At 72.2% G+C, this 57,671-nt stretch carries 36 protein-coding genes and 1 pseudogene (1 of these 37 running past the window's edge); 18 read left to right on the top strand and 19 right to left on the bottom strand.

Translation table 11 applies throughout. From position 1 onward, the window contains the following. Positions 1-427, bottom strand: the 5' end (the start) of a protein-coding gene (locus tag ACH4KB_RS30110; RefSeq protein WP_398069003.1) for a serine/threonine-protein kinase. 1,247 nt of this gene lie to the left of the window's left edge; the window shows 427 of its 1,674 coding nt (coding positions 1-427); its start codon is at positions 425-427; its stop codon lies beyond the left edge, outside the window. Between the two features lie 492 nt (positions 428-919). Here ACH4KB_RS30110 and ACH4KB_RS30105 point away from each other — a divergent pair, with 492 nt between their 5' ends. The 5 genes from ACH4KB_RS30105 (at position 920) to ACH4KB_RS30085 (ending at position 11,016) form a co-directional block, all read left to right on the top strand. Then, a complete protein-coding gene (locus ACH4KB_RS30105; protein ID WP_398069002.1) occupies positions 920-4,594 on the top strand; it encodes an FHA domain-containing protein in 3,675 nt (1,224 codons plus the stop codon). Between the two features lie 311 nt (positions 4,595-4,905). Next, positions 4,906-6,270, top strand: coding sequence for an ABC transporter substrate-binding protein (locus tag ACH4KB_RS30100; protein ID WP_398069001.1), 1,365 nt, complete (start codon positions 4,906-4,908; stop codon positions 6,268-6,270). A 106-nt stretch (positions 6,271-6,376) separates the two neighbouring features. Further along, positions 6,377-7,663, top strand: coding sequence for a carbohydrate ABC transporter permease (locus ACH4KB_RS30095; protein WP_398069000.1), 1,287 nt, complete (start codon positions 6,377-6,379; stop codon positions 7,661-7,663). Next, positions 7,660-8,601 carry a carbohydrate ABC transporter permease gene (locus tag ACH4KB_RS30090; protein WP_398068999.1) on the top strand — a complete coding sequence of 314 codons (942 nt, stop codon included), beginning with the start codon at positions 7,660-7,662 and terminating at the stop codon, positions 8,599-8,601. The genes ACH4KB_RS30095 and ACH4KB_RS30090 overlap by 4 nt, the downstream gene beginning before the upstream one ends. Before the next feature lie 189 nt (positions 8,602-8,790). After that, positions 8,791-11,016, top strand: a complete 2,226-nt coding sequence (locus tag ACH4KB_RS30085; RefSeq protein WP_398068998.1) for a CDP-glycerol glycerophosphotransferase family protein — start codon at positions 8,791-8,793, stop codon at positions 11,014-11,016. A 51-nt stretch (positions 11,017-11,067) separates the two neighbouring features. Here the strand turns inward: ACH4KB_RS30085 and ACH4KB_RS30080 are convergent, their stop codons facing one another. The 6 genes from ACH4KB_RS30080 to ACH4KB_RS30055 form a co-directional block, all read right to left on the bottom strand. Beyond that, positions 11,068-12,210 carry a glycosyltransferase gene (locus tag ACH4KB_RS30080; protein ID WP_398068997.1) on the bottom strand — a complete coding sequence of 381 codons (1,143 nt, stop codon included), beginning with the start codon at positions 12,208-12,210 and terminating at the stop codon, positions 11,068-11,070. Continuing rightward, positions 12,207-15,086 carry a CDP-glycerol glycerophosphotransferase family protein gene (locus ACH4KB_RS30075; protein ID WP_398068996.1) on the bottom strand — a complete coding sequence of 960 codons (2,880 nt, stop codon included), beginning with the start codon at positions 15,084-15,086 and terminating at the stop codon, positions 12,207-12,209. Before ACH4KB_RS30075 ends, ACH4KB_RS30080 begins: the two co-directional genes overlap by 4 nt. Then, the gene (locus tag ACH4KB_RS30070; protein ID WP_398068995.1) at positions 15,083-18,526 is read right to left on the bottom strand and encodes a CDP-glycerol glycerophosphotransferase family protein; all 3,444 of its coding nucleotides are present in this window, start codon (positions 18,524-18,526) and stop codon (positions 15,083-15,085) included. Before ACH4KB_RS30070 ends, ACH4KB_RS30075 begins: the two co-directional genes overlap by 4 nt. Before the next feature lie 297 nt (positions 18,527-18,823). Beyond that, a complete protein-coding gene (locus ACH4KB_RS30065) occupies positions 18,824-19,693 on the bottom strand; it encodes a TylF/MycF/NovP-related O-methyltransferase (RefSeq protein WP_398068994.1) in 870 nt (289 codons plus the stop codon). An 11-nt stretch (positions 19,694-19,704) separates the two neighbouring features. Beyond that, a complete protein-coding gene (locus tag ACH4KB_RS30060; protein WP_398068993.1) occupies positions 19,705-20,532 on the bottom strand; it encodes a methyltransferase domain-containing protein in 828 nt (275 codons plus the stop codon). Between the two features lie 137 nt (positions 20,533-20,669). Beyond that, complete coding sequence (locus ACH4KB_RS30055) at positions 20,670-21,842, bottom strand: CDP-glycerol glycerophosphotransferase family protein (protein WP_398068992.1); 1,173 nt, start codon at positions 21,840-21,842, stop codon at positions 20,670-20,672. 101 nt (positions 21,843-21,943) lie between these two features. Between ACH4KB_RS30055 and ACH4KB_RS30050 the strand changes: the two genes are divergently transcribed. Both ACH4KB_RS30050 and ACH4KB_RS30045 read left to right on the top strand, forming a co-directional pair. Beyond that, a complete protein-coding gene (locus ACH4KB_RS30050) occupies positions 21,944-25,984 on the top strand; it encodes a CDP-glycerol glycerophosphotransferase family protein (protein ID WP_398068991.1) in 4,041 nt (1,346 codons plus the stop codon). A gap of 3 nt (positions 25,985-25,987) precedes the next feature. Next, positions 25,988-27,223 carry a hypothetical protein gene (locus ACH4KB_RS30045; protein ID WP_398068990.1) on the top strand — a complete coding sequence of 412 codons (1,236 nt, stop codon included), beginning with the start codon at positions 25,988-25,990 and terminating at the stop codon, positions 27,221-27,223. 42 nt (positions 27,224-27,265) lie between these two features. Here ACH4KB_RS30045 and ACH4KB_RS30040 read toward each other — a convergent pair whose 3' ends face one another. Continuing rightward, on the bottom strand, positions 27,266-27,874 hold the full coding sequence (locus ACH4KB_RS30040) for a TetR/AcrR family transcriptional regulator (protein ID WP_398068989.1): 609 nt from the start codon (positions 27,872-27,874) through the stop codon (positions 27,266-27,268). Between the two features lie 274 nt (positions 27,875-28,148). Between ACH4KB_RS30040 and ACH4KB_RS30035 the strand changes: the two genes are divergently transcribed. Together ACH4KB_RS30035 and ACH4KB_RS30030 are read left to right on the top strand one after the other, a co-directional pair. Then, complete coding sequence (locus ACH4KB_RS30035; protein WP_398068988.1) at positions 28,149-29,054, top strand: ABC transporter permease; 906 nt, start codon at positions 28,149-28,151, stop codon at positions 29,052-29,054. Further along, entirely contained in the window at positions 29,047-29,838 is a 792-nt protein-coding gene (locus ACH4KB_RS30030; protein ID WP_398068987.1) for an ABC transporter ATP-binding protein, read from the top strand. The genes ACH4KB_RS30035 and ACH4KB_RS30030 overlap by 8 nt, the downstream gene beginning before the upstream one ends. 250 nt (positions 29,839-30,088) lie before the next feature. On the opposite strand, the gene ACH4KB_RS30025 is transcribed toward ACH4KB_RS30030, so the two are convergent. Continuing rightward, complete coding sequence (locus ACH4KB_RS30025) at positions 30,089-35,128, bottom strand: NAD-glutamate dehydrogenase (protein ID WP_398068986.1); 5,040 nt, start codon at positions 35,126-35,128, stop codon at positions 30,089-30,091. Between the two features lie 434 nt (positions 35,129-35,562). Here ACH4KB_RS30025 and ACH4KB_RS30020 point away from each other — a divergent pair. Continuing rightward, positions 35,563-35,895, top strand: a pseudogene (locus ACH4KB_RS30020) (DJ-1/PfpI family protein); the annotation flags it as partial. A 360-nt stretch (positions 35,896-36,255) separates the two neighbouring features. On the opposite strand, the gene ACH4KB_RS30015 reads toward ACH4KB_RS30020, so the two are convergent. Together ACH4KB_RS30015 and ACH4KB_RS30010 are read right to left on the bottom strand one after the other, a co-directional pair. Then, positions 36,256-36,933 (bottom strand): HAD family hydrolase, encoded by a 678-nt coding sequence (locus tag ACH4KB_RS30015; RefSeq protein WP_398068985.1) that lies wholly within the window; start codon positions 36,931-36,933, stop codon positions 36,256-36,258. 56 nt (positions 36,934-36,989) lie between these two features. Continuing rightward, positions 36,990-37,496 carry a DUF6912 family protein gene (locus tag ACH4KB_RS30010; RefSeq protein ID WP_398068984.1) on the bottom strand — a complete coding sequence of 169 codons (507 nt, stop codon included), beginning with the start codon at positions 37,494-37,496 and terminating at the stop codon, positions 36,990-36,992. Positions 37,497-37,769: 273 nt separating this feature from the next. Here ACH4KB_RS30010 and ACH4KB_RS30005 point away from each other — a divergent pair, with 273 nt between their 5' ends. Then, positions 37,770-38,216 carry an Rv3235 family protein gene (locus ACH4KB_RS30005; RefSeq protein ID WP_398068983.1) on the top strand — a complete coding sequence of 149 codons (447 nt, stop codon included), beginning with the start codon at positions 37,770-37,772 and terminating at the stop codon, positions 38,214-38,216. A 68-nt stretch (positions 38,217-38,284) separates the two neighbouring features. Here ACH4KB_RS30005 and secA read toward each other — a convergent pair whose 3' ends face one another. Further along, positions 38,285-41,110: a preprotein translocase subunit SecA gene (gene secA / locus ACH4KB_RS30000; RefSeq protein ID WP_398068982.1), complete on the bottom strand. Its 2,826-nt coding sequence runs from the start codon at positions 41,108-41,110 to the stop codon at positions 38,285-38,287. A 240-nt stretch (positions 41,111-41,350) separates the two neighbouring features. On the opposite strand from secA, the gene ACH4KB_RS29995 reads away from it, so the two are divergent. Both ACH4KB_RS29995 and ACH4KB_RS29990 read left to right on the top strand, forming a co-directional pair. Beyond that, the gene (locus ACH4KB_RS29995; protein ID WP_398068981.1) at positions 41,351-41,962 is read left to right on the top strand and encodes a GNAT family N-acetyltransferase; all 612 of its coding nucleotides are present in this window, start codon (positions 41,351-41,353) and stop codon (positions 41,960-41,962) included. Between the two features lie 62 nt (positions 41,963-42,024). Next, positions 42,025-43,212: a winged helix-turn-helix domain-containing protein gene (locus ACH4KB_RS29990; protein ID WP_398068980.1), complete on the top strand. Its 1,188-nt coding sequence runs from the start codon at positions 42,025-42,027 to the stop codon at positions 43,210-43,212. A gap of 45 nt (positions 43,213-43,257) precedes the next feature. Here the strand turns inward: ACH4KB_RS29990 and ACH4KB_RS29985 are convergent, their stop codons facing one another. The 7 genes from ACH4KB_RS29985 to mtnA all read right to left on the bottom strand — a co-directional run bounded on the left by ACH4KB_RS29985 (position 43,258) and on the right by mtnA (position 51,810). After that, complete coding sequence (locus tag ACH4KB_RS29985; protein ID WP_398068979.1) at positions 43,258-44,010, bottom strand: response regulator; 753 nt, start codon at positions 44,008-44,010, stop codon at positions 43,258-43,260. A gap of 184 nt (positions 44,011-44,194) precedes the next feature. Then, positions 44,195-44,884, bottom strand: coding sequence for a ribosome hibernation-promoting factor, HPF/YfiA family (hpf, locus tag ACH4KB_RS29980; protein ID WP_003968752.1), 690 nt, complete (start codon positions 44,882-44,884; stop codon positions 44,195-44,197). Between the two features lie 326 nt (positions 44,885-45,210). Further along, positions 45,211-45,969: a ComF family protein gene (locus ACH4KB_RS29975; RefSeq protein WP_398068978.1), complete on the bottom strand. Its 759-nt coding sequence runs from the start codon at positions 45,967-45,969 to the stop codon at positions 45,211-45,213. A gap of 93 nt (positions 45,970-46,062) precedes the next feature. After that, positions 46,063-47,898: an LpqB family beta-propeller domain-containing protein gene (locus ACH4KB_RS29970; protein WP_398069087.1), complete on the bottom strand. Its 1,836-nt coding sequence runs from the start codon at positions 47,896-47,898 to the stop codon at positions 46,063-46,065. Between the two features lie 34 nt (positions 47,899-47,932). After that, positions 47,933-49,972 (bottom strand): MtrAB system histidine kinase MtrB, encoded by a 2,040-nt coding sequence (mtrB, locus tag ACH4KB_RS29965; protein ID WP_398068977.1) that lies wholly within the window; start codon positions 49,970-49,972, stop codon positions 47,933-47,935. Between the two features lies 1 nt (position 49,973). Next, positions 49,974-50,663 carry a two-component system response regulator MtrA gene (mtrA, locus tag ACH4KB_RS29960; protein WP_007448372.1) on the bottom strand — a complete coding sequence of 230 codons (690 nt, stop codon included), beginning with the start codon at positions 50,661-50,663 and terminating at the stop codon, positions 49,974-49,976. Between the two features lie 4 nt (positions 50,664-50,667). Further along, positions 50,668-51,810 carry an S-methyl-5-thioribose-1-phosphate isomerase gene (gene mtnA / locus ACH4KB_RS29955; RefSeq protein ID WP_398068976.1) on the bottom strand — a complete coding sequence of 381 codons (1,143 nt, stop codon included), beginning with the start codon at positions 51,808-51,810 and terminating at the stop codon, positions 50,668-50,670. Between the two features lie 140 nt (positions 51,811-51,950). Here mtnA and ACH4KB_RS29950 point away from each other — a divergent pair, with 140 nt between their 5' ends. Genes ACH4KB_RS29950 through ACH4KB_RS29930 form a run of 5 tightly spaced genes read left to right on the top strand, consistent with a single transcriptional unit; the run spans position 51,951 to position 57,452 of the window. Then, positions 51,951-53,162: a hypothetical protein gene (locus ACH4KB_RS29950; RefSeq protein ID WP_398068975.1), complete on the top strand. Its 1,212-nt coding sequence runs from the start codon at positions 51,951-51,953 to the stop codon at positions 53,160-53,162. Between the two features lie 4 nt (positions 53,163-53,166). Next, positions 53,167-53,853, top strand: coding sequence for a DUF4129 domain-containing protein (locus ACH4KB_RS29945; protein WP_398068974.1), 687 nt, complete (start codon positions 53,167-53,169; stop codon positions 53,851-53,853). Next, complete coding sequence (locus tag ACH4KB_RS29940) at positions 53,850-55,100, top strand: DUF4350 domain-containing protein (RefSeq protein ID WP_398068973.1); 1,251 nt, start codon at positions 53,850-53,852, stop codon at positions 55,098-55,100. Before ACH4KB_RS29945 ends, ACH4KB_RS29940 begins: the two co-directional genes overlap by 4 nt. Next, a complete protein-coding gene (locus tag ACH4KB_RS29935; RefSeq protein WP_398068972.1) occupies positions 55,097-56,125 on the top strand; it encodes an AAA family ATPase in 1,029 nt (342 codons plus the stop codon). The genes ACH4KB_RS29940 and ACH4KB_RS29935 overlap by 4 nt, the downstream gene beginning before the upstream one ends. A 13-nt stretch (positions 56,126-56,138) precedes the next feature. Beyond that, positions 56,139-57,452: a DUF58 domain-containing protein gene (locus tag ACH4KB_RS29930; protein ID WP_398069086.1), complete on the top strand. Its 1,314-nt coding sequence runs from the start codon at positions 56,139-56,141 to the stop codon at positions 57,450-57,452. Positions 57,453-57,671: the final 219 nt, after the last annotated feature.

The following is a 57,671-nucleotide window of genomic DNA, read 5'->3' as shown; positions in this document are numbered from 1 at the left end:
GGTCACGGTGGACGACGCCGTCGGCGTGGCTGGCGGCCAGCGCGTCCGCGATCTGCGCGGTGAGCAGGGAAGCGGCGACCGGGGTGAGCGGGCCGTTCTCGCGGAGGTAGCGGTGCAGGTCGGGGCCGTCGATCAGGTCCATCACCAGGGCGAGGAGATCGCCCTCGACGACGAGGTCCCGGGTGCGCACGATGTTGGGGTGCGTGAGCCGCAGCAGGACGGAGCGCTCCCGCAGGAACCGCATCACGACGTCGGCGTCGTTGGCCAGCTCCTCCTTGAGGACCTTGATGGCCACGGTCTCGCCCGGCTGACCCGCGACGGCTGCCTCGGCGCCCGCGGTCTCCCGCTGGCGGGCTCGCCAGACGGTGCCCGTGGCGCCGCGTCCGAGCGGCTCCTCGAGCAGGTACTTGCTGCCTACCGGCCGCACGTCATGCGCTCCCTGCTGATCGTGGTGCTTGCGGTCCCCCAGGGGTCTTGTCCGCTCCCCGGGCCCGCCGAATGTTCCGGCCCACTGTAGTGCCGCCGAACGGGGCACCGGGGGCTCACGTTTCGGGGGAAGACGCGCGGACCGGGCGGAAGGTTGCCGCACGGCTGATCACAGGTCGGTCAGGAGTTCGGGCGCGGGAGCGGATTTCCGTCCGGCACCCGGCGGGCAGCTACCGGGAAACCCGTCCGAGCGGCGGGATCCGGACGCAAGCAGGCACTTTTGCGCCCACAGCCGACCATTCAAGATCATTTAAAGGTGACCGCCGGGCGTGTTGTCAGTGGCAGGTGCGAGGATGCCTCCAGCACGGATCTGCGAGGTCGGAGTCTCGCGGTGCGTGACGACCTGTACGGACGACGTGTCCGTGCCGGGTGGGGGGAATCACAGGGCGTTTCCCCTGCCGGGCACCCCGCGCAGAAGGGACCGCTGACGGCGATGCAGATCCGGCTGACCGTCCTCGCGCCGCGCAGCGGCCAGACCCCGGCGCGCACCTGCGACGTGCTCGTCACCGCACCCGCCGGGACGGCGCTGGCCGCCGTCGCCTCCCAGCTGGCCTCCGCCGTGGCGGGGCCCGAGAGCTCCCAGGGCGGCGGAGCGATCGTGTTCTTCGCCGGACGGGATCGGCTCGACGGCCACCGCGTCGCGCTGGGCGAACCGCCTCTGGTGGACGGCGCGGTCCTCTCGCTCCAGGTCCCCGGTGACGACGAGGCGACGGACGACCCCGTGCCGGCCCAGCTCCATGTGGTGGCGGGCCCTGACGCGGGCGGCGTCCACCTGCTGCACGGCGGGCAGATCCGGATCGGCCGCTCCGCCGACGCGGACGTCCCGCTCGACGACCCGGACGTCTCCCGGCTGCACTGCGCGGTGACGGTCTCCGACGACGGCCGGGTCTCGGTCGCCGACCTCGGTTCGACGAACGGCACCTCGCTGGACGGCGTCGAGGTGCGTGAACGGCCGGTCCGCCTCGCCCCCGGCGCGCTGCTGCGGCTCGGCGAGTCCGCCCTCCGCCTCACGGCGGGCTCCCGTCCGGCGACGCTGCCGACCGCCCCGGACGGCGAGGGGCACCTGCGGGTGGCCCGCGCCGAGACGGACTCTCCCGCCCCGGGCCACGGCGCCGGCGCGCCGCTCTCCGCGCACACCCCCGACCACGGCGGCCCGGGCCACGGACACGGTTACGGCGCACCGGCCTCCCCTTTTCCCGGTTCCTCCGGTTCCTCCGCTCCCACCGGTCCACCGGCGCCCGGAGGGCCCCACGGCGGCTCCGGAGCCCCGGGCTCCTCCCTCGAAGAGGGCTCCTGGCCCGAGCACGCCGAGGCCGGGCCGGGCGCGTACCCGGGGCAGGGCACCCATGCCCGTGGCGAGGAGTCCGCCGACGCCCCGGCCCCCCGGCGCGGCATAGGAGCATGGGCGCGGCGGCTCAAGGGGGGCGGCGCGAGGAGCGAGCAGGCGGCGGGCCCGGAGACCGGAGCGGGCGTCCGACGCGACACGTACGGCGCCTCCCGCGCCCCCGACGGCCCGGGCGGCCCGACGACGTACGGATCATCGGCACCCGGAGCGGGCGCGTACGGCTCCGCGGTCGGGCCCCACGACTTCCCGGGCGGCTCCCACGATCCGTCCGGCGGCCCGTCGGGCGCCGGGCACCTCGCCTCCCCGGTCTCCCCCGGCTCCCCCTTCTCCGCGCTGCCCACCGCCCCCGAGGGCACCTGGCCGGATCCGGCGGCCGTGCTGATGACCGCGCTCGGCCCCGGCCCCCGGCTCTGGGAGCGCCATCCGGAGCACCCGGAGGCGCTGGTGGTGCGGCTCGGCACGACCGACCGGGCCGAGGTGCCCGCCGTGCCGGTGACCGTGGGGCTGCGGGAGGCCGGTTCGCTGGGGCTCGCCGGTCCGCGGGCCCGGCTGGCGGGTCTTGCCCGCGCGACGGTGGCGCAGCTCGCCGCGTTGCACTCCCCGTTCGACCTGGAGATCGTCCTCATCAGCACGGACCGCTCCCGCCCGCTGGAGGAGCGGCGACGCGAGTGGTCCTGGCTGGGGTGGCTGCCGCATCTGCGCCCGACGCACGGGCAGGACTGCCGGCTGCTCCTCGCGTACGACCGTGAGCAGGCGGCCGCCCGTACGGCCGAGCTGGTGCGCCGCCTCGACGAGGGCCCCCTCGGTCCCGGCTGGCCGCATCTGGACCGGGCCTCGGTGGCCGAGGCCGCCCGCGCCCACACGGGTCCGCACACGGTGGTCGTCCTGGACGGCGACCCCGGTACGGCGGTGCTGCGCGAGACCACGGCACGGCTGGCCGGGGCGGGTGCGGCGGCCGGGATCCATCTGATCTGCCTGGCCGAGACCCCGGCCGCCTCCCCCACCTCCCCGGTGTCCGCGACGTACGAGGCCGCGTGCCGGGCGTCCATCGCCTTCCGGGAGTGCGGGGCGGTCGCGATGCTCAGCGGGGACGTCGCCACGGCGTTGCGCCTGTTGCGCACGGCGGGCGGGCAGGCCGCGGGGCACGGGACGGTGGCCGCCGTGGACGCGGTGTCGGCGGCCTGGGCCGAGCGGTTCGGGCGGGCCCTGGCGCCCCTGCGCGAGGAGGGCTCGGCCGCACTGGCCGGCCGCCCGACGACCGCGGCGCTGCCGCCGTCCGCCCGGCTGCTGGACGAGCTGGGCCTGGCCCGGGCGACGCCGGCCTCGCTGATGGCCCGCTGGGCGTCCACGGCGGAGGCCCAGCCCGGCGCCTCGGCGCCCCGGGGTGCGGCGGCCCGGGCACCCCGCCAGGAGCTGGACAGCCCCAACTCGGGGCGCACCCTCAGCGCGGGCCCGCGCGTCGGCCCGCAGCGCACCGCCGCCTCCTCCCCCCACCGCGACGCCGGCCGGGCGCCGTACCCGGCCGCGGGCGCCCCCGACCCTGACCGCACCCCGTACCCACCGCTGGACGCCCGCGACTCCGGCCGCACCCCCTACCCACCACTCGACGCCCGCGACTCGGAGCGCACGCCCTCTCTCGGCGGCCGACGCTCCGGGCCGGGGCAGGGCTCGGAGGAACGGGGCGACGGGGGCGCGCCCCAGCCCGCCGCCCACACCGGCCGGCCAATCCTCGTGCTCGGGGCGGGCCCCCGGGGGCCCCTCAGCGTCGATCTCGCCGACGAGGGGCCGCATCTGCTGATCGAGGGGCCACCGGGCAGCGGCCGCACCGAGCTGCTCCGGGCCGTCGCCGCCTCGCTGGCCTCCGCCGCCCGGCCCGACCGGCTCGGCATCCTGCTCGTCGACGGCTCCGGTAGCGAGCGGGATGAGCGCTGCGAAGGGCTGCTCCCCTGTACGGAACTGCCGCATGTGTTCACCCACCTCGTGGCGTGCGACCCGGTCCGGATGCGGGAGTTCGCGCAGGCCCTGGGCGGCGAGCTGAAGCGGCGCGCCGAGCTGCTCGGCGACCTGGACTTCGCCGCCTGGCACGAGCGGCACGCCCAGCAGGAGGGCCCGCCGCGCATCGTGGGCCAGCGTCCGCCGAGCGGCGCCGAGCGGCGGGGCGATCTGGACTCCCCGGCCAGCGGCACCCTGCGGTTGCGCACCACCGCGCGGCCCGGGGACCCCGGCCCGTCGCCGCTGCCCCGTCTCGTCGTCCTCGCCGACGACTTCGACGCGCTGGTCGCCCCGTCGCTCGGCAGTCCCGGCAGGCCGGCCGCCGGTTCGGTGGTGCGGGCGCTGGAGGCCGTGGCCCGGGACGGCGGGCGGCTCGGGGTGCACCTGGTCGCCACCTCCGCGCGCCCGGACCGCACCGAGGACACCGAGCTGGCCCGTGGCGCCCGGCTGCGCATCGTGCTGGACGCCCCGGTGCTGCCGCCGTCCCCGGACGAGCCGGCCCCCGGCCGGGGCAGGCTGGGGCATCCGGACGGCCGGGTGACGCCGTTCCAGGGGGGCCGGGTCACCGGTCGTATCCCGCGTACGGCGACGCTGCGGCCCACCGTCGTCCCGCTGGAGTGGGAGCGGATGGGCGATCCGCCGACCCGGCGCCCGGTCCGGGAGCTGGGCAACGGGCCGACCGACCTGGCTCTGCTGGCCAGCGCGTTGGAGCGCGCGGCCCGTTCGGTGAACGCGGAGCGGCTGCCGGCGCTGGTCCCGTTCCCGGCCTGACGCGACGGAGCGCGCGGCCCGTCCGGTGAACGCGGAGCGGCTGCCGTTCCCGCCTGACGCGACCACCGGCACGGCCACTCTCGCGGCCCGCCCCGCCTCCGCCGGCCCGGCCACGTCTCGACGTCCCCCCCGCCTGCCCCGGCAGGCTTCCGACATGCCCTGACATGACGTCACGAGCCGATCACGATCGGCCTGTTGGGGCCTCCGGCGGTATTGCGGGGCCCGGTCGCCCGGCGTAGGACTGTGCGCACGGACGACGTGGTCCGGGCATGTGGACGTGGCCGGACGCGTACAGAAGAGACGGGGCAGGAATGCGCACAACCTTCTCGATACGCAGGGCCGCAGTCGTGTTCGCGGCGGTCGGCGCTCTGGCGCTCACCGGCTGCGGAGGCGACGGTGACGGCAAGAAGAAGACGGACGACGGCTCCGGCACGGGCACGGACAGCGCGTCCACGGTGAACCTGCCGAAGCTGGACGGGGAGAACATCTCGGTCGCCGCGGTCTGGACCGGACCCGAGCAGGCGAACTTCACCAAGGTGCTGGAAGAGTTCGAGACGCGTACGGGCGCGAGCGTGACCTTCGTCCCGGCGCAGGACCCCATCATCAACTTCCTGGGCACCAAGATCGCGGGCAAGCAGCCGCCGGACGTGGCGATGATCCCGCAGGTCGGTGCGGTCCAGCAGGCGGCGGCGAAGAAGTGGGCCAAGCCGGTCGGACCCGAGGCGAAGGCTCAGCTCGAAAAGAACTACGCGAAGGTCTGGCAGGACCTCGGCGCGGTGGACGGCACCCAGTACGGCGTGTACTTCAAGGCCGCCAACAAGTCCCTGATCTGGTACAACGCCGCCGCGTTCGACAACGCGGGGACGAGCGAGCCGAAGACCTGGAAGGACTTCCTGACGACCGCGGAGACCATTTCCGCCTCCGGCGTCACGCCGGTCTCGGTGGGCGGCGCGGACGGCTGGACCCTGACGGACTGGTTCGAGAACGTCTACCTCTCCCAGGCGGGGCCGGAGAAGTACGACCAGCTGGCGAAGCACGAGATCCCGTGGACCGACCCGTCCGTCAAGGACGCGCTGACCACCCTGGCCGAGCTGTTCGGGAAGCCGGAGCTGATCGCGGGCGGCGCGGACGGGGCGCTCCAGACGGAGTTCCCGGCCTCGGTCACCCAGACCTTCACCGGGGGCGACCAGCCCAAGGGCGCGATGGTCTTCGAGGGCGACTTCGTCTCGGTCAACATCGCGCAGACCGAGGCGAAGATCGGCACGGACGCCAAGGTCTTCCCGTTCCCGGCGGTCGGCGCGGACTCCCCCGTGGTGACCGGCGGCGACGCGGCGGTGGCGCTGAAGGACACCAAGGGCGCGCAGGCGCTGCTGACCTGGCTGGCCTCCGCCGACGCGGCGAAGATCTGGGCCGAGGCGGGCGGGTTCATCTCACCGAACAAGGGCCTGGACCTGAAGGCCTACCCGAACGACGTGCAGCGCACGATGGCCCAGGCGCTGATCGACGCCGGTGACGACGTCCGGTTCGACATGTCCGACCAGGCACCGCAGTCGTTCGGCGGGACGCCCGGGAAGGGCGAGTGGAAGATCCTCCAGGACTTCCTGAAGAACCCGAAGGACATCGCGGGGACCCAGAAACAGCTGGAGTCCGAAGCGGTCAAGGCGTACAAGAGCTGACGCCGTGACGACAGCGACCGCGGGGGGCGCCGGAGCGGCGCCCCCCGCCGACGACACGCATCCCCGTCCGTCCCCGCCCCCGGATCCGAAGAGGCCCCGCCGGAGCGTGACCGGCACCCGCAGGGTCATCGCGGCGGCGTTCCTGCTGCCCGCGCTGGTACTGCTCGGCGCGCTGGTGCTCTATCCGATCGGGTACTCGGTCTACCGGTCCTTCTTGGACCAGGCCGGTACGGGCTTCGCCGGGTTCGACAACTACAAGGCGCTGTTCACCGACGCCACCATCGTCACGGCGGTGAAGAACAACGCGATCTGGGTGGTCTTCGCCCCGACGGTCGCCACCGCGCTCGGGCTGATCTTCGCGGTGCTGACCGAGCGGATCCGCTGGGGCACCGCGTTCAAGCTGATCGTCTTCATGCCGATGGCGATCTCGATGCTGGCGGCCGGCATCATCTTCCGGCTGGTGTACGACCAGGCTCCCGAGCGGGGTGTGGCCAACGCGGTGGCAATGGGCGTGCACGACACGTTCAACCAGTCCTCCGTCTTCCCGAAGGCGCGCCCGCTGCCCGTGCACCCGTTGGAGAAGGGTGACGGCGGGGCGTATCTGTCCAAGGAGCCGATCCGGGCGGGACAGCCGCTGCGGGTGCCGCTGATCGGCGTGGCCCCGGCGAGGATGCCGGGCGACGCACGGCCGGCGGAGGGCGCCCCCGCGGCTTCCGGAGACAAGATCGCCGGGACCGCCTGGCTGGACTTCACCCGGGGCGGCGGCGGGAAGCCGAATGTCGTCGACCCGAAGGAGCTGGGCCTGAAGGGCCTGAAGGTCGAGGCGGTGAAGGACGGGAAGGTCGTCGCCACCGCCACGGCCGGAGCGGACGGCGTGTTCACCCTGCCCGCATCGGCGGACGGGGCCCAACTCCGCCTGCCCGCAGACAACTTCCGCGAGCCGTACAACGGCGTCGACTGGCTCGGACCGTCCCTTGTGACGCCCGGGATCATCGGCAGTTACGTATGGATGTGGGCCGGGTTCGCGATGGTGCTGATCGCGGCGGGCCTGGCCGGTCTGCCACGTGAGCTGCTGGAGGCGGCCCGGGTGGACGGCGCCAACGAGTGGCAGGTGTTCCGCCGGATCACGGTGCCGATGCTGGCGCCGGTACTGGCGGTGGTCCTGGTGACGCTGATGATCAACGTGCTCAAGGTCTTCGACCTGGTGTTCATCATCGCGCCGGGCTCCGCGCAGGACGACGCGAACGTGCTGGCGCTCCAGCTGTACAGGTCCTCGTTCGGCACGGACGCGGACCTGGGGATCGGGAGCGCGATCGCGGTACTCCTGCTGCTGCTGGTGATCCCGGTGATGCTCGTGAATATCCGCCGGATCCGGAAGGAGGGACGGCGATGAGCAACGCACCGGAAGTGAACACCGCGCGTATCGGCCGCCAGAAGGCTGTCTCCCGGCAGGCGAGCGCCCCCGAAGCGCCCAAGGCCAAGCAGTCCCTCGGCGCCCGGATCGCCGCCCGCGCCGGCGGCGGGGTGATGCGGGTCTTCCTGATCCTGGTCGCCCTGTTCTGGCTGATGCCCACGATCGGCCTGCTGCTGTCCTCGCTGCGCGGGCCGCAGGACATCGCGGCGACCGGCTGGTGGAAGGTCTTCACCGCCCCGTCGGAGCTGACCTTCGACAACTACCAGCGGCTGCTGGACAATTCGACGATCACCGGCTCGCTCGTCAGCACCATCATGATCACCGTGCCCTCCACGGTGCTGGTGGTGGTGATCGGCTCGCTGGCCGGATACGCCTTCGCGTGGATGGAGTTCCCCGGCCGCGACTGGTGGTTCCTGCTGGTCGTCGGGTTGCTGGTGGTGCCGGTGCAGGTCGCGCTGATCCCGGTCTCCGAGCTGTTCGGCACCATCGGGATCTTCGAGACGACCCTGGGGGTGGTGCTGTTCCACACGGCGTTCGGCCTGCCGTTCGCGATCTTCCTGCTGCGGAACTTCTTCGCGGAGATCCCCCGCGAGCTGCTGGAGGCCGCCCGGCTCGACGGTGCGGGCGAGATCCGGCTGTTCACCCGGGTCGTGATGCCGCTGGGCGGTCCGGCGATCGCCTCGCTCGGGATCTTCCAGTTCCTGTGGGTGTGGAACGACATGCTGGTCGCGCTGATCTTCGCCGACTCCGGGTCGCCGCCGATCACCGTGGCGCTCCAGCAGCAGGTACGTCAGTTCGGCAACAACATCGACGTACTGGCGCCCGGCGCGTTCGTGTCGATGGTGATCCCGCTGGTGGTGTTCTTCGCCTTCCAGCGACAGTTCGTGACCGGAGTGATGGCGGGCTCGGTCAAGTAGCCCTCGCCACAAGGCCGTACGCCCTCGAAGGCGTACGGCTGTACGTCAACCCGAAGCGGCTCGGTTCCCCGGAACCGGGCCGCTTCGCCGTCTCCGTCCCCCGATTGCCGCGTCCGGCGTAACCCTGTCATTCCATCCGACGTTTGCGGTCTGCCTGGTTCCCGCGAACGATCGACCCATGGATGTGTAGTGCCCCGGTTCTCCGTCATCGTGCCCGCGTTCCGGGTCCAGGCGTATCTGCACGCGTGTCTGGATTCGGTGCTGGCCCAGTCCTTCAAGGACTACGAGGTCATCGTGGTCGACGACTGCTCCCCCGATGCCTGTGGGCCGATCGCCGACGAGTACGCCCGCCGGGACCCCCGTGTCACCGCACTGCACCTCCCCCGCAACACCGGCCTGGGACCGGCCCGCAACGCCGGGATGGGCCGGGCGGGCGGCGACTACCTGATCTTCCTCGACGGTGACGACACCCTGCTGCCGGACGCGCTCCAGACCATCGCCGACCGGATCGACGCGACCGGCGAGCCCGACGTCCTGATGTACGACTACGCCCGCACGTACTGGACGGGCCGCAGCGTGCGCAACGTCCTGGCCGCCCATCTCGACGAGGGCGGGCCCGACCGCTTCCGGCTGACCGACCGCCCCGAGCTGCTGCGGCTCCTCATGGTCGTCTGGAACAAGGCGTACCGCCGCGCGTTCATCGAGGCCGAGGGGTTCGCCTTCCCGCCCGGCTACTACGAGGACACCCCCTGGACCTACCCGGTGCTGATGTCGGCCGGGTCGATCGCGGTGCTGGACGCGGTCTGCGTCTCCTACCGGCAGCGACGGCGCGGCAACATCCTCTCCACCACCAGCGAGAAGCACTTCGACGTCTTCGACCAGTACGACCGGGTGTTCGCGTTCATCGACTCGCGCCCCGAACTCGCCCTGTGGCGGCCGGTGATGTTCCGCCGGATGCTGGACCACTTCTCGGCGCTGTTCGCCTCCCGGGACCGGCTGCCGCCCCACCGCCGCGCCGCGTTCTTCCGCCGGGCTGCCGCGTCCTGCCGCCGCTACCGCACCCCCGGCGCCCCGGTCCCCCGCCGCGCACTGCTGCGGCACGGCCTGTTGCGGCTCGGCGCGCGGCGCACCTATCAAGCGCTGTCGGGGGCCCAGCACCTGGGCGGCCGGCTGCGCCGGGGGGCGGCCGCCGGACGCAGGGCGGTGCGGGGCGCGGCGCTGCGGGCGCACTACCGGATCCAGTCGCGGCTGCCGCTGCGCTCCCGGGACGCGGTGTTCACCACCCGGGGCGGCGGGTACACGGGCAGCCCGGCGGCGATCGAGGCGAAGGTCCGCGAGCTGGTCCCGGGGGTGCGGACGGCCTGGATCTGCCGGCCCGGCGACGCCCACACCGTGCCGACCGGCACCCGGCGCCTCGCGCCCGGCACCTTCGCCCACGGGACGGCGCTGGCCCGCTCCGCGTACCTGGTGAACGACTCCCTCTTCGACCGGATGCTGGTCAAGCGCCGGGGCCAGGTCCTGCTCCAGACGCACGAGGGCACGCCGCTGCGGACCGTGGGCACCGATCTGCTGGACCGGCCCGCCGCCGCCCGGGGCACCGACTTCGAGCGGCTGCTGCGCTCCGTGGACACCTGGGACTTCTCCCTCTCGGCGAACCCGCACTCCACCCTCGTACGGGAGAGGGCCTATCCGTCCGCGTACACGACGCTGGAGTACGGCTCGCCGCGCAATGACGTGTACCACCGCACCGGCCCGGCCGAGGTGGCGCGGCTGCGCGAGACGCTGGGGATCCCGGCGGGCAGCACGGCGCTGCTGTACGCCCCGGCGCACCGCGACTACCGGCGGGTCCAGCGGCCCGCCCTGGACCTGGAGCGGCTGGTCCGGGTCCTGGGCCCGCAGTTCGTGGTCCTGGCCCGGGCGCCGCACCCCTCGGGCCCCGGCGGCCACCGGGCGCCGCATCCCCGGATCATCGACGTCCACGGGCACCGGTCCGTGGAGACGCTGGCGCTCGCGTCGGACGCGCTGATCACGGACTACGCGTCGCTGATGTTCGACTACGTCAACCTGGACCGCCCAGTGGTGCTGCACCTGCCCGACATCGAGGCGTTCGAGGCGGCCCGGGGCACGTACTTCGACATCACGACGTTCCCGCCCGGCATCGTGGCCCGGGGCCAGGACGAGCTGTTCGACATCTTCGCCACGGACCACTGGCGGGGTTCCCGCTCGGCGCAGCTGCGGGCCGCGTTCCGGGCCCGGTTCTGTCCCTACGACGACGGGTACGCCGCCGAGCGGGTGGTGCGGCGGGTCTTCCTCGGGGAGACGGACGGGCTGCCGCTGCCGGTGCCGTCCGCCGCGCGCCGGACGCCCGCGGCCCTTCCGGCGCAGGACGGGGCCGGGGCGAACATCAGGGGCTGACCCGGCCCCGCCACACCCAAACGCGTGCTTGCGCACGTACCCCGCGCGTCTTCAGCGTTCCAGAAACGCGAACAGCTCCTCCCAGCGGCGCAGGGTCTCCGGCTCGGAGAACCGCTGGACGCCGGACCGGGCCCGCGCGCCCATCGCGTCGCGCAGCCGGGGGTTGCCGGTGAGCCGCAGCAGCCGGTCGGCGAGGGCGGCGACGTCCCCGGCGGGGGCCAGGAGACCGTCCTCGCCGTCGCGGACGATCTCCCGTACCCCGGGCGCGCAGTCGAACGCGGCGCAGGGCACACCGCTCGCCATCGCCTCCAGCAGGGCCAGCGGGAAGCCCTCGCCCCGGGAGGACTGGACGAAGACGGACGCCTCGGCGAGGGCCCGCTCCACGTCGTCGGTGCGGCCCATCCACTCCACACGGCCGTCGAGGCCGAGGCTCGTGCACTGTTCCTTCAGCGCGGCCTCGTCCTCGCCGGCCCCGTAGACGCGCAGCCGCCAGTCGGGGCGGGCGGGGGCGACCAGGGCCCAGGTGTCCAGGAGCAGGTCGATGCCCTTCTGGTCGCTGAGCCGGCCGATGCTGGCGACGGTCCGCGCGGTGCGCGGGGAGGGCACGGCGGGGAGGCGGGAGAGGGCGTTGGGCAGGAAGCCGACGTTGTTCATGCCGTCCCCGGCCCACTGGTCGGCGTCCTCCTCGGTGAGGACGAGCCAGTGGTCGAGGTCCTTGTAGTGGTTCTTGATCCAGCGGTAGCGGTGGCTCGCGCGGGAGTAGCCGTACGACTCGTGGCTCATCCCGATGACCCGCACCCCGGTGGTGTCGGCCTCTGAGACCCATTCCATCGCCCAGACCTGGGTGACGATGACGACCGCGCCGGGGCGGGCGGTCGCGAAGATCTCCGAGAGCCGGGCGACCGCCCGCTTCTTGGAGGCGGCCCGGGCCGCCTCCTTGCGCCGGGTGGGGAGGCGGAAGCGGTCGCGGATGCCGTGGGGCGTCCAGGGGGTCGGGGGGTGGGCGGGGTAGAGGGCGGTGACGGGGTGGTCGGGCTCCGCGGGCAGCGCCATCTTGAGGTCGGAGGCGTGGATGCCAATGGTGTGGACGCGGTGGCCCTGGCCGGCGAGGAGGCGGGCGGTCTGGTGCATCCAGCCGGTGACGCCGCCGAGTTCGTCGGTGCTGTTGGAGACGATGAAGACGTCGCGGCTCATCGGCCGGCCCCCCGGTCGTGGTCGATGGTGTGGCGGGCGCCCCGGGAGGATCCGGGGGCGAAGACGGCGGCAACCGTCCTGCGGGCGGCGTCGCCCCGGTCGTAGGTCCCGAACTGCCGTGTGAAGTCCCGGCGTCGGCCGGCGTACCGGGTGTCGGACTTCTTCAGTTCCGTGAGGGTCGCGAACAGCTCCTCCTGCGTCTCGGTGACCGGCCCGGGGGCCTTCTCCCGCAGGTCGAAGTAGCTGCCGCGCTCGGCCGCGTAGGCCTCCAGGTCGGGGGCGAACAGCACGACGGGCCGGTCGAGGAGGACGAAGTCGAACATGATGGAGGAGTAGTCGGTGACCAGCACATCGGTGAGGGCCAGGATCTCCTGGACGTCGTGGTGGCGCGATACGTCGACAACGGTGCCGGGCGGACAGAGCGGCAGCCGGGCGGACTCCAGGTAGTGGGCGCGTACGAGCAGCGTGTGGGTGTCACCGAACCGCTCCGCGAACTCCCGTACGTCCAGCAGGAGCCGGGCCCTGCGCTGCTTTCCCGGCCCGCCCCGGAACGTGGGGGCGTACAGCACGGTCTTCCTGTGGTCGTCCAGCCCGAGCGCCCCGGCCAGCGGCGGGCGCGGCAGCCGTCCCTCGGTCTCGGCCCGGTCGCGCTCCGCGATCAGGGCGTCGTTGCGCGGGTAGCCGGTGCGCAGGAGCCGTTCCTCGGGCAGCCGGTAGGCGCGGGCGAGGGTGTTCACGTCGTGCTCGGAGCGGACGAGGAAGTGGTCGAAGCGGTCCACGGCCTGCTGGAGCCGCACGCGCTGGGGGGCGTTCTGGAGGCGCACGCGCCGCTCGTCGAAGCCCATCCGCTTGTACGCGGAGCCGTGCCAGGTCTGGAGGTACGTGGTGTGCCGGGGCTTGCGCAGCTGCTGCGGGAAGCCCTGGTTGTCGACCCAGTACTCGGCGCGGGCCAGCGCCCACAGGTAGCGCCAGGACCAGCGGCGTACGAGGCGGGCGTCGTCCGGGAAGCCGGCCGGTGAGGGGTCGTAGGACCAGGTGGCACGGAGCTTCAGGCCCTGGCGGCGGATCTCCTCGTAGAGGGCGCGCGGGCTGTCGCCGTAGCAGGTGCCCATGTGGCTTTCGAGGACGACGGAGCCCCGGCGCACGGGGAGCCGGGTGAGCCAGGTGTTGTAGACGGGGACCTTGAAGCCCCGGGAGCGGTAGCGGTCCCGGCGCACCCGCAGGGACCGGACGAGGAGCTTCGCCTTGCGGGCGGGCCGGAAGCGGGTGGCGTAGCGGACCAGGCGGTGGGTGGTGCGGGCGGGGCGGCGGCGGGCGGTCAGCCGGAGCGCGAAGTGGTCCTTGAGCGTGATGTAGGGCTCCCAGGTGTCCGCGGCGAGCGGTCCGAGCCGGGGCCAGGCGGGGAACCGGAGGGACCCTTCCACCTGGTCCTGCGGGGCGAACAGATCGCTGACGGAACGGGGCCCGTCGGGGCCCCCCGCGGTCACGGTCAGCCGCGCGTCCCACGCCGTGTCGCGGGCGCCGACGGGGCGCAGGCGGCGCGCGACGTCGGCCCGCGCGCGCCAGCTGATCCCGTTGCCGTCGTGCCGGATCTCCTCGACCGGGAACGCGACGGCGCGCGCCCCGCCCCGGGCCCGGAACTCCAGGGTAGCGGTGAGAGGGGCGTCGGGGGCCGGGCCGCCGTGGCCGGGCAGCACGAGGCGGCCTTCCAGCAGCAGGCGGCCCCGGTCGGCGGCGACGCGGGTGAGCCGGTTCATCAGGCGCGCGTCGCCGAACGTGCGGTACTGGTGGCCGAGTTCGGTGACGTCGACGCCCGGCCCTTCCGGGCCGCCGCCCCAGATCGCCCGGCCGTCCGCGCCCGTGGTCAGCGGCGCGCACACGGTGGCGGGCCTGCTCAGCGCGTACGCCGCGGTGAGGACCCCTTCGGCGTCGCCCCGGGCCAGCAGGCGCACGGCGACCTGTTCCAGCGGCGGCAGGTCCGCCAGGCCGTCCCGGAAGGAGCCGGTCAGCGCACGGGAGGCGGCCGCGGCGACGCGGTCGCGACGGGCGGCGGGCAGGTGGGGGAAGGACCGGGCGAGCGGCACGAGGTGGTCGCGGGCGAACGCCTTCTCCCGTTCCTCGCGCAGCTCGGACAGGCCGCGCGCGAGGAGGGTGTTGGCGACGCGGCGGTGCGCCTCGACCAGGGCGGCGAGGTCGCGGGCCCGGTCGGGGACGGCCCGGTTGGTCACGATCAGCCGGCGGACGAGGGCGATCCGGCCGACCGCCGCGGCGGCGAGCGGGCCGAAGAGGATCTCGCCGTGCGTCAGGTCCTCCTCGTACCGCAGCCCGTGCCGCCTGGCGGCCTCGCGGCGCAGGCAGAATCCGGTCACCAGGGCGTCCCTGACGACGAGTTCGGGGGCATCGGTGAAACGGGTGAGGGTGCGGGAGCGGGCGTACAGCCCGCCCTGCCAGGACGGCTCCCGCTCCTTGCCGCTCTCGTCCGCGACCCGGCTCCAGCGGCCGGCGATCAGGTCCGCGCGGCTGGTCTCGCCCGCCTGCCAGAGGTTGCGGCAGGCGTGGAGCTGGAGGCGTTCGCCGGCGGCGAGGACCAGGACGTACCGGCCGGCCGCCGCGTCCAGGCCCGCGTTGCGCAGGGCTCCGGTGGTGCGGACGGCCGGGTCGGCGTGGAGGAGGCGGACCCGCCCGGGGGCCCGGTCGGCCAGGACCCGGGCGGCGGTCCGGACGGCCGGGGCGGCGGTGGAGGCGAGGACCACGACGGCCTCGGCCCCGCGCAGCGACTGGCCGAGCACGGACTCGACGGAGGCACGCAGGGCGTCGGCGCCTCCGGGGCCCTCGTTGTCCCCGCCCCCGGTGATCACACAGCTGAAGTCGCTCATGCCTGCTCCCCCTTGAGCATCCGGTCGACGACCCCGGCGGCGGCGGTCCCGTCGTCGAGGTCGCAGAACGCCTCCCGGAACCGCTCGTACGCCCCCCGGTGCCCGGCGGTCGCGGCTTCCGGGTCGCGCAGGGCCGCCACGATCCCGGCGGAGTCGGGGATCAGGGGCCCGGGGGCGCGCTGCTCGAAGTCGAAGCAGAAGCCGCGCAGGGTGTCGCGGTAGTGGGCCAGGTCGTGGGTGTGGAAGAGCATCGGGCGGCCGGTCTGCGCGAAGTCGAACATGATCGAGGAGTAGTCGGTGACCAGGACATCGCTGACCAGCAGCAGTTCGGCGACGTCCGGGTGGCGGGAGACGTCCCGGACGAAGTCGGTGTCGGGGACGCTGCCACCGACGAGGTAGTGGCGGCGCACCAGCAGGACGTGGTCCTCGCCGAGGCTCTTCCGGGCGTGCTCCAGGTCGAGTTGGAGGTCGAACCCGTGGCGCCCGCCCTGCCGTTTGCGGTCCTCGCGCCAGGTGGGGGCGTACAGGATCACGCGACGCCCCTCGGGGAGCGCGAGCCGTTCGCGTACGGCGGCGGCGACCTTGTCCCGGTCGGGGGCGTACAGCAGGTCGTTGCGCGGGTAACCGCACTCCAGGACCTCGCCGGAGTAGCCGAAGGCGCGGCGCATCACGGGGGTGGAGAAGCTGTTCGGGGAGACGAGCACGCTCCACTGGGCGGACCGGTGTTCCATGGACGCCATGTACGCGGCGTCGGCGTGCGGGGTGCCCGCGAGGTCACGGCCGATGCGTTTGAGCGGGGTGCCGTGCCAGGTCTGGACGACGGTCTGGCCCTCGGCCCGCTCGAACCACTCGGGCAGGTGGGTGTTGGTGACGATCCACCGGCTGCGGGCCAGCGCCTCGTACCAGTCGGCGCTGTGCAGGGCGATGGGGCGGACCCCTTCGGGCACGGCCGCCTGCTGGTCGCGCACCACCGACAGGTGCTCGATGTCCCGCCCCCGGGCCGCGAGTTCGCGGTGGACGGCGCGGGGCGAGTCGGAGTACTGGCGGCCGTCGAAGCTGGAGTAGAGGACTGCGGGGCGCAGTTCGTCGGCCGTGGCCGTGCGCAGTCCGGCGTACCGCTCGCGCTGGAGCCGCTGCCCGTGCGGCCCCCGCTCACCGACGGGGAGGGCGGAGGCCGACTCCAGGACGAGCCGGTCCTGGTGGCGCCGTTGGAGGGTGAAGTCACGGCGGTCAGCGTTCAGTTGCATGGGCAGGGCGGAGTACAGGGGGGAGTTCGAGCGAAGCGGTCGGTAGGCCTCCGGGTCCCGCTCCCCCGGCTCGCGCAGGAAGAGGTACCAGCGCCCTTCGGCGAGCGGCAGCCTCCCGCCGGGTCCCTCGACGGCGGCGGGTGTGATCACGGCGCGGAAGCCGTCGCCGTCCCCCCGTTCCAGGCCGAGGACCACCTCCTCGCCGTGGCCGCTGTGGCGCAGGACGAGTTCCCGGAAGGCGCCCGTGGGCTCGGGGAAGGTCCCGTCGAGGACGAGGGCGCCCGGCTCCTCCCGGGCGGCGGAGGTGACGACGGGCTGGACGGGCCGGTCGGTGAGCACGAGGTCGCCCGAGGGGTTGGGGGCCGCGTACAGCTCACGGCCGCCGGGCAGTGGGTAGCGCCCGTCCTGGCCGTCGGTCCGGGCCGCCACGGTCAACGGCTTGCCCTCACCGACGAGTTGGACGCCCCAGCTGTCGTCCTGCCCCCGGAAGGCGCTGAGCGGGATGTCCGCCGCCCGGGAGCCGAGCGAGCCGCGCAGGGCGAACTCCCGCGTCTCCTTGGTGCGCCACTCGGTGAGCCGGAGGGCGACCGGCCCGGCGTCGCCGAGGATCTTCACCTCCAGGCGCACGGCGTCCTCGACCGCCGACTGCCCGGTCAGGACGGCCGCGACGCGTTCTGCGCGCAGCTCCAGCTTGTTGCCGGAGAGGACGGGGACGATACGGGTCCGCTCGTCGGTGTACGTCACGGCGGGCGGGGCCGGGGTGGAGACGAGCCGCATGGGGCCCCGGCGCGGCCGGCCGGCGCCGACGACGACGGCCTCCAGCTTCCACGTCGTACGCCCGCCGCTCACCTTCCCGGCGAGTCTGCGCGGATCGACGACGGCGGTGAACCCGGCGCGGTCGTAGCGGTGCAGGGAGCGGCCGGAGCGGGCGGTGGCCTCGTCGCCCGGGACCGGGCGGGTCCGCAGGGGGATCAGCCGCTTCCCGGAGCGCAGCCAGCCGAGCCGGACCGGGCCGCCCGGGGCGTTCCGTACGTAGGCGTGGCCGGTCAGGTGCAGCAGCCCGTCCCGCCAGACGGCCTCGGTGAGGTGGGCGTGGACGGGCAGGTCGGTGGAGGTCAGTGCGGTCGTGGCCGGCGGCAGGGGGGCGCGGACGGCGGGGTGGTGGGCTCGGGGGCGGAGCACTCCGGTGACGTGGAAGGTGTCCCGGTCCTTCTTCTCGTCGGCGAGGAGGGCGAGGAGTTCGGGCAGCCGGCGTTCGCGGATGAGCTGCCACTTGACCCGCAGGTGCAGGGGCAGTGAGGCGAGGACGTCGGAGTCGACGGTGGCGGCGAACGCGCCCGCGTGCTCCAGGAAGGCTTCGTGGAACTCCGCGTCGCCGTCCTGGAGCGCCTCGATGAACAGCCACAGGTCCCCGGAGAGCGCGTGGGCGTCGTAGCGGCGCTTGGCCCCGGCCAGGTCGGGCCGGGCGGCGAGGAAGCGGCTGACGGTGGTGACGGCGGTGACCCGGTCGCGGATGCCCCGGGGCACGGCCCGCCGGGTGGTGATCGAGCCGTCGCGGTCGCGCCAGTGGTAGACGGGCTCCTCGACGACGTCGACCGAGCGGGCCAGGAAGTGGGCGGGCAGGACGACGGCGATGTCCTCGTACAGCACCCCGGTGGGGAAGGCGAAGGCGTGCTCGTCCCAGAAGGTGCGCCGGAAGACCTTGTTGCAGGCGATGCGGTCGCCCAGCAGGGCCCAGTCCCGGGTGACGTGAGTGGCCCGCCGGGCTTTCTCCATCGGCTTGCGGAACATCGGGGACTGTTCCAGATCCCCGCCGGCCCGCAGCCGGAGCACGTTGCCGGTGGCGAAGTCGGAGCCTGAGGCGTCGAGTTCGGCCAGCATGCGGGCGTACGCACCGGGCGGTACGACGTCGTCACTGTCGACGAACGCCAGGAACTCCGCGCCGGGATCGGCCTCGCGGATCCCGGCGTTGCGGGCCGCGCCGAGCCCGGCGTTCTCCTGCCGGATCAGCCGGAAGCGCGGGGCTCGGTCCACGAACTCCTGGGCGAGGGCGGGGCCGTTGTCCGTGGAGCCGTCGTCGACGAGGACGACCTCCAGGTCCGGCATGGTCTGCTCGGCGAGCGAGGACAGGCAGGCACCGAGGTACTCCTCGACGTTGTAGAGGGGGACGACGACGGTGAGACGGGGTGCCATCGCGGCGCACGATCCTTCCGGGCGGACGACATCAGGGGCAATGAGCTTCGGGGGCTTGAGGCTTGGGGCTTGGGGAGCTTGAGGCTTGGGGCTACGGGGGCTTGGGCTTCGGGGCGTGGGGCCCGTCGGTGGCCATGGGGTACAACCCGCGCCGGAAGGACGGGTCACCCGAGGGGGCCCGTTCGGGTGACCCGGAGGGCGGAGTCGCGCACCCCGGGGGCGTACCGGGAGCACGTTCGAGCCCCGTACCGGAAGGGCACGGGGCTCGGTGCTCGGCGCTGCCGTGAAGGGCTCGCGTCAGGGCTTCACGGCGATCCGGCCCTCGTCCATCCGCAGCAGCAGCAGCCGCTCACCGGTCTTGTCGAGGAACTCGTCGACCGCCTGCCGCGATCCCTGCCAGTAGCCGTAGTCGTCGATGAGGAGCACCCCGCCAGGGACCAACCGGGAGTACAGATGCTCCAGTTCGTGCTTGGTGGAGGCGTACCAGTCGGTGTCCAGGCGCAGGATGGAGATCTGCTCGGGGGCCTGCGCGGGGACGGTGTCCTCGACCCGGCCCTGGACGTAGTGGACGCGCTCCTTCGGGTACGGGACGGTGTCGAAGCCCGCCTTGACGTCCTCCAGCGAGGCGACCGCCCAGATCGGCCGGTCCTTGCCCTGGGCGTCCAGCAGCTCCTGGGCGGGCCGCCCGTCGCGCCGCAGATCCTCGGCGGTGGGCGGGGTCATGCCCTCGTACGTGTCGAAGAGGTACAGGTCGCGCTCGGTCTCCCCGACGGAGAGCAGGGTCCGGGCGCAGGCCTGCATGGAACCGCCCCGCCAGACCCCGCACTCGACGATGTCACCGGGGATGTCGTGCCGGGCGATGTGGCGGGTGGCGAGGATGAAGGCGTTGAGCCGCTCGGGCGAGGTCATCGAGTACGGCTTGACCGCGCGGATGATGTCCTTCGCCTCGTCGTCGTAGTCGGCCGGGAACCCGGGCGCGGGCTTCTTCGCCTTGGGTTCCGGAGCCGTTACGGGGGCGGGTGCGGCGGTGGGATCCGGCGCGGGAGCGGTACGGGCGGCGGGCACCGTGACGCGCCTGAGCTGGTAACCGGTGAGCTGCTGAAGGACGCCGTTGACGGCGTTGCGCCAAGCCATGCCCCGGGACAGTACGCGCGGTTTGTGCCGCATGTCATCTTTCGTCAACCTGCCATTGATCGGGGCGGGTCCTGTTCGAGCGAGGGCTCCTGCGCGGGCACGGTCCCGGGGCGTCCGCACGCCTCACGGCCGTCCAGCGGCCGGGGCAGCGGCACGCCGTCCACGCCGCCGACCCTGTTCGCCCACCACACCGCCAGCTCCCGTACGGCGAACATGGTGAGGCGCGGGTAGCGGGCCGGCTTGCGGAAGACGCCGACGGAGTCGCCCCAGTAGGCGGCCTTCTTGTCGATGGCCCGGTAGTCGTGCCAGATGCCCTTGCGCGGCGGGAAGTCGGTGTAGGCCTCGCGCAGTTCGAGCCGTGAGTGGGCGGCGAGCGCGCGGAACCCGTCGGGGTAGTAGCGCCAGCAGTCCTGTGCGTCGTGGACGTGGCCGCGCGAGGGGGCGGTGATGAACGCGTGTCCGCCCGGCTTCAGGATCCGGGCGATCTCCAGCATCGACGCCCAGAAGAACGGGATGTGCTCGAACGCCTGCCCGGACAGCACGACATCGGCACTGTTGGAGCGGGCGGGGATGCGGTACGGCTTCTTCATCACCGCGTCGACGTTGGGGCCGTCCTGCACGTCGACCCCGAAGTAGTCGATGGGGTGGTCGGCGAGGAGAGCCCGGTGGGTACGGGTCTGCTTGCCGGAGACGCGCGACCCGAGGTCGACGACGCGGTAGACGCCGGTACGGGACGCGCCTCCAGCAGCCCTTCCGGCAGCTCCTTCGACAGGCCCTTCGACAGGCCCTTCGACAGGCCCTTTGGCAGGCCCTTCGACGGGCAGGTACTCCTTGATGCAGAGTTCCATCTGCTCGTAGGCGGACCGGTGCATGGACGACTCCCAACATGGCGGGGCGAGCGGGCTGTTGGGCACAACGACCGCGCGGCGCGGAGGAACCGGCACGGGTGGAACACCTTGAGCCATTCGGGTGGCGGGGACGAGCAGGCCCGGTCGGGGCGGGCCCCGCGTCACAGGGCCGGGGCGAAGAACCGCCGCACGACGCGTTCCGCCGCGCGCCCGTCGTCGTACGGGCAGAACCGCTCCCGGAACGCGGTGCGCAGGACGGCCGCCTCAGGTGACCGCCACGCCCCCGTCCGGAACACCTCGGCCAGCTCGGCCGGGGTGGCGGTGACGGGGCCGGGGGTGTCGCCGGGCCGGCCGGAGAGCAGGTCGAAGTACGTCCCGCGCGTGGCCCGGTAGGTGGCCCAGTCGGGGGCGTGGACGACGATCGGGCGGTCCAGGCAGGCGTAGTCGAAGATCAGGGAGGAGTAGTCGGCGATCAACGCGTCTGCGGCCAGGCACAGTTCCTCGACCCGGGGATGCCCGGTGACGTCGACGACCCGCGCCGCCCCCGTCGCGCCGACCCCGACGGACCGTCCGTAGAAGTAGTGGGCCCGCACCAACACCACGTACTGCGACCCCAGTTCGCGCGCCACCCACTCCGCGTCGAGATCGGGCACGAAGCCGTCGCGGTAGTCGCGGTGGGTCGGGGCGTAGAGAAGGGCGGTCTGCCCCTCGGCGATGCCCAGTTCGGCTCGGATCCTCGCGATCTCCTCGGCGGTGGCGGTGGCGTGGACGTCGTTGCGGGGGTAGCCGAGGTCGAGCCGTTCGTACCGGCCCGGATAGACGCGGTCCCAGACCTCGGTGCTGTGCGGGTTGGCGGAGAGGCTGAAGTCCCACTGGCCGACATGGGCGAGGATCTTGGCGAAGTCGGTCTTCCGGGCGAGGGCGGGGTACGCACGCTGGTCCAGCCCCATGGTCTTGAGCGGGGTCCCGTGGTGGGTCTGGAGATAGCGCTGACCGGGCCGCTTGGTGAAGCCGCCGGGAAAACTGGAGTTGTTGACCAGGTAGGTGGCGGTGGCCATGGCCCGCCAGTAGGGGCGCGAGCCCTCGATGACGTACGGCACGCCGGCCGGCATCCGGTCGCGGTGCCGGGAGGAGACGACCCACACGCCCCGGATGTGCGGGACCAGTTCGCGGGCCTTGGCGTGGATCGCGGCGGGGTTGCAGGCGACGCCCCGGTTCCAGTACGCCCCGTAGACGGCGAGGTCCGGGTCGAGCGGGCGGTGCAGGTCGGTGCGGTAGGCGGCCCGCATGGCCTGGCGACGCAGGAACCGCTTCACGGAAGCTCGGGTGGGCATGGCAGCCGAGCGTAATCGCGGGCCGGGACGGTCGAGGAGCCGCGTTCACCCGTTCGGGTCAGCGCCGGTGACCCCGGGTCCCGCCCCCTGTTGACCAGGACATGAAGCCACCACTGCCACCCCTCCTCAGCGTCGTCGTCCCCGTCCACAACGTCGAGACCTACCTCGGGGACTGCCTGCGGTCGGTGGCGGACCAGACCCTCGAAGCGATCGAGGTGGTCATGGTCGACGACGGTTCGACGGACGGCAGCGCCCGGATCGCGGCCGAGTTCGCCGCCCGGGACAGCCGCTTCCGGCTGGTGCGGCAGCGGAACGCCGGTCTGAGCGCCGCCCGCAACACCGGCGTCCGCCACACCACCCCCGCCGTCCCCTATCTGGCGTTCGCCGACAGCGACGACATCGTGGTGCACGACGCGTACGAGCGGATGACGGCCTCGCTGGAGGCGACCGGTTCCGATCTGGTGACCGGCAATGTGTGGCGGCTGACGGGGCAGGGTCGGCAGCAGGCGTGGCAGTACCGCTGGCTGACGGCCACCCGGCCCCGCACCCACATCACCCGGGACCCGCGCCTGCTGGCCGACCGGGTGGCGTGGAACAAGGTGTTCCGCCGCTCGTTCTGGGACGCGCACGGCTTCGCCTTCCCCGTGGGCAAGCTGTACGAGGACACCCCGGTGATGATCCCCGCGCACCATCTCGCCCGGTCCGTCGACGTCCTGCACGAGCACGTCTACTACTGGCGGGTGCGGGAGGGCTCGATCACCCGGCGGCGTACGGACGTCACGGGTGTACGGGACCGGATCGCCGCGTGCGAGCAGGTCAGCGCGTTCCTGGGCGGCCGGGACGCGGCACAGCGGCGGGCGTACGACACGTCCTGTCTGCGGGATGACTTCGGGTACTTCCTCGACGGCCTGCCGATGGGTGGCGAGGCCTACCGGTCGGCGTTCCTGGAGGCCGCCGGGGCCTTCGTCGACCGGGCGGGACCCGGCGCGCTGAAGGGGCTGCCGGTGGAGCTGCGCATCAAGTGGTCGCTGGTGCGGGAGCGGCGCCTGGAGGAGCTGCTGGCGGTCCTCGCCTTCGAACGGGCCAACGGAGCGGGCACCTTCGCGGTCGAGGGGCCCCCGGGGCGGCGGCGGGCGGTGTACCCCGGGGTGCGCGGCGCGAGCGCCCGGCTCGCGCGCACGGACGTCCCCGCCGTGGCGCGGCTGCTGGAGGCGCGCTGGGGCGCGGACGGGAGGCTGCGGCTGCGCGGGTACGCGTATCTGCGCAACCTTCCCGCCGCCTCCGCCCGGCAGCGGCTCACGGTGGGGATGGTCCGGGCGGAGCGGGGCCGGCAGGTGCGCCCGGTGCCGGTGCGTTCCGTGTGCACGCCCGAGGCGACGGTGAACTCCGGTCAGGAGCTGCACGGCTACGACCACGCGGGCTTCGAGATGGTCCTCGACCCCGACCGGCTGCCCGCGACGGCGGACGGCGGCGGCTGGCTGGTCGGCCTGGTCCTCGCCGCGCCCGGGGCGGTACGTCGGGTGGCGGTGCGCGCCCCGGACGCGGGCACGGACCAGCCGCTCGTCCACGACCTGGGCGACGGGCGGCGGGCGGTGCTCGATTACCGGAGCGGCCGTCTCCGGCTGACCGTCTCGCGCCTGCGAGCACGGGCCGAGGGGCACCGGACCGCCGACACGGAGGGGGCCCCGCTGGAACTCACGGGCCGGTACTTCGGCGCGAGCGGGAGCAGGCCGACGGCACTGGTGCTGACGCGCGAGGGGACCGAAGAAGGCGCGGAGCGTTCCTGCCCGGTGGAGTACGAGGAGACCGCCGGGAACGGGGAGCCAGGCGGGGTGCGTGGGGCGGACGGGGGCCGAGGGTCCGACGAGGCCTGTGCGGCGGGTGGGGACGGGAAGCCGGACCGGGTGCGCGGGGGGGACGGGGACGGGAAGCCCGACGAGGCCCGGGAGGCGGGCCCGGACGCGAAGCCCGGCGAGGCCCGTGCGGCGGGCCCGGACACGAAGCCCGACGAGGGCCGGGAGGCGGGCCGGGTGGACGAGGCGGGTGCGGCGGGCGGCGGGCGCGGGCCGGACGGGGTCGGGTTCACGGTCCGGGTGCCGCTCGCCGACCTCGCCGGCGCCCCGCCCGCCCCGCACCGGGCCCCCCGCGAGGTCGAGACGGCGGGCGGGCAGCGCTGGCGGGTCCGGCTGCTGCTCGCCGACGGCTCCCGCGTCCCGCTGCCCGCCGCCCCGGACCTGCCGCCGCCCGCGTGCGCGGACCCGGCGGGCGACCTGGTGCTGGACCTGGCGGCGCCTCCGTACGCGGACCGGGTGGAGTGCACGCCGGAAGGGGGCCTGCGCGTCTCGGGGACGTACGTTCGCCCCGCTCCGGGGACGTACGGCCCGGCCGCGACGAGGACGTACGGTCCGCCCGCTCCGGGGACGGCGACCGCGCCGGTCGGCCGGCTCGTCCTGCGCCACGAGACCCTGCACGAGACGGTCCCGGTCGCGGGGGCCCGCGTGGAGCCCGCCACGGCAAGCAGCGAAGGGACCGACGCGGAACCCGGCGCGGGAAGCGCCACAGGAACCGACGCACGCCCCCTCGCGGAACCCGTCACGGAAAGCACCGACGGAACCGGCACACACACCGGCACACACATCGACGCGGAGACCGACACACAGACCGACGCGGAGACACGGGCGGGCCGGTTCTCCGCGCTGATCGCCCCGCCGCTCCCGGAAGGCCGCTGGGAGGTCCGCCTGGACGGCCGGCCCGTACGCGTCCTCGGCTCGGCGGCCCGGCGGCTCCCCCGCGGCGGAGCCGAGAGCGCCCTGCGTCCGGAGCGGCGGCACGGCGACCGGCTGTCCGTCGTCGCGGGGCCGGATGCGCAAGCGGAGGCGGCCGGGCGGAGCGCGTACGGCAGGCGCCTCCTGCGCGCCGCGCACTACCGCGACGGGCGCACGCGCCTCCCGCTCCGCGACACCGTCCTCTACGCGGGCGGCGACTCCCCGCGCGCCGTCCACGCCGAGCTCGTGCGCCGGGGCACGGAGACCGAACACCTGTGGGTCACCGGTACCACCCCCGGCCGCACCACCCACGTTCCGCCCGGCGCGCGGGTCGTCCCCGTGCACAGCGTCGCCTGGTACGAGGCGCTGGCCCGCTCCCGCCGGATCGTCACGGACGAACAGCTGCCCGAGTGGTTCGAGCGGCGGCCGGGGCAGACGGTCGTCCAGACCTGGCACGGCACGCCGCTCGGCCGCTTCGGCGGGTGCCTGGCCGACACCCTCTACGCCGACCACCAGTACCTCGCCACCCTGCCGCGGCGGTCGGCCCAGTGGTCGGTGCTGGTCTCCCCGAGCCGCTTCGCGACCCCGTGGCTGCGCCGGTCGCTGGGGTACGAGGGGGAGGTGCTGGAGGCCGGGTCACCCGCCAACGACGTGCTGTTCCCGCCCGACCGGGACAAGGCCGCCGAGGAGGTCCGGCGCGGGCTGGGGATCCCGGAGGACCACCGCGTCGTGCTGTACGCCCCGACCTACCGCGACCACCTGGCCCATCCCCCGGCCGCGTCCGCCGACCGCACGTCCCCCGGCCCGTACCGCTGGGACCCGGCACTCGACCCGGCCGCCCTGGCCCGGGCGCTCGGCCCCCGCCACACGGTGCTGGTACGCCGCCACCCCCGGGTCACCGGCAGCGTCCCGGCCGGGCCGGGCGTGCTCGACGTCTCGCACCACCCGGGGGCGGCCGGGCTGCTCCTGATCGCCGACGTCCTGGTCACGGACTACGCGGGGCTGATGTTCGACTTCGCGCTGACGGGCCGGCCGATGCTCTTCCACACGTACGACCTGGAGCACTACCGCGACACCGTGCGCGGCTTCTGCCTGGACTTCGAGACCCGGGCGCCGGGGCCGCTGCTGGTCACGACGGACGAGGTGGCCCAGGCGCTGCGCGACACCGGGTCGCTGGCGGCCCGGCACGCCGACGCCTACGAGAGCTTCCGCCGCGACTACTGCGATCTGGACGACGGCGGCGCGGCGGCCCGGGTCGCGGACCGACTACTGGCGAACCCGAACGCGAACACGGCCCGAGGGCGCCGGGAAGCCGGGCCCGGAATCCCTCGGACGGGTGGCGGCGGGGAGAGCGGGCCCGCCGCACGGAACCCATGAGGCGTGCCCCTCTTCTCCGCTGCTTCCTCCGCCCCGTCCCCCGACGCCCCGCCCTCCGGCCTCCCGCCCGCCACGACCGGTGGCGACGGGGCCGACGGAACGGCCCGGCCGCCGCTGTGGCTGCCGTCGCCGTACCTCGTGCTGGGCGGCCTGCTGTGGGCGGTGCTGTCGGCGGCGGCCTGGCAGGTTCCGCTCTGCTGCGAGGCCGGGCTCCAGGCGGCGGTCGTCGAACGGCTGCGGGTGAACCTCCTGCACCCGGCGTTCCCGATGACCGACCTGCCCGCCGTGGCGAGCGCGCACTACTCCCCGTACGCACTGCTCCAGGGAGTCGCCGCCCGCGCCACCGGGCTCTCGGGACCGTCCGTCGTCGCGGTGGCCGCGTCGGTGAACCTGCTGCTCCTGCTCACCGGGATCGGCCGGCTCACCCGGCTGCTGACGCCGAACCGCTGGGTTCCGGTTCTCGTGCTGGTGCCACCGGCCCTGATCCACTGGGCGGATCCCGCCCGTTGGAGCGCACCGAGCACGTTCGCGGTCGCGGTCACCCTGCACCTGTGGGCGTGGACCGGCCGCGTGGCCGCCCGGACCGCCCGCCCCGGCGATCCGAAGCCCGGCCGGACGCCCCGGTGGGCGGAGGCGGCCGGGATCGGGGTACTGCTCGGGCTCGTCCTGCTGGTCCACCCGCCGACGGCGATCGGCGCGGCGATCGGGTGTGTCGCCCTGATCGCGGTCCGGACGCGGACCCGGATCCGGCCGACCGTGTGGCGGTGGGCGTTCGCCGTCGGGTGCGCGGTGGCCGTCGCGGCGCTGTGGCCGTACTACAACGGGCTGACCGCTCCGCGCACCCCCGTCGAGGGCCGGACCACGGGCCCGCCGGCGGCCGAGGGGGTGCGCGCGGCCGGGGAGCCGTACGCCTGGGCGACCGCGTACGTGCCGCCGGGCGAGGTGGTCCTGACGGACAGCCGCCCGGCGATGTACGCGCTGGCCGGGCACGGGGCGTACGTGCTGGCCGACGCGCTCCCGGACGCGGGTCTCGCGCGCGCGGAGCGGCGGGAGAGGAGCCGGGCGGTGGCCGCCTACCTCGACGCGTCGACGCCGCAGGCCCGGCGGGACGGGATCACCGCACGCTACGGGGTGCGGTGGCTGCTGCTGACCCGCTTCCAGCGCCTGCCCGAGAACACGACGATGCTGGCGTTCAGCCCGGCCACGGGCGAGGTGCTGGCGCGGGTACCGGCGGGCTGAGCGTCATCAGCCGTGCTTGAGGGCTCAGCCGTACTCGCGGGCTCAGCCGTGCTTGAGGGCAGCGACCGCGGAGGCGGCCAGATCGTCCAGGTAGCCCTTCGGCAGTTCGCCGCGGACCACGACGAGCCGCCAGTACAACGGCCCGACGATCAGATCGAGCGCCCGGTCGGGGTCGCTGCCCTCGGGCAGTTCTCCCCGGGCCACCGCCTCCCTCACGACCACGGCGGCGACACCCTGCTGCTGGTCCAGGAGCGCTGCCTTGATCGCCTCGGAGATCTCCGGATTGCGGGCCGCCTCCACCAACAGATCCGGGATGACCTGCGAGGCGACCGGGTGGCGCAGGGCGTACGCGGCCAGTTCCAGGACGGCGCGCACGTCCCCGTACAGCGAACCGGTGGCCGGGGCGGGCATTCCCTGCGCGGCGACGGCCGCGACCAGGTCGAGGACGAGCGCCAGTTTGGACCTCCAGCGCCGGTAGACGGCGGTCTTGCCGACGCCCGCACGCCGGGCGATGCCCTCGATGGACATCCGGGCGAACCCCACCGCGGCGAGTTCCTCGAAGACGGCGGCGCGGATGGCGTCGGTCACGTCCTCACGCAGGACGGCGGCGCCTGCGGGGGCACGGCGGCGGGTTCCCCGTTCGGTGGTCATGGCCCGCATGATAGTCGGCCGCGACGAAACGGTTGCGTTGCGACGTAGAAGCGTCCTACTCTCAGCGTTACGACGATACGGTCCCGTCCCAACGAGGGCGTCCCCACGGGACCGTATCGTTCCGTCGCCGTACTGCCCCACCGCCCCACACCCCACCGCCCCACCGCCCCACCGCCCCGGCGTTCCGCGTTCCGGCGTTCCGGCGATGTCCCCCTCCCGCTTCCATCGAAAGCGATCGTTCGTGGTGAGCCAGACAGCAGCTCCGCCGTCCCCGATGAGCGCCCCCGCCCAGGACGTCCCCACCTACGCACCCGGTGAGCTGGCCGCCCTGGCCGCCCGGCACGGCCTGACGGTCAGTGGCGCCCGGCCCTCGCTGCCCTCCTACATCCGGCAGCTGTGGGGGCGGCGGCACTTCATCGCCGCGTTCGCGACGGCCAAGCTGACCGCGCAGTACAGCCAGGCGAAGCTCGGCCAGATCTGGCAGGTCATGACGCCGTTGCTGAACGCGACGGTCTACTACTTCATCTTCGGCGTCCTGATGAACACCAAGCACGGGGTGGAGGACTTCGTCCCGTTCCTGGTCACCGGGGTCTTCATCTGGACGTTCACCGCCAGCTCGATCACCGCGGGCACGCGGGCGATCAGCGGCAACATCGGTCTGGTGCGGGCCCTCCACTTCCCGCGCGCCTCCCTGCCGGTGGCCCTCGCCCTCCAGCAGTTGCAGCAGCTGCTGTTCTCACTCGGCGCACTGACCGTGATCCTGCTGGTGTTCGGCCAGTACCCTCGCCCGTCCTGGCTGCTGGCCGTCCCGGCGCTCGCGCTCCAGGCGGTGTTCAACACCGGGGTGTCGATGGCCGTGGCCCGGCTGACGGCGAAGACGCCGGACATCGCGCAGCTGACGCCGTTCGTGCTGCGGACCTGGATGTACTCCTCCGGCGTGATGTGGAGCCTGGACCACCTGCTCAAGGGGGAACGGGTGCCGCACGCGGTGATGGTGGCGCTGGAGTACAACCCGGCGGCGCTCTTCATCAACCTCATGCGGTACGCGCTCATCGACAGCTACACCTGGGCGCAGCTGCCGCCGTTCGCATGGGCGGTAGCGGCGGGCTGGGCGCTGCTGTGCGGAGTGGCCGGATTCGTGTACTTCTGGAAGGCCGAGGAGACCTACGGACGTGGCTGACCTCAAGGATTCCCCCGGGGACGACCGTGTCCCGACGGTCGTCGTCGACGACGTCCACATCACGTACACGGTCAATGGCGCCCGTACGGGCAAGGGCAGCGCCACCTCCGCGCTCAGCCGGCTCGCCACCCGGCGCCGTACCCCCGGCGCACGCCAGGTGCACGCCGTGAAGGGCGTCAGCTTCGCCGCGTACAGGGGCGAGGCGATCGGCCTGATCGGCTCCAACGGCTCGGGCAAGTCGACGCTGCTCAAGGCGGTCGCGGGTCTGCTTCCGCCGACCCGGGGCAGAGTCCACACCCAGGGCCAGCCGTCGCTGCTCGGTGTGAACGCGGCGCTGATGGGCGACCTGACCGGCGAGCGCAACGTGGTGCTGGGCGGACTCGCGATGGGCATGACGCGCGAACAGATCCGCGAACGCTACGACGGGATCGTCGACTTCTCCGGCATCAACGAGAAGGGCGACTTCATCACACTGCCGATGCGCACGTACTCCTCGGGCATGGGCGCGAGGCTCCGCTTCTCGATCGCGGCGGCCAGGAGTCACGACGTACTGCTGATCGACGAGGCGCTGTCCACGGGCGACGCGAAGTTCCAGCGCCGCAGCAAGGACCGCATCCAGGAACTGCGCGCCGAGGCGGGCACGGTCTTCCTGGTCAGCCACAGCAACAAATCGATCACCGAGACCTGCGACCGGGCCCTGTGGCTGGAGGCGGGCACGCTGAGGATGGACGGCCCGGCAAAGGAAGTGGTGGCAGCGTACGAGGCCTTCACCAAGCGAAAGTAACCAACGCAAGCCCACCATCCCGCCCCCAGCCCGCCCAGCACGTGGGGCACCTTCCCACCGCCTCGCCTCGCACCACCCCAGCCCACCCGGCCACCCCCAGCCCACCCGGCGATTGAGGGCATCCTTTCCAGCCCGCCCGGCGCTTGAGGGCATCTTCCCCAGCCCGTCCGGCGCTTGAGGACGGAACCCCACGCCGAGGGGGCCGGCACCACCACATGGCACCGGCCCCCTCACCCCCGTACGGCAACCCCTACGCGTGCGTACGCAACAACGTCCGCATCGTCCGCATGGCCACCGACAGATTCGCCAGATCGAACGCGTCCGACCCCTGGATCTCCTCCAGCGTCGACCGTGACCTGGAAAGAATCGCCGCGTTCTTCGACTCCCACGCCCGGAACCGCTCCTCCGGCGTGGCCGACCCGTTCCCCGCACTCAGCACGTCCGAGGTGAGCGCCGCGTGCGCCGCGTACAGGTCCTCGCGGATGGAGGCGCGGGCCATGGACTGCCAGCGGTCGGCCCGCGGCAGCTCGATGATCCGGTCCATCAGCTGGGTGATCCGCAGCCGGTCCGCGAGGTCGTAGTAGACCTCGGCGACCTCCAGCGGGTCCCGGCCCGTACGGTCGGCGATGGCCACGATGTCCAGCGCCGGGAAGGCGGACGAGAACCCGGCCACCCGGGCCGCCAGCTCGTCCGGCACGCCGGCGCCCGTCAGCTCGTCCAGGATCGAGTGGTACCAGTCCAGGTCCGCGCCCCTGACCAGCTTGGGCAGCTCGTTCCAGACCCGCGCGACGCCGTCCCGGAAGCTCTCGATCGTCTCCGCGATGGCGACGGGCTGCGGCCGGTTGCCCAGCAGCCAGCGCGAACCGCGCTCGACCAGGCGCCGCGAGTGCAGCCGGATCCGGGTCTGGACGTCGGCGGCGACCTTGTTGTCGAGCGCCTCGACCGCGTCCCACACCCGGGACAGGCCGAAGATCTCACGGGCCGCGAACTGGGCCCGCACGATCTCCTCGATCGACGCCCCGGTCTCCTCCCGCAGCCGGTGCAGGAAGGTCGAACCGGCGGTGTTCACCGTGTCGTTGACCAGGACCGTCGTGATGATCTCGCGCCGCAGCGCGTGCCCGTCGACCGCCTCGGGGAACCGCTCGCGCAGCTCGCTCGGGAAGTAGGCGTGCACCAGCTTCTGGAGGTGCGGGTCGTCCGGCAGGACGGTGGAGATCAGCTCGTCCGCCGTCGTGATCTTGGTGTAGGCGATCAGCACGGCCAGCTCGGGCTGGCTCAGCCCCTTCTCGTTGCCGAGCAGCTCCCGGACGTGCCGGTCGGCGGGCAGGAACTCCAACGCCCGGTCGAGTGCCCCGTCGCGCTCCAGGCGGCGCATGAAGCGCTGCTGGGCGTGGAGCAGCGAGGGCGCCTGGGCGGAGGCGTTGGAGAGCGCGACGTTCTGCGCGTAGTTGTTGCGCAGGACGAGCACGCCGACCTCGTCGGTCATGTCGGCGAGCAGCTTGTTGCGCTGCTTGACGGTCATGTCGCCGTCCCGGACCAGGCCGTTGAGCAGGATCTTGATGTTCACCTCGTGGTCGGAGGTGTCCACACCGGCGCTGTTGTCGATCGCGTCGGTGTTGATCCGGCCGCCGCTGCGGGCGAACTCGATGCGGCCGAGCTGGGTGGCCCCGAGGTTGCCGCCCTCGCCGACGACCTTGGCCCGCAGGTCCTCGCCGTTGACGCGGATCGCGTCGTTGGCCTTGTCGCCGACGTCCGCGTTCGACTCGGAGACGGCCTTGATGTACGTGCCGATGCCACCGTTCCACACCAGGTCGACGGGGGCCTTGAGGATGGTCTGCATCAGGTCGGCGGGCGTCATCTTGCTCACCGAGGGGTCGATGCCGAGCGCCTCGCGGACGTGCGAGTTGAGCGGGATCGACTTGGCGCTGCGCGGGTGGATCCCGCCGCCCGCCGAGAGCAGGCCCGTGTCGTAGTCGGCCCAGGAGCTGCGGGGCAGGTCGAAGAGCCGGCGTCGCTCGGCGTACGAGGTGGCGGCGTCCGGGTTCGGGTCGATGAAGATGTGCCGGTGGTCGAAGGCGGCGACGAGGCGGATGTGCTCGGAGAGCAGCATCCCGTTGCCGAACACGTCGCCGGACATGTCGCCGACGCCGACGACGGTGAAGTCCTCGGTCTGGGTGTCGTGGCCCAGCTCGCGGAAGTGCCGCTTGACGGACTCCCAGGCGCCCCGGGCGGTGATGCCCATGCCCTTGTGGTCGTAGCCGGCCGAGCCGCCAGAGGCGAACGCGTCGCCGAGCCAGAAGCCGTAGGCGACGGCGACCTCGTTGGCGATGTCGGAGAAGCTCGCCGTGCCCTTGTCGGCGGCGACGACGAGGTAGGTGTCGTCCCCGTCGTGCCGGACGACGTCGGCGGGCGGCACGACCTCGCCGGCCACCATGTTGTCGGTGATGTCGAGCAGCGCGGAGATGAACGTGCGGTACGCGGCGATGCCCTCGGCGAACCAGGCGTCGCGGTCCACGGACGGGTCCGGGAGCTGCTTGGCGACGAAGCCGCCCTTGGCGCCGACGGGCACGATGACGGTGTTCTTCACCATCTGCGCCTTGACCAGTCCGAGGATCTCCGTACGGAAGTCCTCGCGCCGGTCCGACCAGCGCAGCCCGCCCCGGGCGACCTTGCCGAAGCGCAGGTGGACGCCCTCCACACGCGGCGAGTAGACCCAGATCTCGTACGCGGGCCGGGGCGCGGGCAGGTCCGGGATGGCCTGCGGGTCGAACTTCATCGAGACGTAGGAGTGCGGCGCGCCGCCCCCCGTGTGCCGGCCCCCCTTGTCGCTTCCCTCGCTTGCGCTCTGGAAGAAGTTGGTGCGCAGGGTGGCCTTGATGACGGTGAGGAAGGACCGCAGGATCCGGTCCTCGTCGAGCGAGGCGACCTGGTCCAGGGCCCCGTCCAGCTCCTCCAGGAGCCCGTCGGTCAGTTCGGTGCCGGCGCTCTGGCGGCCGGGCGACATGCGGGCCTCGAAGAGCGAGACGAGCAGCCGGGTGGTGTGGACGTTGTTACGGAGGGTGGACTCCATGTAGTCCTGGCTGAAGGTCGAACCGGCCTGCCGCAGGTACTTCGCGTAGGCGCGCAGCACCATGGCCTGCCGCCAGTTGAGCCCGGCGCCGAGCACCAGCGCGTTGAAGCCGTCGTTCTCCGCCTCGCCCCTCCAGACGGCGGCGAACGCCTCCTGGAAGCGGGCGCGGGCGTCGTCGGCGAGGTAGCCGCCGTTGCCGCTGGCCACCGGCATCCGCAGCCCGAAGTCGTAGATCCAGGCGTGGGTGCGGTCCGCGCAGCGCAGCTCGTACGGCCGCTCGTCGACGACCTCGACACCGAGCTGCTGGAGCGCCGGGAGGACGGCGGAGAGGGAGACCTGCTCGCCGGTCCGGTAGATCTTGAAGCGGCGCTCGCCGGGGCCCGCGCCGACCGGCTCGTACAGGCTGAGGGCGAAGTCCTTCTCGCCCTGCTTGAGGGTCTCCAGGTGGACCAGGTCGGCGACGGCGGCGCGCGGCGAGTGGTCGGCCTTGTAGCCCTCGGGGAACGAGTGGCCGTACTGGCGCTGGAGCTCCGCGCCGCGCTCCTCGCCCAGCTCGGCGTTGAGCGCCTCCTGGAAGCCGTCGGCCCAGGAGCGGGCGGCCTCGACGAGGCGGGCCTCGATGCGGTCGGCGTCGGCGTCCGTCAGGTGCGGCAGCTCGGTGCCGGCCGGGACGCGGATGACGAAGTGCAGCCGGGAGAGGATCGACTCGGTGTTCCAGGCGGTGAAGTCGACGCTGTTGCCGCCGAGCTCCTCCTTGAGGATGTCGATCAGCCGCAGGCGTACGCCGGTGGTGTACCGGTCGCGCGGCAGGTAGACGATCGCGCTGTAGTAGCGCCCGTACTCGTCCTGGCGCAGGTAGAGCCGCAGCCGGCGGCGCTCCTGGAGGTAGAGGACGGAGGTCACGATGGAGCGGAGCTGGTCGACGGGCGTCTGGAACAGCTCGTCGCGGGGGTAGGTCTCCAGGATCTGGAGCAGGTCGCGCCCGTCGTGGCTGTTGTACGAGAAGCCCGCGCCCTCGACGACCTCGGCGACCTTGCGGCGGATGACGGGCACCCGGCGCACGGACTCGGTGTAGGCGGCGGAGGAGAAGAGCCCGAGGAAGCGGCGCTCGCCGACGACGTTGCCCTTGGCGTCGAACTTCTTCACGCCGACGTAGTCGAGGTAGCTGGGGCGGTGCACGGTGGCCCGGCTGTTGGCCTTCGTCAGGACGAGGAGCTTGTGCTCGCGGGCCTTGGCGCGGGCGTCGGCGGGCAGCCGGTCGAAGGACGGGCTGACCGGGTGGGCCTCGTCCTCGCTGTGGTGCGGGTCGGAGCGCAGGATGCCGAGTCCGGTGCCGGGCACGGCGGCCAGCGCGTCGCTGTCCCTCAGCTCGTACTCGCGGTAGCCGAGGAAGGTGAAGTGGTCGGCGGCCAGCCAGCGCAGCAGCTCGCGGGCCTCCTCGACCTCCTCGTCGGCGAGGTCGTCCAGCGGTTCGCCGGGCAGGTCGTCGGCGATCCGGAGGGCGGCGTCGCGCATCTTCCCCCAGTCCTCGACGGTCTCCCGCACGTCGGACAGGACGCGCAGCAGGTCCGCGGTGATCTGCTGGAGGTCGGCGCGGTCGGTCTCGCGGTCCATCTCGACGTGGATCCAGGACTCGACGAGCGCGTCGTGGGGCAGCTCGGCCTTGGCGTCCTTGGACTTCTTCCGGCCCTGGGAGGCCTTCGGGAGGCCGGGGCCGCCGGAGAGGACCTCGATGAGCTTGCCGGTGACATCGCGGCGGACCGTGACCTGCGGGTGGATCACGACGTGGATGCCGCGCCCCTGCCGGGACAGCTCGTTGGTGACGGAGTCCACCAGGAAGGGCATGTCGTCGGTGACGACCTCGACGACGGAGTGGCTGCAGGTCCAGCCGTTCTCCTCGACGGTCGGGGTGTGCACCCGGACGTTCGCGGTGCCCTGCGGACGGTTCTCGGCCAGCCGGTAGTGCGAGGCGGCGGCCCCGAAGACGTCGACCGGGTCACGGCCGCTGAGGTCCTCCGGAGCCGTATGCAGGTAGTAGCGCTGGAGGTAGGCGAGCACCGTGTCCTCACCGGGACGGGCGCTCTCGTCGGCCCCGGCAGCGGAAATCCGCGCCCGGGGGGCACCTCCCGGGCCACCGACACCACCGCCCGGACCGTTTTCAGCTACCTTGGCGGCCCCTGCGAGCAGCTCGGCCTTGGCTTCGTCCAGCTTGGTCTGCATGTCCTCTGGCTCCTGTCGCGCGCCGTTGCGTGACGTAGGTGAGAAAAGCGGCGTACCGCCACGACGCGGGGTTTCCGGTCTGGGTCGACGCTATGCCGCTTCGAGAGATACCCGGGACCATATTGGCCATTTTCGGCAGCCGGTCCGGAGTGGGGAGATCGCGGATCGCCCGGGTGCTGTGGCACTCCGGGCGGCGGCCGGGGGCTTCGCTGCCCCCGAGGCGTATCGCGCTGATCACGGCACCAGGCTATCGCCCTCGCGCCCCGTCGCGTCATGAGCCGCTTGTGTACAAAAGAACCCCCCGAACTTTGACACTCTGGACAGTGCGCCGTGCCGCCTTGGCGAACTCCCGGAACCGGGGCAGTCCGCCCGTACCGCACGGATCCAGGCCCTCGGCACGCCACCGGGGCAATCCGACCCGGAGGAGCCCCGCCATGCCGCAGAAGATCCCCATCGTCACCGGCGACGCCGCCGAGTCACTCGAAGTCCTCTACCCGTACCAACGGCTGCTGGAGGAGGGTTACGAGGTCGACATCGCGGCCCCCGAGCGCAAGACGCTGCGTTTCGTGGTCCACGACTTCGAGCCCGGCTTCGACACGTACACGGAGAAGCCCGGCTACACCTGGCCCGCCGACCTGTCCTTCTCCGAGGTCGCCCCCGGGGCGTACATCGCCCTGGTGATTCCCGGCGGCCGCGCCCCCGAGTACCTCCGCAACAACGCCGAACTGCGGAAGATCGTCGGCGCGTTCTTCTCCGCGGACCGCCCGGCGCCCCTCACCAGCCCGTCCGGCGCTTGAGCACACCTTCCCAGCCCGGCGCCCCTCACCAGCCCGTCCGGGGCTTGAGCACACCTTCCCAACCGGGCGCACCTCTCCAGCCCGTCCGGCGCTTGAGGACACCTTTCCAGCTCGTCCGGCGCTTGAGGACACCTCCGCAGCCCAGCGCACCTCACCAGCCCGTCCGGCGCTTGAGGACACCTTTCCAGCCCGTCCGGCGCTTGAGGACACCTTTCCAGCCCGTCCGGCGCTTGAGGACCGGGGTCCGGGGCAGCGCCCCGAAAGGCCCGCGCCCACGCCCACCCGCACACGGCACACGGCACCGGCACACGGCACACGCCCCCGCCCCCGCTACGCGGCAAACGTCTCCGCCAACGCCACCGCCTCCCCCAGGCTGTCCACCACCGGCACCCCCGCCGCCTCCAAGCTGCTCCGGCTGTGCGACCCCCCGGTGTACAGCACCGCCCGGGCCCCCACATGCGCCGCCGCCACCGCGTCGTCCAGCGCGTCCCCGATGACCACCGCGTTCTCCGGCGCGATCCCGCCCACCCCGGCCAGCGCCTCGAAGTGCCGCTCCATGTGGAGCGCCTTGCTCCCGCCGGACGGCCCCGTACGCCCCTCGACGCGGACGAACCGCGGCTCGATTCCGTACCCCCGTACCACCGGCACCAGCTGCTCGTGCCCGTACATGCTGAGCAGCGACTGACTGCGCCCGGCCCGCTGCCAGCGATGCAGCAACTCCTCCACCCCGGCGGTGAGTCCACAGCCCACCCGCTGCTCCGCGTAGTACCGGTGGAAGATGCCGTCCATCCGCTCCCACTCGGCCTCGGTGGGCAGCCGGCCCAGGAACCGCTCGTAGAACCGGGGGATGGGGATCGTGTACATCTCCCGGTACTGCTCCAGCGTGATCGGCGCCAGCTCGACCTCTGCGAACGCGGCGTTCGTCGCCTGGATGACGGCATGCGTGTCGTCCAGCAGCGTGCCGTTCCAGTCCCAGACCAGATGAGTGCGTGTCGTCCCCGAAGTCATACGGAGAAAATACCCGCCGGGTACGACAACGCCGCCCCTCGGCCGAGCTCCGCCCCTCAGCCGATGAGCTGTGGAATCTCCTGAACGCCGAACCAGAGCAGCTCGTGGTCCTCGGCCCCGTCCACCGTGAACTGCGCGTCGTCGTCGCCGAGATCCGCCGCCCCCAGCGCCGCGGCCGCGGCGGCCACGTCCCTCTCCGCGTCGTCGGCGTCCACGTGCACCGCCGCCGCCTTGGCCAGCGGCAGCGCGGCGGCGATCCGCACCTCGCCGAGCGACGCCGCGCTCAGCCCGTGGTCGGGGTCGGCGACGGCGGCCCCGTCCGGTACGTCGACGGCCACGACGACCCGGCGGCGCACCTCGTCCGGCTTCCCCGCGATCATCCGGAGCGAGGCGGCGGCCGCCCGGTTGAGCGCCGCGTACTCCAGTTCCTCGATGTCGTCGGAGACGTACCACTCACGCAGCCCCGGGGTCACCGCGTAGGCGGTCAGGGGCCCGGGGCCGACCTCTCCCGCACCGTGCGCCGCTGCGAGACCGGAGAGGGTCAGGGGGACGTACACGCGCATGGCAGGTCGCTTTCGTAGAGGGAAACGTCCTCAGGATACGTGGGAACGTCCCCTTTCGGGTTCGGCAACCGGGGTCGTCCGTCCACCGCCAACGGCCCGTCACCCTCACCGCAGCCCTTGCCGCACAAGGGTCGAGCCACTGATAGGTGAACCGTGCCGCACGCGTTCAGCGCCGAGAGGCCCCTTGCGTCGCTGACGACCCCACCCGTAGAAGATCCCCAACACAAGTTACCGTCCGGTAGAAACCGGGCCCGGTCAACGGGGGCGACGATCATGAGCACGGACAGGACGAGGCCCGCAGGCCGACGCGACCAGAGTGGTCCCCGGTCGGTTCCTCCGCAGCGGTCCCGCCGCTTGCAGCCCCACCGGCCGCAGCGGCCCCACCAGTGGTTCGCCGAGCGCCTGCTCGCGGTCCTCAGCGGCCAGCGCCCGGTGCACTGGATGCTCGGCCACACCATCGGCGAGGCCTACGACCAGCTCGCCGAGCTGGCCCCGACCACCCCGCTGGGGGCCACCCGGGGCAGCCGCCCCGTCCTTCGGCACTGCCGCGGGGCCCAGCCCGCCACAGGCGTGGTCGAGGCGTTCGCCAGCATCGCCGCGGGCGACCGGGTCCGGGCGATGGCCTTCCGCCTGGAACAGGGCCCCGACCAGCGCTGGCGCTGCGCCGCCGTGGAGCTGGGCGGCGAACGCCTCAACGCCGGCGCCCCGGGCCCCCGGTGACCCGCGGAACACGGCAGGGGCCGGACACCACGTGGTGTCCGGCCCCTGCCGGGGTACTGCCGCAGGTGCTACTTCTTGCGACGGCGACCGCCGCCGCCACCGCTCTTCTGCGCCTTGCGGCGCTCGGCGCGCGTCATGCCGTCGGCAGAACCGGACCGCGTGTCACCGGTGGCGTCGTCGTTGGCGAAGTCACCGGTGACGACACCGCCCTCGCCGTCCACCGTGGGAGCGGAGAAGTGGAGCCGGTCCGGCCGCTGCGGGGCCTCCAGGCCCTTGGCGCGGATCTGCGGGGCAGCGGCGGCGCTCTCCTTCTCCAGCGAGGTGCGCTCGGCGCCGTCCTGCACCGGAACCTCCTCGACCTGCTGCTCGACCTGGACCTCCAGGTTGAACAGGTAGCCGACGGACTCCTCCTTGATGCCCTCCATCATGGCGTTGAACATGTCGAAGCCCTCGCGCTGGTACTCGACCAGCGGGTCCTTCTGCGCCATGGCCCGCAGGCCGATGCCCTCCTGGAGGTAGTCCATCTCGTAGAGGTGCTCGCGCCACTTGCGGTCGAGCACCGAGAGGACGACGCGTCGCTCCAGCTCACGCATGATGTCGGAGCCGAGGGTGTTCTCGCGCTCCTCGTACTGCTCGTGGATGTCGTTCTTGACCGACTCGGCGATGAACTCGGCGGTGACGCCCGCCAGGTCCCCGGCCGCCTCCTCCAGCTCCTCGACGGTGACCTTCACCGGGTAGAGCTGCTTGAAGGCGCCCCACAGCCGGTCCAGGTCCCACTCCTCGGCGAAGCCCTCGGCGGTCTCCTGCCGGATGTAGTCGTCGATCGTGTCATCCATGAAGTGCCGGATCTGGTCCTGAAGGTCCTCGCCCTCCAGAACGCGGCGGCGCTCACCGTAGATGACCTCACGCTGCCGGTTGAGCACCTCGTCGTACTTCAGGACGTTCTTGCGCGTCTCGAAGTTCTGCTGCTCGACCTGCGACTGTGCGGAGGCGATGGCGCGGGTGACCATCTTGTTCTCGATCGGGACGTCGTCCGGAACGTTCGCCATCGACATGACGCGCTCGACCATCTGTGCCTTGAACAGGCGCATCAGGTCGTCGCCCAGCGACAGGTAGAAACGGGACTCGCCCGGGTCGCCCTGACGGCCGGAACGACCGCGCAGCTGGTTGTCGATACGGCGCGACTCATGGCGCTCGGTGCCGAGCACGTAGAGCCCGCCGAGGTCCTTGACCTCCTCGAACTCCGCCTTCACGGCCTGCTCGGCCTGCTCCAGCGCGGCGGGCAGCGCGGCCGCCCACTCCTCGACGTTCTCCACCGGGTCGAGGCCGCGCTGGCGCAGCTCCGCCTCGGCGAGGTCGTCCGGGTTGCCGCCGAGCTTGATGTCGGTGCCTCGGCCGGCCATGTTCGTCGCGACGGTGACAGCGCCCTTACGGCCTGCCTGGGCGACGATCGTCGCCTCCCGGTCGTGCTGCTTGGCGTTGAGGACCTCGTGCTGGACGCCGCGCTTGGAGAGCTGCTGCGAGAGGTACTCCGACTTCTCGACCGAGGTGGTGCCGACCAGGATCGGCTGGCCCTTCTCGTGCTTCTCGGCGATGTCGTCGACGACCGCGGCGAACTTGGCGACCTCGGTGCGGTAGATCAGGTCCGACTGGTCGGCGCGGACCATCGGCCGGTTCGTCGGGATCGGCACCACGCCGAGCTTGTAGATCTGGTGGAACTCGGCGGCCTCGGTCATCGCCGTACCGGTCATGCCGGAGAGCTTGTCGTAGAGGCGGAAGAAGTTCTGCAGGGTGATCGTGGCGAGGGTCTGGTTCTCGTCCTTGATGTCCACCCCTTCCTTCGCCTCGATCGCCTGGTGCATGCCCTCGTTGTAGCGGCGGCCGGCGAGGATACGGCCGGTGTGCTCGTCGACGATCATGACTTCGCCGTCGATGACGACGTAGTCCTTGTCCTTCTTGAACAGTTCCTTGGCCTTGATGGCGTTGTTCAGATAACCGACGAGCGGGGTGTTCACCGACTCGTAGAGGTTGTCGATGCCCAGCCAGTCCTCGACCTTGGCGACACCGGACTCGTGGATGGCCACGGTCCGCTTCTTCTCGTCGACCTCGTAGTCGCCGGTCTCCTCGATGCCCTTGAGCTGGTTGCCCGCCTCACCCTTGGTGAGGCGCGTGACCAGCTTGGCGAAGTCGCCGTACCACTTGGTGGCCTGGTCGGCCGGGCCCGAGATGATCAACGGCGTACGGGCCTCGTCGACGAGGATCGAGTCGACCTCGTCGACCACCGCGAAGTTGTGGCCACGCTGGACGAGCTCGTCCTTGGACCACGCCATGTTGTCGCGGAGGTAGTCGAAACCGAACTCGTTGTTCGTGCCGTACGTGATGTCGCAGGCATACTGCTCGCGGCGCTGGGCCGGCGTCATGTTGGAGACGATGCAGCCGACGTCCAGGCCGAGGAACTTGTGGACCCGGCCCATCATCTCGGAGTCACGCTCGGCGAGATAGTCGTTGACCGTGATCAGGTGCACGCCCTTGCCGGAGAGCGCGTTCAGATACGCGGGCAGGGTACCGACGAGGGTCTTACCCTCACCGGTCTTCATCTCGGCCACATAACCGAGGTGCAGGGCGGCTCCGCCCATCATCTGCACGTCGTAGTGGCGCTGTCCGAGGACGCGCTTCGCGGCCTCACGGACCGTGGCGAACGCTTCGGGAAGCAGGTCGTCCAGGCTCTCGCCGTCCGCGTACCGTTCCTTGTACTCGTCGGTGAGCGCCCGCAGCTCGGCGTCGGAGAGGTTGACGAAGTCCTCTTCGATGGAGCTGACCTGGTCCGCGATGCGGTGCAGTTTGCGCAGGATCTTGCCTTCGCCTGCACGCATGAGCTTGTTGAAGACGGACACTGAGGCTGGTCTCCTTGCCGGTCGGGCCTGGCACTGGGTCGTGTAATGGACTCTGGCGCGGGCACGGCAGGTGGGCCCCACCGCAACGGCCATCGTAAGCGAGGACACCACCGCGTCGGGAGGGCTGCCGTCGCGTGGACCTCGCCGCACCCTCATAGGACAACGGTCCAAACGCACGGAAGGTGCCGGGAAGCCCCAAAAGTGCTCGCGTCGGGGAGGCCGGCTCACGAGAATCGGTCCATGGAGCCGATCACTCTCACCACCGAGCGACTGCTGCTGCGGCCCTTCGGCCCGCAGGACACCGATCCGGTGCACGCCGCCTGCCAGGACCCGGACATCCAGCGCTGGACGGTGATCCCTTCCCCCTACCGCCTCACCGACGCGGAGCTGTTCACCACGAAGCTCTGCCCGGCGGGCTGGCAGGACGACTCCGCCTACGGCTTCGCCCTGGTCCTGCGGGAGACCGGGGCGCTCGTCGGTGCGCTCGGCATCGACCGCCGCAGCCTGCCCGGGACGTACGAGGTCGGCTACTGGTCAACCAAGGAGCACCGTCGCCGCGGATACGTCACCGAGGCGGTGCTCGGCTCCGCCCGCTGGGCCTTCTCCTCCCTCGGGGCGGACCGGCTGGAGTGGCGGGCCGAGATCGGCAACGTGGCCTCGCGGGCCGTCGTCCTGCGGGCGGGGTTCCGGCTGGAGGGCGACCAGCGGTCCGCGCTGCTCAACAAGGGGGTGCGGCGCGACGCCTGGACGGCGGCCCTGCTCCCGTCCGACCTGCGGCTCGCGGGCTCCCACCCGTACGTCCCCGAACGGCACGCTCCGCGGCCAGGCGGGGGCCCGCGTCCCGGACGGTGACCACGGGATCCGCGGACGGCGTCCGGGCCGGACTGTCAGTGGCGCCGTCTAGGGTTCGACGTATGACGCCTGTGCCTCCTCCCGCAGTCGAACTCTCCGCCGACCAGGCCCGCCGCATAGCGCTGCGTGCCCAGGGCTTTCTGGGGGCTCCGGACCGCCGGGCAGGTGTGCCGGGAGTGCTGCGGCACCTCGGCGCGGTCCAGCTGGACACGATCTCGGTGCTGGCCCGCTCGCACGAGCTGATCCCCTACGCCCGGCTGGGCCCGGTGAGCCGCCGGACGGTGGAGGACGCCTACTGGTCGGGCGGCCGGACCTTCGAGTACTGGTCGCACGCGGCGTGCATCCTGCCCGTCGAGGAGTGGCCGCACTTCGCGTTCCGCCGCCGCGCCTACCGCTCCCGCCCCCACTGGGGCCACGATCTGCCCGACGGCTCGTACGACACCGTGATCAAGCAGCTGCGCGACGAGGGCCCGCTGACGGCGACCGAGCTGGGCGGCGCGAAGAACGGCGGCGAGTGGTGGGACTGGTCGGCGTCCAAGGTCGCCGTCGAGCGGGCCCTGATGTACGGCGAGGTGGTGTGCACCGAGCGGCGCGGCTGGAAGCGGGTCTACGACCTGGCCGAGCGGGCCATTCCGGACGCGCTGCTCCACGACGACCTGAGCGACGCCGAGTGCCGGCGGCGGCTGGTGGCGCTGGCGGGCAGGTCCCTGGGCGTCGGCACCCGCGGCGACATCGCGGACTACCACCGGCTGAGGGCCGAGGAGTTCGACGCCGTGGTGGCCGACACGGGGCTGGTCCCGGTCGTGGTGGAGGGCTGGGCGAAGCCGGCCTGGGCGGACCCGGAGGCGCTGGCCAAGGAGGTCCGCGGACGCCACCGTACGACTCTGCTGTCGCCGTTCGACTCCCTGATCTGGGAGCGGGCGCGCACGGAGCGGATCTTCGGCTTCACGCATCGGCTGGAGGCCTACGTGCCCAAGCAGAAGCGCGTCCACGGCTACTTCGCCATGCCGTTGCTGGCGGGCGGGAAGCTCCAGGGCCGGGTCGACCCGGCGCGCGAGGGGACCACGCTGATCGCCCGGCAGGCGTCGCTGGCCGGCCCGAAAGCGGTGGCCCCGATGGCCGAGGCCCTGGTGGAGGCGGCGGCCTGGGTGGGCTGCACGGACATCCGGGTGGACCGGGTGGACGCCCCGGAGCTGCGCGAGCCGCTTAGGACGGAGATCGGCCACGCACTTCAGCGCGCGTACCGCTGACCGGCCCCCGCCGCCCTGGACCGGGACGGGAGCCTGAGCCGTCCGCTACCGGATCTCCAGGATCTTCTCGCGCATGGCGTAGACCACGGCTTCCATCCGGGAGTGCAGCTGCAGTTTCTCCAGGATATTGCGGACGTGGTTCTTCACCGTGTTCTCGGAAATGAACAACTCCTTCGCGATATCCCGGTTGTTCATGCCGGTCGCCACGAGTTTCAGCACTTCCAGCTCGCGTTCGGTGAGCCGGGGCGCCGGAACGAGCCGCCGCTCGTCGGTGCGCTGGATCATCGACTTGAACTCGGTGAGCAGCTTGGAGGCCATGGAGGGGCTGATCTGGGACTGCCCGTCGGCGACCGCGCGAATGGCCGTGGCGACCTCGTCGGTGGAGATCTCCTTGAGGAGATAACCGGTCGCGCCCGCCTTGATCGCCTCGTAGAGGTCTGCCTCCTCGTCACTGATCGTCAACATGATGATCTTCGCGCTGGGGGCCACCTCCTTGATGGCCGTACAGGCCTCGATGCCGCCGCGCTTGGGCATCCGGACATCCATCAGAACGATGTCGGGCAGCAGGTCGGCGGCCTTGTCGACCGCCTCGGAGCCGTCCCCGGCCTCGCCGACGACCTGGATGTCCTCCTCCTGGGCGAGGACGATCTCCAGGCCCCTGCGGAAGAGCGCGTGGTCATCGACCACGAGGACCCTGATGGGCTCCTTGCGTGAAGCGCCGTCCGCCCCGCTGCCGGTGTACGCACCGGCGTCGTCGGAGTCATTCGCATCGCGCACGGGCCCGAAGGTGTCCGCCATCGTTCCTCCCCCTGAAGGCCACGGCCTGAAGTGTCGGTCGTTCGCCAACGGCACTTCACAGAACACCGATTGGCTCGGGCCGCCATGATTCCATGCCCGGCCACCGGCACGGTGGTCCCGCGGCCGTGCGAGGGTGCCCCCGGTGGCGCGAAAGCGCCCCGGGGGCACCCCGACGCTGCTGGCCTCAGCCGCCGAGCGCACCGCCCGCGCCGCCTGCTTCGTCAGCGGCGAGCGGGTCGGTCCTCAGGTGGATGACGCCGTAGTCGTAGGCGTGCCGTCGGTAGACGACACTGGGCTCCTTCGTCTCGGAGTCGACGAACAAGTAGAAGTCGTGGCCGACCAGTTCCATCTCGTAGAGCGCCTGGTCGAGCGACATCGGTGCGGCGGTGTGGGTCTTCTCGCGCATCACGAGCGGCCCTTCGCCCTGCACTTCGAGCGAGCCGATCTTCGTGGTGGGGACGGGCTCCGACGGCTGGTCGCCGACCAGTTCACCGTCCTCGTCGAACGAAGCGACGCCGGGGACCACGTCCCCGACCTCGGCAGCCGACAGACGGCCGTTGCCTCGGCGGCTGTAGCGCTTGTCGTGCTGCTTGCGCAGCCGGGCCTCCAGCTTTCCGGTGGCCAGGTCGAGCGCTGCGTAAGGGTCGCCTGCCGCCGCCTCCGCCCGGATGACCGGTCCCCGGGAGCGGAGCGTGATCTCCACCCGGTCGGAACGGTCGGCCTGACGGGGATTCGGCTCCTTGGACACCTCGACGTCGAGGCTGATCACCTTGCCGTCGAACTTCTGGATCTTGTCCAGCTTCAGCTTCTCGGCCACGTGCTTGCGGAACCGCTCGGGCACCTCGGTCTTGCGGCCCTTGACGACGATGTCCACGCAGAACTCCGTTCCCGGATCGCTCCGCTCAGCGGCGGAGCATCTCCCTTTTGCACCAGGCCCCGGAGATCACCAGGGCCTCGGACTCGGTGGCTTTCGCCTCCTCCTCCCCCGTCGGAAGGGTCGCAACCCCACCGACTTGCGTGCTTCTCCTACCGGTGAGTTACCTGCCCGAAACCTGATGGTGCATTCATCGAGGTCCGGCATTCACCGTTCCTCACAACCGAACATAGCCTGCGCACCAGGGTCTCGGCACCCGCTACTGGCACGTACCTCCGTTCACGGGGTATTGCCCTCTCATTACCTGCAACGATGCGGGTTCTCGGTCAGTTCCGGTTTATTTCGAAGGCGGAGGGAGAGGCTGCGACGACCGCCGCCCGGCACACTCCGTGCACGGAGGGCTCCCGACCGGCGCCGCGCGCCTCGCCGACGGCCCGTGCCGCCTCCGCCAGCGTCGATCCCGTCGTCAACAGATCGTCGACCAGGATCACCCGGCCGTGCCGGAGAGGCCCCTGTCCGAGGAGTCCGTGCCGGAGGAGCCGCCCTCCCCCTGCCGTGAGCTCCAGCGCGCCGGCCAGATTCGCCCGCCGCTGCCGCGCCCCGAGACCGGCCTGGTCGGCGACCGCGCGTCGCTGCCGCAGCAGCGGAAGCACCTCGGCCCGCAGTCCCTCGCGCCGCAGGTCCCGCGCGGCCGTGGCGGCGATCCTGCGCACCGGGTCATGGCCACGCGCCGCGGTCGAGGCGCGCGCGGAGGGCACCGGGACCAGCAGCAGAGGGCCCGCACCGCCCGGCCGCCCCGCCCAGGCCCGTACGCAACCCGCCAGGGCCCGGCCGAGCGCCCCGGCCAACCCCAGCGCGCCCCGCTCCTTGTGGGCCAGCAGAACCGCGCGTACGGCGTTCTCGTACGGCGCGGCCGCGTACACCAGGGGTAGCCCCGCGGGCCGCGGCGAAGGCCGGACCCGGCGGGCGGGCGCACCGTGCAACGCGGCCCCGCAGGCGGTGCACAGCTCGGTGCGAGGCCTGCCGCAGCCGGCGCAGGCCACCGGCAGAAGCAGGCCGGACAGTTCCTGCCACGCGTTCCGCATGGCCCCACTGTGCCGGGACCGCCGAGGCCGGGCCACCCCTGTGGAAAACCCGGGAACCCGGCGGATCCCGGCGAATCCCGGACTGCTGCCGGATCAGCCGGGGTAGACCAACGACGTGCCCTGTTTGAGGACCGTCTGCCAGTTGTCCCCGGGCGAGAGCTTCACAATGCCGTCGCCGACGGTCTCCGCCATCAGCGGAAGCAGTTCGTCGTCGGCCGCGGCGACCGACTGGACCTGGTTCACCCCGGGCAACGACCCCGAGGCCGACGTGGAGCCGTCCGCCTGCACGTAGCGCACCTGCTGGACACCGCCCTCCTCCTTGCCGACGACCACCAGCCGGCTGCGTCCCGACCAGGAGATGGCCGACACGTCCGCGAGCTGTGGTGCGGCCTGCCGCAGGTCCTCGACCGAGATCTCGGGCGCCACGGAGGAACCCCGGCGCTCGACCCGGCCGATGTTCAGCGTCGTACGGCCGTCCTTCCTCAGCAGCAGAGCGATCCGCACCCCGTCCGCGGACATCCGCAGCTCCTCGATGCGGGCGCCGTCGAGACCCGGCACCCGGACCTCCTGCGGATCGCCCGCGCCTCCGGTCAGCCGCAGCAGCCTGGGACCGGCCGGATCGCGGTCGGCGACCCACAGGTCGCCGCGGCCGTCCCAGCTCGGCGACGACAGCCGGTCGGCCGCCTTCTTCGCCTTGCTGCTGACGAGGGGGGCGGTCAGTTCACTGCTCTCCGTCTCCAGGGAGGACACGTAGAGGTGCTGCCCGTGGGAGGTGATCGCGGCGGCCCGTCGTTCGTCCCGGGCCACCCCGACGGCGCTCATCGGGACGACGCCCGCACCGAGCGGACCGGTCACGGGCTCGGGCGTGCCGGTGCCGTCGGTGGCGCCGGGGATCCGCTCCACCTGACCCTTGTCGTTGATGAAGTACTGGCTGTCGGCCTCGTCGGAGCCGTTGTCGGCGGTGAAATCCGACGCGTCGTCGGCGTCCAGTCCGCAGAGCTGGGCGCCCTCGCCGCCCTCCAGCTCCACCCGCTCGACCCGTGCCGAGGTCAGGTCCCCGAGCGTGAACAGCACCTGCGCGGCCATCATCCGGCAGGCACTGGGGCTCGCCTTGTCGGCCTTGTGGTTGAGCGGCACCTTCAGGACGTTCTGATCGTCCGACGGCAGCGCGATGACGTCCTTGCGCAGGGCGGTGCCCTTCGGGAACCGGGAGTCGACCACGGGCCGCAGCCAGTTCGTCGGACCGGCGAGCAGCGTCCTGACGGTCTGCGTGACGGTGTCCATGCGCGTGACCGGATCAGCACGGTTGCGTACGTAGACGGGGTCCGCGACGAGTGTCGACCGGCCGCTCGTACGCCCCGCGGCGAAGTAGTACTTGTTCACGGAGCGGTAGAGGCGCTTGAAGTCGGACTGCCCGAGGACCAGGCCGTCCGGCACGACGTCGATGCGCCACTCCTGCTTCCCGTCCGGCCCCTTCTCCTGCACCAGGTGCAGGGTCTGGGCGTAGTCGCTGGGCGCGAAGGGACGGTAGGAACTCTCGGCGTCGACCGCGGCCACCTTCTCGCCGGTCAGCGTGTAGGTCGTCGCCTTGTCCCGGGTGGCCCGGTCGGCCTCGTCGTGGAGCAGGGGGCCACTGCGGTTGGGGGCCTGGGCGAGCACCGTGATGCCCCCGCCCGGCTGCCAGGTGCGCCGGGCATCGGCGCTCAGGTACTTCCGGGTGGTCGCGAACGCGGGATCGTCACTGGTCATCGACTCCAGGAAGCCGTCGACGATCTCGCTGGGCACCGCGCCTTCCCGGGGCGCCACCGCGTACACCTGCACCTGGGAGTCCCCGGGCTGTGAGGCGTCGACCGCCTTGACGTCCCCGGTCACCGGCATCGAGCCGCACCCGGCCAGCACGATGACGCCACAGCCCAGCAGCGCGACCATCCGCACCGCCCGTCCTCGGCCGCCCGGACCGCGGTCAGTACCCACGAGTGGTGTCCTCCTGATCGGAATTCAGTACGCCGCTGCCCGAACGCCCACCGGGGCGCTCCTGGGCCGGGCGCGCCACGACACGCGCCCCGTTGCCGGGCAGCGCGGCGGGGTGCACCGACGAGGGGGCGCCGTTGCGGACGGCGGGACCGCGACCGGGCACAGGCAGCGGCGAACGCTCGCCGGCCCCGGGCTGGGGCGGCACGGACATCAGCCGGTGGTCGTCCGACGCGCCCGCTCCGGCCTCGTCGCGTTCCCGGTTGCCGCGGTTGCGCCGCGAGTCCTCGGGCTCCAGCGGTATCGGCGAACCACGCAGGGGCTCGTCCGCCGTACGCGGCAGGGTCAGCCGGAACTGGGACCCGCCGCCCGGCTCGCCCCAGGCCTGCAGCCAGCCGCCGTGCAGCCGGGCGTCCTCCACGGCGATCGACAGACCGAGACCCGTCCCACCGGTCGTCCGGGCCCGCGCCGGGTCCGCACGCCAGAACCGGTTGAAGACCCGGGTCGCCTCGCCGGGCTTGAGCCCGACCCCGTAGTCCCGGACGGCCACGGCGACCGCGCCCTGCGCCACGCCCATCCGCACCACGACGTCCCGGCCCTCACCGTGCTCGACGGCGTTGACCACGAGGTTGCGCAGGACGCGTTCGACACGGCGGGCGTCGGCCTCGGCTATCACCGGCTGGTCGTCGCCGACGACCAGGATCCGGGTGCCCTTCCGCTCGGCGAGCGGTTCGGCGCCACCGATCACCCGGTGCACCACGGTCCGCAGGTCTATCGGCTCGGCTTCCAGGGCGGCGGCGCCGGCGTCGAACCGGCTGATCTCCAGCAGATCGGCGAGCAGCGACTCGAACCGGTCGAGCTGGTCGCCGAGCAGCTCGGCGGAGCGCGCGGTGACGGGGTCGAAGTCGGCACGCGCCTCGTGGATGACGTCGGCGGCCATCCTGACGGTCGTGAGAGGGGTCCGCAGCTCGTGCGAGACGTCGGAGACGAAGCGCCGCTGCATCCGGGAGAGCTCCTCCAGCTGCTGGATCTTCAGCTGGAGGTTCTGGGCCATCTTGTTGAAGGCCTCACCGAGCCGGGCGATGTCGTCCTCGCCGGTGACCTTCATCCGTTCCTGGAGCTTGCCGGCGGAGAGTCGCTCGGCGATGCCGGCGGCCATCCGCACCGGTGTGACGACCTGCCGCACCACGAACCAGGCGATGGCCCCGAGCAGCACGACGACAAACAGTCCGGCGGTCGCCAGGGTCGTCCTGACCAGAGTCAGGGACTTCTCCTCCTGCGTGAGCGGGAAGAGGTAGTACAGCTCGTAGGGCTGCTGATCGATGTCGTAGAGCCGCTTGCCGACGACGAGGCCGGGCTGCGCCTCACTGCCGTACGAGTACCGGATCTGTGAGTACGTCTGGAACGCGCCCTGCCCCTCGCTCACCTTCTGCCGCAGGCGCTCAGGGACGCTGGACGCCTCGACGCTGCCGGAACCGCGCGCGGCACGGCTGCTCGCGCCCTCGGCCACCGAGTCGACGCTGAGCGCCACCACGTTGAAGGCGTTCTTGCCACCGCTGGCGAGCTGGTCGACGAGCTCGGTACGCCAGGAGGTGCTGCCGGTCATGCCGTCGGTGCGCTCGCTCCCCTGGTCGTCGGGCGCGAGGGGGATATTGGCCTTCTCCTGGGCCGCGGCGAAGCCGCCGACGGCCTGGGTCTGGGCGGCCTGGCCCTTGGCGTCGAGCAGACCGTTGCGCACCTGGCCGATGACGACGAAGCCGAGCAGCAGCACGACGCCGATCGACATCAGCAGGGTGCCCGCGACGACGCGGAGCTGCAGATTGCGCCGCCACAACCGGACGGCGGGCAGCAACGGACGGCGTACCCACCGCATCAGCAACCGCGGTACGGGCCCGCCGGGCGCCCGGTCCTCGAACAGCCGGCCGCCCTGCAGGAAACGGCTCATACGTGACGCCTTCCGTCCCGGGCCGGCAGCCCGCTCCGTACGGACTCCCGGCTCGCCGGGCCCCGGAGCAGCGCTGCCCCGGGGCATCTCAGCTCGGTCCGGCCTTGTAGCCGACGCCTCGGACCGTCACCACGATCTCCGGCCGTTCCGGGTCCTTCTCGACCTTGGAACGCAGACGCTGGACATGCACATTCACCAGGCGGGTGTCGGCCGCGTGGCGGTAACCCCACACCTGTTCCAGCAGGACCTCACGGGTGAAGACCTGCCACGGCTTGCGGGCGAGCGCGACCAGCAGGTCGAACTCCAGCGGGGTCAGGGCGATGGACTGCCCCTCCCGCTTCACGGAGTGGCCTGCCACGTCGATGACCAGGTCACCGATGGTCAGCTGTTCCGGCGCGGGCTCTTCGGACCGCCGCAGACGTGCCCTGATCCGGGCAACCAACTCCTTAGGTTTGAACGGCTTGACGATGTAGTCGTCGGCCCCTGATTCCAGGCCCACCACCACATCGACGGTGTCGCTCTTGGCAGTGAGCATGACGATCGGCACACCGGACTCGGCCCTGATCAGCCTGCACACCTCGATGCCGTCCCTTCCGGGCAGCATGAGGTCGAGCAGCACCAGGTCCGGCTTGGCCTCACGAAATGCGGCCAGTGCCTTGTCGCCGTCCGCTACGAACGACGGCTCGAAACCTTCTCCACGCAGCACAATCCCGAGCATCTCGGCCAGTGCGGTGTCGTCGTCGACGACAAGGACGCGTCCCTTCATAATCGACATCATCCCATTAGCTAATCGTTACCGGCGATGACCTGGCACACAGCTCCGCCAGTCCGGCCCCCGTGACCGGCGAAACAGCACCTTCCTCGGTGACGATCGCCGTGATCAGTTCCGGGGGTGTGACGTCGAAGGCCGGGTTGTACGCCGGGGCCCCGAGGGGTGCGACGACCATCCCCCCTCCTCCGTCGGCCGATACACCCTGCCACGATGTGAGCTCCGTCACTTCTCGCCCGGGGCGCTGCTCGACGATGATCGATGTGCCGTCCGGGGTCTCCAGATCCACGGTCGTCGTCGGCGCCACCACGATGAAGGGCACGTGGTGATACTTCGCGAGCACGGCCAGCGGATAGCTCCCCACCTTGTTCGCCACCGAGCCATCGGCGGCGATGCGGTCCGCCCCTATGAGCACCGCATCGACCTCCCCGGCCGCGAACAGGGACCCCGCCGCATTGTCCGTGAGCAGGCTGTACGTAAGTCCGTTGCGCGCAGCCTCGTACGCGGTCAGCCGGGCCCCCTGGAGCAGCGGCCGCGTCTCGTCCACCCACAGCCGTCGCAACCGGCCCTTCCGGTGCACCCGCAACGCCACGGCCAACGCCGTCCCCTCGCCCCCGGAGACCAGCGCCCCGGTATTGCAGTGGGTCAGCAGCTGATACCCGCGGCCCGGCATCAGCTCCTCCAGCAACGCCTCGCCGTACTCCGCCATACGCACGCTGGCCTGGGCATCCTCCCGGTGCAGGGCCCGCGCCGCGGCCAGCGCCGCCGCGGCGGCCGCCTCGTCGCCCGCCCCCTCGCGGACGGCTTCCCCATAGGCGGCCGCCACCCGCCGCACCCCGTAGCCGAGGTTCACCGCGGTGGGCCGCGCCCGCTCCAGCAGACCGGCCGCCTCCGCCACGTCATAGCCCCGCGCCGCCGCGAGCGCCACCCCATAGCCCCCGGCGATCCCGAGCAGCGGGGCCCCTCGCACCGCCAGAGTCTGGATCGCCCGCACCAGCGCGGGCACATCGGTACACACCAGCTCGACCTCCTCGGCGGGCAGCCGCGTCTGGTCGAGAAACACCAGCACGGGACCCTCCGGGGGCTCGTGCCAGCGAAGTACGGAAAGCGCGGGAGGCTCGAAGCCCACCGTCGATTGCGCGTCCTGATCAGCCATCCGCCCAGTCTGCCCGGTGAGGCGCCCGTACCTGAAGGCACCAAGGAAACAGAGCGGCTGGTCCACCCCGGACCCACGCGTGGCACGATGGCTGCCAACCTGCCGCCCCGATGAGCGGTCAGGACGGTGAAGGAGCGAGAATGAACGACTCTCCGGGCTGGGCGTCGCCCGGATCTGCCCCCTCCGACGGCAAGGAGACGGCGATTCCCCGCCCCTCCGAACCTCAGGACGGAAGCGGCCCGACGGGACAGTGGTCCCCCGAGCAGCCGCCCCCCGGGCAGTGGTCCCCACCGAGCAACCCCGGCAGCGGTCCCGGAGCACGACCTCCAGCCCCCGGCTGGGGCGGTGGCCCGCAGCGCCAGGGCTGGGCGGGACCGCCGCCGGCCGCGAAGCCCGGCGTCGTCCCGCTGCGCCCCCTGAGCCTCGGCGAAATCCTCGACGGCTCCGTCTCCGCCCTGCGCGCCCACTGGCGTACCGCACTCGGCTTCAGCCTCGCGGTCTCCGTGGTCACCCAGATCGCCGTTGTCCTCATGCAGCGCTATCTGCTGCCGGAACCAACCTCCGTCGACCCGAACGCCACCGGTGCCGAGGCCCTCCGCCAGGCCACCGACTCCGCCCGGTCGACGCTGGTCTCCCTGGCCCCGGCCTCCCTCGTCACGATGATCGCCACGCTCTTCACCGCGTCGATCATCACCGTGGTCATCAGCCGCTCGGTGCTGGGCCGTCCCACCACGCTCTCCGACACCTGGGCAGAGGCCCGCCCCCGGGTCCTCCCGCTGCTCGGGCTGACCCTGCTGGTGGCCCTGATCATGGCCGCCATCATGACCGTGGGCATCGGCCCCGGCCTGCTGCTGGGCTCCGAGGCGGGAGCGGCACTCGCCTTCCTCGGCTTCGCCGCCGCCTGCGTCGTGGTGCTCTGGCTGAACGTCAGCTTCGCACTCGCCGCCCCCGCCCTGATGCTGGAACGACAGAGCGTCGTCGCCGCGCTGCGCAGGTCGGCGAAGCTGGTCCGCGGCGCCTGGTGGCGCACCTTCGGGGTCCTCGCTCTGACCTGGCTGCTGACCTTCCTGCTGGCGTTCCTCGTCTCCATCCCGTTCGGGGTCATCGCGGTGATCGCCGACGGAACGGACGTCAGCGAATTCTTCAGCGGCACCTCCCCTTCCTTCGGCTGGCCGTTCCTGATCGTCACCGGCATCGGCGAAGTGATCGTCTCGACGCTGATCTACCCCTTCGTCGCCGGCGTGATGGCCCTTCTCTACGTGGACCAGCGCATCCGCCGCGAAGCACTGGACCTCGACCTCGCACGAGCCGCGGGCCTGCCCGGCTACGGCGCCGACACCCCCCGGAGCTGATGCGGTGTCGGGGGTGGGGGGCATCACCACAGCACGGCGGGACACGGCAGCGGGCGACATACCCGTGGACACTCCGCGTCTCCCCGCACGGGAGGCGGCGGAGAGCGAGCTGTCCAAGCCGATGTACCACGAGAACGACCCGAACTTCCTCCAGCGCGCCCTGAACCAGTTCTGGGACTGGGTCGCCGGGGTATTCGACGCCGCCGGCGCCACCCCAGGCGGCCCGGCCGGACTCGTCGTCCTGGTCGTCCTCGTCATCGGCCTTGCCGCCGCCCTCTGGTGGCGCCTCGGCACCCCGCAACGCTCCTCCCGGAGCCCGGACGCTCTCTTCGACAACGACGGCCCACGCAGCGCGGCCCAGCATCGCGCCACCGCCGAAGCACACGCCACGGCTCTGCGCTGGACCAAGGCCGTCCAGGAACGCATGCGTGCCATCGTCCGATCCCTCGAGGAACGTGCCCTGCTCGACCCGCGCCCCGGCCGCACAGCGGACGAAGCCGCAGCCGAAGCCGGCCGGGCCCTGCCCGAGCACAGGGCCCGGCTGCGCGCCGCCGCCCGGGCCTTCGACGACGTGACGTACGGGGGCCGCACCGCGGACCAGCCGGCATACCTGTCCCTGCGCACCCTCGACCTCGAACTCGACGAGGCAAAGCCGCTGCTGCCCGGAACCTCCCGAGGAGCCGCCGGATGACCACGGCGACCACCGTTTCCCCCACCTCGACAGCGCCCACCCCCGGCCAGGTCTGGACCCGTGCCCGAGGCATCCTGGCCGTCCTCCTCATCCTCGTCGTCGCCGGCGTCACGTTCGCCGTCGTACGTTCCGGAACGAACCACGGACAGCTCGACCCCCGCTCGACGGACCCCAAGGGAAGCCGCGCCGTGGCCGAACTTCTCAAGGCGCGCGGCGTCTCCGTCACCGTCGCCACCACTCTCGACGAAGTCACCGCCGCGACCGGTCCCGACACCACGCTCCTCGTCGCCGGCCCCAATCTCCTGACCCGGTCGCAGCAACTCCGACTGGATGCTGCGGCCTCCGCCTCCGCAGGACGCACCCTGCTGATCGCCCCGGGACCGGGAGCCACGCCTCGACTCGCCCCCGGCGTCCACGCCGCGCCGCACCAGGCCGTCAGTGCTCTCGCCCCGTCGTGCGAACTCCCCGCCGCCCGGCTGGCCGGCACAGCGGACATGGGTGGCACTCGGTACACGACGCAGGACCCCAGCGCCGTCACCTGTTACCCCGCCGCAGGCCTCCCCAGCCTGGTCGTCCTCCCGACCGGAGAGGGCGGCGACACCGTCATCCTCGGCTCCCCCGACCTCCTCCACAACGAGCGTCTCGACAAGCAGGGCAACGCCTCGCTCGCCCTGCAACTCCTCGGCTCCCGCCCCCATCTCGTCTGGTACCTCCCCTCTCTCACAGATCCATCCGCGACAACCGACAACGACTCCACCGGCGACGGAAACGAAGCCCCGTCAGAGGACGGGGCGAGGGACGACGCGTCCGACGAGAGCAGCTTCCTCGACCTCATCCCCTCCGGCTGGCTGTGGGGCACGCTCCAACTCGCCCTTGCCGCAGTCCTTGCCGCCGTATGGCGGGCCCGCCGACTCGGCCCCCTGGTGACGGAACGGCTGCCGGTGGCCATCCGCGCGTCCGAATCGGCCGAAGGCCGCTCGCTCCTCTACCGCAAGGCCAACGCCCGCGACCGTGCCGCCGACGCCCTCCGAGCCGCCACCCGTACACGTATCGCACCCCTCGCCGGAGTGCCCTCCCGTGATGCGCACACCCCTGACGTCCTTCTCGCCGCCGTGTCCGCGCGCATCACCACCTCGGACCACGACCTCTCCACCATGCTCTTCGGTACGGCTCCTTCCACCGACGCCGCCCTGGTCCTCCTCGCTGATCAACTCGACGCCCTCGAAAGAGAGGTACGCACTTCATGAGCGCCCCGACCCCCGAGCCGGCCGAGCCCACGGTGCCCGCAGCGGCGCCCGTGAGGCCCGCAGAACCGGAGCCGTCCGACAGCGCCCGTGCGTCTTTGGAGGCTCTGCGCTCCGAGATCGCCAAGGCCGTCGTCGGCCAGGACCCCGCCGTCACCGGACTCGTCGTCGCGCTGCTCTGCCGGGGACACGTACTCCTCGAAGGCGTACCCGGCGTGGCCAAGACTCTGCTGGTCCGCGCACTTGCCGCATCACTCGAACTCGACACGAAGCGCGTCCAGTTCACCCCCGACCTCATGCCGAGCGATGTCACGGGTTCACTGGTCTACGACGCGCGCACCGCCGAGTTCTCGTTCCAGCCCGGCCCCGTCTTCACCAACCTGCTGATCGCCGACGAGATCAACCGCACGCCTCCCAAGACTCAGTCCTCCCTCCTCGAAGCGATGGAGGAAAGGCAGGTCACCGTGGACGGGACGCCACGGCCACTGCCTGACCCCTTCCTCGTCGCCGCGACCCAGAACCCCGTCGAGTACGAAGGCACCTATCCCCTGCCCGAAGCCCAACTCGACCGCTTCCTGCTCAAACTGACGGTTCCGCTCCCTTCACGGCAGGACGAGATAGATGTCCTCACCCGTCACGCCGACGGCTTCAACCCGCGCGACCTCCAGGCCGCGGGGATACGGCCCGTCGCCGGGCCCGCCGATCTGGAAGCAGCACGCGAAGCCGTCGCGAAGACGTCCGTCTCCCCCGAGATCGCCGGCTATGTCGTGGATATCTGCCGTGCCACGCGCGATTCCCCCTCGCTCTCCCTCGGCGTCTCCCCCCGAGGCACCACCGCACTGCTGTCGACCGCCCGTGCCTGGGCCTGGCTGACCGGCCGGGACTATGTCACCCCGGACGATGTGAAGGCCCTGGCGCTTCCCACGCTCCGTCATCGCATCCACCTGCGGCCCGAGGCGGAAATGGAAGGAGTCACCCCCGACTCCGTCATCGCCTCAGTGCTCGCCCACGTCCCCGTACCCCGATGAGGCGGTGACCACCATGGCCCTCACCGGACGTACCGCGCTGCTGGCCGCCCTGGGATCACTCCCTGTAGGCATCCTCGCTCCCAGCTGGACCGGGATACTTGCGGTCAACGCTCCGCTCTCACTGGCAATTCTGTGCGACTATGCGCTGGCCGCGCCAGTGCGTACGCTCCGATTCACTCGATCCGGCGATACATCCGTTCGACTCGGTGACGCGGCCGAAGTGCAACTGACGGTGACCAACACCTCGCGCCGGCGCCTGCGAGCCCAGCTGCGGGACGCCTGGCCCCCCAGCAGTTGGACCTCGGGCTCCGAACGCCGCGCTTCCCGCCACACACTGGCGATTCCTGCCGGGGAACGGCGACGTCTGGTCACTGTTCTGCGTCCGACCCGGCGCGGCGATCGGCAGGCCGAACGCATCACCATCCGCTCGTACGGCCCGCTGGGCCTCGCGGCACGGCAAGGACAGCACCGGGCACCGTGGACCGTACGAGTTCTGCCACCGTTCACCAGCCGCAAGCATCTGCCTTCGCGGGTCGCCCGACTCCGGGAACTCGACGGCCGCACCAGCGTTCTGACACGCGGTGAAGGCACGGAGTTCGACAGTCTGCGCGCCTACGTGCCCGGGGACGACACCCGCTCGATCGACTGGCGGGCCACCGCCCGCCAGTCCGCCGTAGCGGTCCGGACATGGCGTCCCGAGCGTGACCGGCACATCCTGATCGTCCTCGACACCGGCCGCACGTCAGCGGGCCGGGTAGGTGACGTCCCCCGCCTGGACGCCTCGATGGACGCCACACTCCTTCTCACCGCGCTCGCCACCCGGGCGGGCGACCGCGTGAGCCTCCTCGCCTACGACCGCCAGGTCCGAGCCCGGGTCCAAGGCCGGACGGCAACGGGCAATGTTCTGGCCACCGTCATCAACACCCTGGCCACGCTGGAACCCGAGCTCATCGAGACGGACGCCCGGGGCCTGAGCAACGCCGCCCTGACCGACGCCCCTCGCGGTTCGCTGATCGTCCTTCTCACGACGTTGGAGGCCGCCCCCATCGAGGAGGGGCTTCTCCCGGTGCTGCCTCAACTCACCCAGCGCCACACCGTTCTACTGGCCGCGGTCTCCGACCCTCGGGTTGAAGGAATGGCCCACGCACGGGGAACCGTGGACTCGGTGTACGACGCGGCAGCCGCCGCGCAGGCCCAGGCCGACCGTGGCCGTACGGCCGACAGGCTCCGCCGCCACGGCGTTGTCGTCGTGGACGCCACTCCGGAGAATCTCGCCCCCACGCTTGCCGATGCGTATTTGGCCCTGAAGGCCGCAGGGCGTCTCTGACGGAGAGCCCGGCGCCTTACCCTGCCCTGTCCTGCTGGCACGGGCGCCGGGGAGTACCCGGGGAACCGCATGCTCCAGCTCGCGTTCTCCTGACTCTCCTCGGTGCCGGTGCCGATCGAGTCGTGAACGCAGAAAAGCCCCGTGCCACAAGGCACGGGGCTTTCCCGGAAAAATTGTTCGGCGGCGTCCTACTCTCCCACAGGGTCCCCCCTGCAGTAC

It is taken from the genome of Streptomyces sp. NPDC017520, from assembly GCF_044329855.1.
Lineage (GTDB): Bacteria > Actinomycetota > Actinomycetes > Streptomycetales > Streptomycetaceae > Streptomyces.
This window is presented reverse-complemented; position numbering and strand designations above follow the sequence as displayed.

Excerpts from the sequence above, each read along its gene's own strand:
- ACH4KB_RS30105 (WP_398069002.1), top strand. The coding sequence starts at position 920 with ATGCAGATCCGGCTGACCGTCCTCGCGCCGCGCAGCGGCCAGACCCCG.
- ACH4KB_RS30100 (WP_398069001.1), top strand. The coding sequence starts at position 4,906 with ATGCGCACAACCTTCTCGATACGCAGGGCCGCAGTCGTGTTCGCGGCG.
- ACH4KB_RS30090 (WP_398068999.1), top strand. The coding sequence starts at position 7,660 with ATGAGCAACGCACCGGAAGTGAACACCGCGCGTATCGGCCGCCAGAAG.
- ACH4KB_RS30080 (WP_398068997.1), bottom strand. The coding sequence starts at position 12,210 with ATGAGCCGCGACGTCTTCATCGTCTCCAACAGCACCGACGAACTCGGC.
- ACH4KB_RS30075 (WP_398068996.1), bottom strand. The coding sequence starts at position 15,086 with ATGAGCGACTTCAGCTGTGTGATCACCGGGGGCGGGGACAACGAGGGC.
- ACH4KB_RS30070 (WP_398068995.1), bottom strand. The coding sequence starts at position 18,526 with ATGGCACCCCGTCTCACCGTCGTCGTCCCCCTCTACAACGTCGAGGAG.
- ACH4KB_RS30065 (WP_398068994.1), bottom strand. The coding sequence starts at position 19,693 with ATGCGGCACAAACCGCGCGTACTGTCCCGGGGCATGGCTTGGCGCAAC.
- ACH4KB_RS30060 (WP_398068993.1), bottom strand. The coding sequence starts at position 20,532 with ATGCACCGGTCCGCCTACGAGCAGATGGAACTCTGCATCAAGGAGTAC.
- ACH4KB_RS30055 (WP_398068992.1), bottom strand. The coding sequence starts at position 21,842 with ATGCCCACCCGAGCTTCCGTGAAGCGGTTCCTGCGTCGCCAGGCCATG.
- ACH4KB_RS30050 (WP_398068991.1), top strand. The coding sequence starts at position 21,944 with ATGAAGCCACCACTGCCACCCCTCCTCAGCGTCGTCGTCCCCGTCCAC.
- ACH4KB_RS30040 (WP_398068989.1), bottom strand. The coding sequence starts at position 27,874 with ATGACCACCGAACGGGGAACCCGCCGCCGTGCCCCCGCAGGCGCCGCC.
- ACH4KB_RS30035 (WP_398068988.1), top strand. The coding sequence starts at position 28,149 with ATGAGCGCCCCCGCCCAGGACGTCCCCACCTACGCACCCGGTGAGCTG.
- ACH4KB_RS30025 (WP_398068986.1), bottom strand. The coding sequence starts at position 35,128 with ATGCAGACCAAGCTGGACGAAGCCAAGGCCGAGCTGCTCGCAGGGGCC.
- ACH4KB_RS30015 (WP_398068985.1), bottom strand. The coding sequence starts at position 36,933 with ATGACTTCGGGGACGACACGCACTCATCTGGTCTGGGACTGGAACGGC.
- ACH4KB_RS30010 (WP_398068984.1), bottom strand. The coding sequence starts at position 37,496 with ATGCGCGTGTACGTCCCCCTGACCCTCTCCGGTCTCGCAGCGGCGCAC.
- ACH4KB_RS30005 (WP_398068983.1), top strand. The coding sequence starts at position 37,770 with ATGAGCACGGACAGGACGAGGCCCGCAGGCCGACGCGACCAGAGTGGT.
- ACH4KB_RS29995 (WP_398068981.1), top strand. The coding sequence starts at position 41,351 with ATGGAGCCGATCACTCTCACCACCGAGCGACTGCTGCTGCGGCCCTTC.
- ACH4KB_RS29990 (WP_398068980.1), top strand. The coding sequence starts at position 42,025 with ATGACGCCTGTGCCTCCTCCCGCAGTCGAACTCTCCGCCGACCAGGCC.
- ACH4KB_RS29985 (WP_398068979.1), bottom strand. The coding sequence starts at position 44,010 with ATGGCGGACACCTTCGGGCCCGTGCGCGATGCGAATGACTCCGACGAC.
- ACH4KB_RS29975 (WP_398068978.1), bottom strand. The coding sequence starts at position 45,969 with ATGCGGAACGCGTGGCAGGAACTGTCCGGCCTGCTTCTGCCGGTGGCC.
- ACH4KB_RS29970 (WP_398069087.1), bottom strand. The coding sequence starts at position 47,898 with ATGGTCGCGCTGCTGGGCTGTGGCGTCATCGTGCTGGCCGGGTGCGGC.
- mtrB (WP_398068977.1), bottom strand. The coding sequence starts at position 49,972 with ATGCCCCGGGGCAGCGCTGCTCCGGGGCCCGGCGAGCCGGGAGTCCGT.
- mtrA (WP_007448372.1), bottom strand. The coding sequence starts at position 50,663 with ATGATGTCGATTATGAAGGGACGCGTCCTTGTCGTCGACGACGACACC.
- mtnA (WP_398068976.1), bottom strand. The coding sequence starts at position 51,810 with ATGGCTGATCAGGACGCGCAATCGACGGTGGGCTTCGAGCCTCCCGCG.
- ACH4KB_RS29950 (WP_398068975.1), top strand. The coding sequence starts at position 51,951 with ATGAACGACTCTCCGGGCTGGGCGTCGCCCGGATCTGCCCCCTCCGAC.
- ACH4KB_RS29940 (WP_398068973.1), top strand. The coding sequence starts at position 53,850 with ATGACCACGGCGACCACCGTTTCCCCCACCTCGACAGCGCCCACCCCC.
- ACH4KB_RS29935 (WP_398068972.1), top strand. The coding sequence starts at position 55,097 with ATGAGCGCCCCGACCCCCGAGCCGGCCGAGCCCACGGTGCCCGCAGCG.
- ACH4KB_RS29930 (WP_398069086.1), top strand. The coding sequence starts at position 56,139 with ATGGCCCTCACCGGACGTACCGCGCTGCTGGCCGCCCTGGGATCACTC.